52 protein-coding genes and 1 riboswitch (2 of these 53 running past the window's edge) are annotated in these 56063 nt (G+C 66.3%); of the genes, 24 read left to right on the forward strand and 28 right to left on the reverse strand.

Annotated elements, in window-relative coordinates; translation table 11 throughout:
* The 4 genes in view from KYK29_RS19215 to KYK29_RS19230 are tightly spaced (at most 56 nt apart) and all read right to left on the reverse strand, a layout consistent with a single transcriptional unit that may run on beyond the window.
* Positions 1-740: the 5' portion of a Na+/H+ antiporter subunit D gene (locus tag KYK29_RS19215; protein ID WP_254692513.1), read on the reverse strand. Its footprint begins 808 nt before the window's first position; the window shows 740 of its 1548 coding nt (coding positions 1-740); its start codon is at positions 738-740; the stop codon falls past the left edge of the window.
* A 19-nt stretch (positions 741-759) separates the two neighbouring features.
* On the reverse strand, positions 760-1080 hold the full coding sequence (locus tag KYK29_RS19220) for a Na+/H+ antiporter subunit C (protein ID WP_254692569.1): 321 nt from the start codon (positions 1078-1080) through the stop codon (positions 760-762).
* Positions 1081-1136: 56 nt separating this feature from the next.
* Positions 1137-1562, reverse strand: a complete 426-nt coding sequence (locus KYK29_RS19225; protein WP_254692514.1) for a Na+/H+ antiporter subunit B — start codon at positions 1560-1562, stop codon at positions 1137-1139.
* The gene (locus tag KYK29_RS19230; protein WP_437437277.1) at positions 1559-3916 is read right to left on the reverse strand and encodes a putative monovalent cation/H+ antiporter subunit A; all 2358 of its coding nucleotides are present in this window, start codon (positions 3914-3916) and stop codon (positions 1559-1561) included. Before KYK29_RS19230 ends, KYK29_RS19225 begins: the two co-directional genes overlap by 4 nt.
* 364 nt (positions 3917-4280) lie before the next feature.
* Here KYK29_RS19230 and msrB point away from each other — a divergent pair, with 364 nt between their 5' ends.
* The gene (msrB, locus tag KYK29_RS19235; RefSeq protein WP_254692515.1) at positions 4281-4688 is read left to right on the forward strand and encodes a peptide-methionine (R)-S-oxide reductase MsrB; all 408 of its coding nucleotides are present in this window, start codon (positions 4281-4283) and stop codon (positions 4686-4688) included.
* Between the two features lie 123 nt (positions 4689-4811).
* Here msrB and trhA read toward each other — a convergent pair whose 3' ends face one another.
* From trhA to KYK29_RS19250, 3 genes are all read right to left on the reverse strand, one after another.
* A complete protein-coding gene (trhA, locus tag KYK29_RS19240) occupies positions 4812-5477 on the reverse strand; it encodes a PAQR family membrane homeostasis protein TrhA (RefSeq protein WP_254692516.1) in 666 nt (221 codons plus the stop codon).
* Between the two features lie 95 nt (positions 5478-5572).
* Complete coding sequence (locus KYK29_RS19245) at positions 5573-5896, reverse strand: TraR/DksA family transcriptional regulator (protein ID WP_254692517.1); 324 nt, start codon at positions 5894-5896, stop codon at positions 5573-5575.
* A gap of 112 nt (positions 5897-6008) precedes the next feature.
* Entirely contained in the window at positions 6009-6371 is a 363-nt protein-coding gene (locus tag KYK29_RS19250; protein WP_254692571.1) for a DUF930 domain-containing protein, read from the reverse strand.
* A gap of 309 nt (positions 6372-6680) precedes the next feature.
* Here KYK29_RS19250 and KYK29_RS19255 point away from each other — a divergent pair, with 309 nt between their 5' ends.
* From KYK29_RS19255 to KYK29_RS19275, 5 genes are all read left to right on the forward strand, one after another.
* Positions 6681-8774 (forward strand): S9 family peptidase, encoded by a 2094-nt coding sequence (locus KYK29_RS19255; RefSeq protein ID WP_254692518.1) that lies wholly within the window; start codon positions 6681-6683, stop codon positions 8772-8774.
* A 94-nt stretch (positions 8775-8868) separates the two neighbouring features.
* Complete coding sequence (locus KYK29_RS19260; protein WP_254692519.1) at positions 8869-10044, forward strand: GNAT family N-acetyltransferase; 1176 nt, start codon at positions 8869-8871, stop codon at positions 10042-10044.
* 81 nt (positions 10045-10125) lie between these two features.
* Positions 10126-11649 carry a protein adenylyltransferase SelO gene (locus tag KYK29_RS19265; protein WP_254692520.1) on the forward strand — a complete coding sequence of 508 codons (1524 nt, stop codon included), beginning with the start codon at positions 10126-10128 and terminating at the stop codon, positions 11647-11649.
* An 89-nt stretch (positions 11650-11738) separates the two neighbouring features.
* Positions 11739-14072: a glucose/quinate/shikimate family membrane-bound PQQ-dependent dehydrogenase gene (locus tag KYK29_RS19270; RefSeq protein ID WP_254692521.1), complete on the forward strand. Its 2334-nt coding sequence runs from the start codon at positions 11739-11741 to the stop codon at positions 14070-14072.
* Between the two features lie 345 nt (positions 14073-14417).
* A complete protein-coding gene (locus KYK29_RS19275; protein ID WP_254692522.1) occupies positions 14418-14921 on the forward strand; it encodes a GNAT family N-acetyltransferase in 504 nt (167 codons plus the stop codon).
* A 122-nt stretch (positions 14922-15043) separates the two neighbouring features.
* Here KYK29_RS19275 and KYK29_RS19280 read toward each other — a convergent pair whose 3' ends face one another.
* From KYK29_RS19280 to KYK29_RS19290, 3 genes are all read right to left on the reverse strand, one after another.
* Complete coding sequence (locus KYK29_RS19280) at positions 15044-15952, reverse strand: c-type cytochrome (RefSeq protein ID WP_254692523.1); 909 nt, start codon at positions 15950-15952, stop codon at positions 15044-15046.
* Positions 15953-16105: 153 nt separating this feature from the next.
* Positions 16106-16549, reverse strand: a complete 444-nt coding sequence (locus KYK29_RS19285) for a c-type cytochrome (protein ID WP_254692524.1) — start codon at positions 16547-16549, stop codon at positions 16106-16108.
* 208 nt (positions 16550-16757) lie between these two features.
* Positions 16758-17360 (reverse strand): superoxide dismutase, encoded by a 603-nt coding sequence (locus KYK29_RS19290; protein ID WP_254692525.1) that lies wholly within the window; start codon positions 17358-17360, stop codon positions 16758-16760.
* A gap of 219 nt (positions 17361-17579) precedes the next feature.
* Between KYK29_RS19290 and KYK29_RS19295 the strand changes: the two genes are divergently transcribed.
* Positions 17580-17984 (forward strand): hypothetical protein, encoded by a 405-nt coding sequence (locus KYK29_RS19295; RefSeq protein WP_254692526.1) that lies wholly within the window; start codon positions 17580-17582, stop codon positions 17982-17984.
* 18 nt (positions 17985-18002) lie between these two features.
* Here the strand turns inward: KYK29_RS19295 and KYK29_RS19300 are convergent, their stop codons facing one another.
* On the reverse strand, positions 18003-18884 hold the full coding sequence (locus KYK29_RS19300) for a branched-chain amino acid aminotransferase (protein WP_254692527.1): 882 nt from the start codon (positions 18882-18884) through the stop codon (positions 18003-18005).
* A gap of 165 nt (positions 18885-19049) precedes the next feature.
* On the opposite strand from KYK29_RS19300, the gene KYK29_RS19305 reads away from it, so the two are divergent.
* The 3 genes from KYK29_RS19305 to tam all read left to right on the forward strand — a co-directional run bounded on the left by KYK29_RS19305 (position 19050) and on the right by tam (position 21681).
* Positions 19050-20096, forward strand: coding sequence for a zinc-dependent alcohol dehydrogenase family protein (locus KYK29_RS19305; RefSeq protein WP_254692528.1), 1047 nt, complete (start codon positions 19050-19052; stop codon positions 20094-20096).
* A gap of 131 nt (positions 20097-20227) precedes the next feature.
* Positions 20228-20878 carry a haloacid dehalogenase type II gene (locus tag KYK29_RS19310; RefSeq protein ID WP_254692529.1) on the forward strand — a complete coding sequence of 217 codons (651 nt, stop codon included), beginning with the start codon at positions 20228-20230 and terminating at the stop codon, positions 20876-20878.
* 29 nt (positions 20879-20907) lie between these two features.
* Entirely contained in the window at positions 20908-21681 is a 774-nt protein-coding gene (tam, locus tag KYK29_RS19315; protein ID WP_254692530.1) for a trans-aconitate 2-methyltransferase, read from the forward strand.
* 61 nt (positions 21682-21742) lie between these two features.
* Here tam and KYK29_RS19320 read toward each other — a convergent pair whose 3' ends face one another.
* A complete protein-coding gene (locus KYK29_RS19320; RefSeq protein WP_254692531.1) occupies positions 21743-22138 on the reverse strand; it encodes a hypothetical protein in 396 nt (131 codons plus the stop codon).
* Positions 22139-22359: 221 nt separating this feature from the next.
* Between KYK29_RS19320 and KYK29_RS19325 the strand changes: the two genes are divergently transcribed.
* Both KYK29_RS19325 and KYK29_RS19330 read left to right on the forward strand, forming a co-directional pair.
* Positions 22360-23910: a helicase HerA-like C-terminal domain-containing protein gene (locus KYK29_RS19325; RefSeq protein WP_254692572.1), complete on the forward strand. Its 1551-nt coding sequence runs from the start codon at positions 22360-22362 to the stop codon at positions 23908-23910.
* 5 nt (positions 23911-23915) lie between these two features.
* Positions 23916-25319, forward strand: a complete 1404-nt coding sequence (locus tag KYK29_RS19330; protein WP_254692532.1) for a hypothetical protein — start codon at positions 23916-23918, stop codon at positions 25317-25319.
* 160 nt (positions 25320-25479) lie between these two features.
* Here the strand turns inward: KYK29_RS19330 and KYK29_RS19335 are convergent, their stop codons facing one another.
* From KYK29_RS19335 to KYK29_RS19345, 3 genes are all read right to left on the reverse strand, one after another.
* Positions 25480-26229, reverse strand: coding sequence for an RES family NAD+ phosphorylase (locus KYK29_RS19335; RefSeq protein WP_254692533.1), 750 nt, complete (start codon positions 26227-26229; stop codon positions 25480-25482).
* A complete protein-coding gene (locus KYK29_RS19340; RefSeq protein ID WP_254692534.1) occupies positions 26189-26566 on the reverse strand; it encodes an MbcA/ParS/Xre antitoxin family protein in 378 nt (125 codons plus the stop codon). The genes KYK29_RS19335 and KYK29_RS19340 overlap by 41 nt, the downstream gene beginning before the upstream one ends.
* A 216-nt stretch (positions 26567-26782) precedes the next feature.
* Complete coding sequence (locus KYK29_RS19345) at positions 26783-27205, reverse strand: organic hydroperoxide resistance protein (protein ID WP_254692535.1); 423 nt, start codon at positions 27203-27205, stop codon at positions 26783-26785.
* A 149-nt stretch (positions 27206-27354) separates the two neighbouring features.
* Here KYK29_RS19345 and KYK29_RS19350 point away from each other — a divergent pair, with 149 nt between their 5' ends.
* On the forward strand, positions 27355-27816 hold the full coding sequence (locus tag KYK29_RS19350; protein ID WP_254692536.1) for a MarR family winged helix-turn-helix transcriptional regulator: 462 nt from the start codon (positions 27355-27357) through the stop codon (positions 27814-27816).
* Positions 27817-27861: 45 nt separating this feature from the next.
* Here the strand turns inward: KYK29_RS19350 and KYK29_RS19355 are convergent, their stop codons facing one another.
* From KYK29_RS19355 to KYK29_RS19370, 4 genes are all read right to left on the reverse strand, one after another.
* Positions 27862-28638, reverse strand: a complete 777-nt coding sequence (locus tag KYK29_RS19355) for a L,D-transpeptidase (protein ID WP_254692537.1) — start codon at positions 28636-28638, stop codon at positions 27862-27864.
* A 152-nt stretch (positions 28639-28790) separates the two neighbouring features.
* A complete protein-coding gene (locus tag KYK29_RS19360) occupies positions 28791-30428 on the reverse strand; it encodes a cisplatin damage response ATP-dependent DNA ligase (protein WP_254692538.1) in 1638 nt (545 codons plus the stop codon).
* Between the two features lie 82 nt (positions 30429-30510).
* Positions 30511-31521, reverse strand: a complete 1011-nt coding sequence (locus KYK29_RS19365) for a ligase-associated DNA damage response exonuclease (RefSeq protein WP_254692539.1) — start codon at positions 31519-31521, stop codon at positions 30511-30513.
* A 51-nt stretch (positions 31522-31572) separates the two neighbouring features.
* Positions 31573-33867 (reverse strand): putative bifunctional diguanylate cyclase/phosphodiesterase, encoded by a 2295-nt coding sequence (locus tag KYK29_RS19370; RefSeq protein ID WP_254692540.1) that lies wholly within the window; start codon positions 33865-33867, stop codon positions 31573-31575.
* 247 nt (positions 33868-34114) lie between these two features.
* On the opposite strand from KYK29_RS19370, the gene KYK29_RS19375 reads away from it, so the two are divergent.
* Entirely contained in the window at positions 34115-35482 is a 1368-nt protein-coding gene (locus KYK29_RS19375; protein ID WP_254692541.1) for a TIGR03808 family TAT-translocated repetitive protein, read from the forward strand.
* Positions 35483-35587: 105 nt separating this feature from the next.
* Here the strand turns inward: KYK29_RS19375 and KYK29_RS19380 are convergent, their stop codons facing one another.
* The 3 genes from KYK29_RS19380 to KYK29_RS19390 form a co-directional block, all read right to left on the reverse strand.
* Positions 35588-35839 carry a hypothetical protein gene (locus KYK29_RS19380; protein ID WP_254692542.1) on the reverse strand — a complete coding sequence of 84 codons (252 nt, stop codon included), beginning with the start codon at positions 35837-35839 and terminating at the stop codon, positions 35588-35590.
* Positions 35839-36360: a copper chaperone PCu(A)C gene (locus KYK29_RS19385; protein WP_254692543.1), complete on the reverse strand. Its 522-nt coding sequence runs from the start codon at positions 36358-36360 to the stop codon at positions 35839-35841. Before KYK29_RS19385 ends, KYK29_RS19380 begins: the two co-directional genes overlap by 1 nt.
* Before the next feature lie 101 nt (positions 36361-36461).
* Complete coding sequence (locus KYK29_RS19390; RefSeq protein ID WP_254692573.1) at positions 36462-36815, reverse strand: hypothetical protein; 354 nt, start codon at positions 36813-36815, stop codon at positions 36462-36464.
* A gap of 309 nt (positions 36816-37124) precedes the next feature.
* Here KYK29_RS19390 and KYK29_RS19395 point away from each other — a divergent pair, with 309 nt between their 5' ends.
* The gene (locus tag KYK29_RS19395) at positions 37125-37784 is read left to right on the forward strand and encodes a glutathione S-transferase family protein (RefSeq protein ID WP_254692544.1); all 660 of its coding nucleotides are present in this window, start codon (positions 37125-37127) and stop codon (positions 37782-37784) included.
* 221 nt (positions 37785-38005) lie between these two features.
* Here the strand turns inward: KYK29_RS19395 and KYK29_RS19400 are convergent, their stop codons facing one another.
* Complete coding sequence (locus KYK29_RS19400; protein ID WP_254692545.1) at positions 38006-39013, reverse strand: asparaginase; 1008 nt, start codon at positions 39011-39013, stop codon at positions 38006-38008.
* Positions 39014-39101: 88 nt separating this feature from the next.
* Here KYK29_RS19400 and KYK29_RS19405 point away from each other — a divergent pair, with 88 nt between their 5' ends.
* Entirely contained in the window at positions 39102-39839 is a 738-nt protein-coding gene (locus tag KYK29_RS19405; protein ID WP_254692546.1) for a DUF3750 domain-containing protein, read from the forward strand.
* 132 nt (positions 39840-39971) lie between these two features.
* Positions 39972-41399 carry an MFS transporter gene (locus tag KYK29_RS19410; protein WP_254692547.1) on the forward strand — a complete coding sequence of 476 codons (1428 nt, stop codon included), beginning with the start codon at positions 39972-39974 and terminating at the stop codon, positions 41397-41399.
* Here KYK29_RS19410 and KYK29_RS19415 read toward each other — a convergent pair whose 3' ends face one another.
* The 4 genes from KYK29_RS19415 to KYK29_RS19430 all read right to left on the reverse strand — a co-directional run bounded on the left by KYK29_RS19415 (position 41400) and on the right by KYK29_RS19430 (position 45721).
* A complete protein-coding gene (locus KYK29_RS19415; protein ID WP_254692548.1) occupies positions 41400-42401 on the reverse strand; it encodes an NAD(P)H-quinone oxidoreductase in 1002 nt (333 codons plus the stop codon).
* Positions 42402-42605: 204 nt separating this feature from the next.
* Complete coding sequence (locus tag KYK29_RS19420; protein ID WP_254692549.1) at positions 42606-44405, reverse strand: GGDEF domain-containing protein; 1800 nt, start codon at positions 44403-44405, stop codon at positions 42606-42608.
* 120 nt (positions 44406-44525) lie between these two features.
* Positions 44526-44915, reverse strand: coding sequence for a fluoride efflux transporter CrcB (gene crcB / locus KYK29_RS19425; protein WP_254692550.1), 390 nt, complete (start codon positions 44913-44915; stop codon positions 44526-44528).
* Positions 44916-45016: 101 nt separating this feature from the next.
* A riboswitch (Fluoride riboswitch) is annotated at positions 45017-45079 on the reverse strand.
* A gap of 90 nt (positions 45080-45169) precedes the next feature.
* Entirely contained in the window at positions 45170-45721 is a 552-nt protein-coding gene (locus tag KYK29_RS19430; RefSeq protein ID WP_254692551.1) for an HdeD family acid-resistance protein, read from the reverse strand.
* 161 nt (positions 45722-45882) lie between these two features.
* On the opposite strand from KYK29_RS19430, the gene betI reads away from it, so the two are divergent.
* The 7 genes from betI to cysN all read left to right on the forward strand — a co-directional run bounded on the left by betI (position 45883) and on the right by cysN (position 54851).
* Complete coding sequence (betI, locus tag KYK29_RS19435; protein WP_254692552.1) at positions 45883-46536, forward strand: transcriptional regulator BetI; 654 nt, start codon at positions 45883-45885, stop codon at positions 46534-46536.
* A gap of 43 nt (positions 46537-46579) precedes the next feature.
* Entirely contained in the window at positions 46580-48109 is a 1530-nt protein-coding gene (gene betC, locus KYK29_RS19440; RefSeq protein ID WP_254692553.1) for a choline-sulfatase, read from the forward strand.
* A gap of 1 nt (position 48110) precedes the next feature.
* On the forward strand, positions 48111-49574 hold the full coding sequence (gene betB / locus KYK29_RS19445) for a betaine-aldehyde dehydrogenase (protein WP_254692554.1): 1464 nt from the start codon (positions 48111-48113) through the stop codon (positions 49572-49574).
* Positions 49575-49624: 50 nt separating this feature from the next.
* Complete coding sequence (gene betA / locus KYK29_RS19450; protein ID WP_254692555.1) at positions 49625-51277, forward strand: choline dehydrogenase; 1653 nt, start codon at positions 49625-49627, stop codon at positions 51275-51277.
* A gap of 339 nt (positions 51278-51616) precedes the next feature.
* A complete protein-coding gene (locus KYK29_RS19455) occupies positions 51617-52366 on the forward strand; it encodes a phosphoadenylyl-sulfate reductase (protein ID WP_254692556.1) in 750 nt (249 codons plus the stop codon).
* Between the two features lie 44 nt (positions 52367-52410).
* Positions 52411-53364, forward strand: coding sequence for a sulfate adenylyltransferase subunit CysD (gene cysD, locus KYK29_RS19460; protein ID WP_254692557.1), 954 nt, complete (start codon positions 52411-52413; stop codon positions 53362-53364).
* Positions 53364-54851: a sulfate adenylyltransferase subunit CysN gene (gene cysN, locus KYK29_RS19465; protein ID WP_254692558.1), complete on the forward strand. Its 1488-nt coding sequence runs from the start codon at positions 53364-53366 to the stop codon at positions 54849-54851. The genes cysD and cysN overlap by 1 nt, the downstream gene beginning before the upstream one ends.
* Positions 54852-55174: 323 nt before the next feature.
* Here the strand turns inward: cysN and KYK29_RS19470 are convergent, their stop codons facing one another.
* Positions 55175-56063: the 3' portion of a bile acid:sodium symporter family protein gene (locus KYK29_RS19470; RefSeq protein ID WP_254692559.1), read on the reverse strand. The gene runs 74 nt beyond the window's last position; 889 of the gene's 963 nt are visible here — the last part of the coding sequence; its start codon lies beyond the right edge, outside the window — the gene reads right to left on this strand; its stop codon occupies positions 55175-55177.

Below are 56063 nucleotides of genomic sequence, written 5' to 3' on the forward strand. Positions count from 1 at the left end.
CAGAAGTTCACCGGGAAGGCCGCCGCCTTCATGCCGAAGGCGAGAACGTAGAGCGCCGCAAGCGTCATCAGCGGCAGCCATTCGCGCGCCGCCGCCGCCTTGAGCGCGATATCGGCCATGTTGAGCGTGCCGAAGATACCGTAGAGATAGCCGGTCGCGATCAAAAACAGCGTCGTGGCGACGAGATTGAGGAAGGCGTATTTGATCGCCCCGTCGATCTGTCGCCGCTCGGAGCCGAGCACCAGCAGGCCGAAGGAGGCGATCAGCAGCACCTCGAACCAGACGTAGAGGTTGAAGATGTCACCCGTGAGGAAAGCGCCCGAAACGCCGGCCATCAGCAGCAGGAGGAAGGGATAGAAGCCGTAGCGGCGACCCTCGCCGTCGATATCGGTCAGCGCATAGATACCGCCGGCAAGCGCCACCAGTCCGCCGGCAAGCGCGAAAAGCGCTCCCGTGAGATCGGCGGTGAAGGCGATGCCGAAGGGCGGAAGCCAGCGGCCCATCACCATGGTCACCGGCCCGTTTTCCAGCACATGGGCGAAAAGCAGCGCGTCGAACAGCACCAGCAGCGCCAGCGCCGGAATGGCCAGCAGCGGCTGGAGACGCCGCTTCTTGCGCAGCATCAGAAGCACCGAGCCGGCAAGCAGGCACCAGGCCGGCGGCAGCACCACGAACCAGTCGGCGGGCGGAACCGGCGAAAGCACGAGGGCGGCGGAGAGATCGGCGGGCGATGCGGCCATGGTCGGTTCGTTTCCCTGGTCAGTAGCCGGTCGGCGGGCCGGGGGTGTTTTCCGGCTCGGCGACGCGCATCTCGTTGGCGTCGTCCGTGCCGAGGTCCTGATAGGCCCGGTAGACGAGCACCAGCAGGAAGGCGAAGAAGGAGAAGGAGATGACGATCGCGGTCAGGATCAGCGCCTGCGGCAGCGGATTGGCGGTGAGCGCGACGGGAACGTCATGGCCGGCCGGGATGATCGGCGGCACCTCGCGCAGGATGCGGCCGGCGGTGAAAAGCAGCAGGTTCACCGCGTTGCCGAGCAGCACCACCCCGAGCAGCACCCGCACCAGGAACTTCGACAGCATCAGATAGACGGCGGCGGCGAAGAACAGGCCGATCAGGATGACGAACAGCAGTTCCGTCACGGTCCCTCCCCTTCCCGGCCTTCCATCGCCAGCGCAATCGAGATGATCGCCCCGACGACGACGAGATAGACGCCGATGTCGAACAGCATCACCGTCGATAGCGCCACCTCGACGCCGAGCACGACGGGATAGACCCACAGCCCCGTCATGAAGGGCACGGCGAAGGCCATCGACAGGAAGCCCGCCACGCAGGCGAGAAACAGGCCGAAGGCGGAAATCGACATGGGATGGAACCACAGCGCCTTGCGCACCGCCGAAACACCGTTGGCGATGCCGTAGATCGCCAGCGCAGAGGCGGCGATCAGCCCGCCGATGAAGCCGCCGCCCGGCTCGTTATGGCCGCGCAGCAGCACGAAGACCGAAAATAGCAGCATCAGCGCCGTGAGGAAGGGAGCGACCGTGCGCAGGATCAGCGAGTTCACGGATTTGCCTCCCTTTCCGCGCCGGCCGCGGCCCGGCCCTTGCGGATGCGAATGAGCGACAGGATCGCAAGGCCGGTGATCATCACCACCGCGATCTCGCCCAGCGTGTCGGTGCCGCGGAAATCGACGATGATGACATTCACCACATTGGACCCATGGGCGATGGTCCTGGCGTAGAGATTGAAGAAGTCGGTGAGCGCGGTGTCGAAGCGTCCCTGTACCACCTTCAGCAGATAGAGCGAAAAGCCGAGGCCGCAGGCGATCGCCACGGCCGCATCGGCGATCTTCCGGCCGAACGGCCGATGGTCGCGCGGGGTGAGCTTCAGCCGGGTCATGACGAGCGTCAGGATGACCACCGACAGCGTTTCCACCATGAACTGGGTGAAGGCCAGATCGGGCGCGCCGAACAGCAGGAAGATGACGGCGACGCAGAAGCCCTGGATGCCGAGCGCCAGAATGGCGGTCAGGCGATTGTTCGCCGCCAGCACCGCGCCGACCCCCAGCAGCGCCAGCGCCATGATGGCGAGTTCATGGAAGGGCACGCCGGCAGGCCACAGCGGCAGGTCGGGCCATTCGCCGTAAAGCGCCGGCGGCAGGAGCAGCGCCAGCGCGATGGCGAGGAAGGTGGCCGTCATATAGACGCCCATGCGGCCGGGCTGGACGAAGCGCGTCACCGCCACGGAAAAAGCGAGCAGGCCGCGCATCGCCTGATCGAAGCCCCGGTCCGGCCCCCAGCCGATATCCTCGACCAGCCGGCCGGCCGCAGCCCGCGCGCGAGCAAGGCCGAGATAGACGAGCACGCCGAAGGCGAGTGTGACGAGCGACAGGACCAGCGCCGCCCCGACATGCGGCACGGCCGAGGCGGAGACGGTTTCCGGCTTGCCGGCGATGGCGGAGGCCAGCGGCGAGGTCAGGACCGCATGCGTGAAGCCCGCGAAGATCCCGATCGCCAGTCCCTTGACGGCCAGCGCCAGCGGCCCGAACCACAGCAGAAGCGGCGCCTCATGAAGATTTTCCGCCTCGTGGCGCGACCCGGGCGCCATGACCACCGGTCCGAGAAAGGGTTTCAGCGCCACGGCGAAGGCGACGGCGATCATCAGTCCGTTGCCGACCACCGCCGCCGCCGTGAAGGCGAGCGCCCGCAGGCTGCCGCCGGAAAGGGCGGCATAGACCTCCTCCTTGGCGAGAAAGCCGAAGAACGGCGGCAGGCCGCTCATGGAAAGGGCCGCCAGCACGGCGGCCGCGAAGGTGACGGGCATGGCGCGGCGCAAGCCCGCCAGTCGCGTCACGTCGCGGCTGCCCGCCTCATGGTCGAGAATGCCGGCCACCATGAAGAGCGCGCCCTTGAACAGCGAATGGGCGACGAGATAGAGCGCGGCGGCGGCCAGGGCCTTTTCGGTGCCGAAGCCGGTCAGCAGCACGAGAAGGCCGAGCGAGGCGACCGTCGTATAGGCGAGCATCAGCTTGAGATCGGTCTGGCGGATCGCCAGAACGCCGCCGACCAGCAGGGTGAGGCCGCCTAAGGCCGGCAGGACGGTTTCCCAGGCGGGCGTACCGCCCAGCACCGGATTGAGCCGCATCAGGAGGTAGACGCCGGCCTTCACCATGGTCGCCGAATGCAGATAGGCGGAAACCGGCGTGGGCGCCTCCATGGCGTTGGGCAGCCAGAAATGGAAGGGGAATTGCGCCGACTTGGTGAAGGCCCCGCCGAGAATGAGGAAGAAGATGGCAAGATAGAACGGGCTTGCCCGCACCTCTTCGCCATAGGAAAGCAGCAGCGAAAGCTGGGTGACGTCCGTCACGTTCCACAGGATCAGCAGGCCGGCGAGCAGGAACAGCCCGCCGCCGCTCGTCACCACCAGCGCCTGAAGCGCGGCCCGTCGCGCCGCTTCGCGCTCATGGTCGAAGCCGATCAGCAGGAAGGAGGCAATCGACGTCAGCTCCCAGAACACGAAGAGCATCAGGAAGCTGTCGGAGGCGACGAGGCCGAGCATCGCCCCCATGAAGATGAGGATGAAGGAGAAGAAGCGGCCCTGATGCGGATGCCCCTTCAGATATCCCCCGGCATAAAGAACGATCAGCGTGCCGATGCCCGAGATCAGCGACAGGAAGGCGAGCGACAGGCCGTCGATCAGCCAGGAGAAGCTGACATTATAGGCAGGCACCCAGGCATAGCCGCCGGTGACGACCTCGCCACGGGCGATTTCCGCGTTGAAACCGAGAAAATGCAGGAAGATCCCGAAAGGGACCAGCGCCAGCGGCCAGGCGGCGTTATGGCCGAGACGGCGCGTCAGCGCCGGCGCGACGAGCGCTCCCAGAAACGGCAGGCAGAAAACGAGAAAGGTCGACATCATCCCGCCCTGGCCTCCCTGTTCCGCCACATGCCGTTTGCCTCGCGCCCCGGTCTCTCCGGCGATTCGCGCGCCGCCCACGATTCCTGAACGATTTCAGTGGACTTTTCTACGGTGCCGCGACCGAAACCGCCACCACAAAAGCCGCCACTTCGGCGGTTTTCCCCTTCCGGCGACCGGGAAGCCTGCCGATAGCGGGACACCGCCTCCCGACAGCCGCAAGGGAAGCACCGTTTCCGTCGTCACGCCCCGGCCGGCGATTGCCACGCCGCCCTTCGCACCCTATCTAGAGTCATTCCCGCAAAAGGGCGCAGCGGCTTTGCGTCCGGAATTGCGGAAATGCCCTGAGGGCCGACAGGAGGATGTCATGAGCGATACGACGACATTGAAGGTCGACAAGACCCAGGAAGAATGGCGGCAGATCCTGACGCCCGAGCAATTCCGCATCACGCGCGAGCACGGCACGGAGCGGGCCTTTTCCAGCCCCGACTTCGACAGTTCGAAAAAGGGCGCCTATCGTTGCGTCTGTTGCGGCCGGCCGCTCTATCGCTCGGAAGCGAAATTCGATTCCGGCACGGGCTGGCCAAGCTTCGTGCGGCCGATCGAGCCCGGCGCGGTCACCGAGCATGTCGACCGTTCCTACGGCATGACGCGCACCGAAATCCGCTGCGCCGATTGCGACGCCCATCTCGGCCATGTCTTTCCCGACGGCCCGCCGCCGACCGGCCTGCGCTACTGCATGAACGGCGTGGCGCTCACCTTCGACGCGGACTGACACGCGCACGGGAGCGTCCCCGGAGCGGTTCCGGTTTTCACGGAATGGATAGGACCGCTCTATCTTTTCGTTCTCGCCGCATTTCCGGACGCAAAACCGTTTCACACTCTTGCCGGAAATGCTCTAAAGATTCGGCCCGCCCGCCACGATGCTCGCCAGCACCGCCGAGTAATGCGTGGCGGCGGCGGCGACGACGAAGCCGTGCCAGATCGCGTTCTGGAAGCGCAGCCGCTCCCAGACATGGAAGACGACACCGACCGAATAGAGCACGCCGCCCGCAAGGATCAGCAGCATGGTGATGGCCGGAAGCCTGCTTGCAAGCGGCTCGGCCGCCAGCACGCCGCTCCAGCCCATGAGCAGATAGAGCAGGATCGCCAGCCGGTCGAAACGTCCCGGCAGCAGGAATTTCAGCGCGGCGCCGGCGATCGCGGCGACCCAGATGGCGACCAGCATGAAGGCCAGCACCGGCTCGTCGACGCCGCGTTGCAGGAAGGGCGTATAGGTGGCGGCGATCAGCACGAAGATCGACGCATGGTCGAAACGCCGCAGCCGCCATTTGACCGCCGAGACGGGCCAGACATTATAGGCGCAGGAAATGCCCAGCGCGAGCACCAGGCCGGCACCATAGACGGAAACCGCGGCCAGCACACCGCCCGACGACCAGACGGCGGCGCAAGCGACGAGCGCGACCGCGCCCGCAAGCGCTAGCACGACGCCGACGCCGTGGACGATACCGTCGGCGATCAGTTCGCTACGGTCGTAGTTCCATGCAAAGCTCTCGCCTGCCATGGGGCCGGTCTTCCTTTCGCAAGCCCCATGGTGCCGCGTCCGGCCGGCGACGGCAAGGCCGACGCGGGCGAAAAGACATGAAACCGGCCCGCCGCTCAGAGGCTGGCGATACATTCCTCGCAAAGGGCGGCGTGCGGCACGGCCTCCAGGCGGGCGGCGGAAATCGGCTTGCCGCATTTGGCGCAGATGCCGAAGGTGCCGGCGGCGACGCGGTCCAGCGCCGCCTCGATCGCCTCCAGTTCCTTCAGGCCGGTGTGGCCGAATTCCTCCAGGACCTCGTCGTTTTCCCGCTCAATGGCGCGATCGGCGCTGTCCGCGCTCTTCAGCGTGTCGAGATCCGTGTCGATCCTGTTCAGCCGCCGGTAAAGCTCGCGCTTGCGGGCGAGAAGGATATCCCTGTAATGCGCCTGGTCGATCATGGCCGCAGCCTCCTTTCCTCTCTCCTTCAATATAGGATCATCCGGAAGGAAAACGACAGCCGCCCCGCCGGGCCGGCCGGAAGGTCACGCCCTTCGCTTGGACAGGGACCGATCAGTCGTAGAGATAATGCGCCGCCCATTCCCGGTGCGGCACCCGGTCGCCGATCCGGAACTTGAAGCCCGTCACCGAGAGCCGGTCCTGCGCCGCCTCGCAGCGGTAGGACAGGCGATACCATTCGCCCTTGCTGCGGAACACCGCTCCCTTGGTCTTCAGCATCGTGCCGTCGATCTTGGGATCGCCGAACGTGTAGGCGATCACCTTGTCCGGCCGAAAGCCCTTTTTCGCCCGGCTGATGCGTTCCATCGCCTCGATATCGCAGCGCTGCTCCAGCCGCTCCTCGGGCGTCAGCTTCATCAACTGGTTGCGCACGCGCGTGTCGATGGCCTGGGCGGGTCCCGCCGCAAACGGCAGCATGACGAGCGCGCCGAGGACAAGGCGCGTGATCGTGGGGTGAACTCGCAAGGTTTCGCCTCCTCTTCTGGTCGTCGTCACGACGTCTCAATTCGGGATCGGCCGGCAATATCGCCATTTTCCGACCTGTGACAACCCACCTGCGGTTTCAAGCCGGGGACCGCCGCCCCTTCCCGGCGGTGCGCCGGCCGGCCGTATCGCCCTTGCCTTTCGGCTTGATGCCGGCGGCCGGGCTCTCTATCTCTGTCTGTCAACAGTGTCGCGGCCGTCTTTTCCGCCGCAGTCCCCCGACCGATTTTCCGGAGTGAGCCCTTGTCCGTTTTCCAGAACCTTCCCGCTGCCCCCGTCGCCCCCCGGAAACCGGTCACGGACACGCACCACGGCATCGCCCGCACCGACGACTACGCCTGGATGCGCGACGACAACTGGCAGGCGATGTTCAAGGATCCATCGATCCTCAAGGCGGACATCCGCGCCCATCTGGACGCCGAAAACGCCTATATGACCGCCGCCATGGCGGATACCGAGGCCTTGCAGAAGCAGCTCTTTTCCGAGATGCGCGGCCGCATCAAGGAGGACGACAGCTCGGTGCCGATGAAGGACGGCCCCCATGCCTATGGCACCGCCTTCGTGACCGGCGGCGAGCAGCCGCGCTATTTTCGCGAGCCCCGCGAGGGCGGCGAGCGGACGATCCTGCTCGACGGCGACAAGGAGGCCGCCGGCAAGGGCTATTTCCGCCTCGCCGGCCTCGATCACTCCAGCGACCATTCGCTCGGCATCTGGGGATATGACGACAAGGGATCGGAATATTTCACGCTGAAGGTCCGCGACCTCTCGACGGGAGAGGACCGCGCCGAGACCATCGCCAACACCGGCGGCGGCGGAGTCTGGGCGCCGGACGCCGGGAGCTTCTTCTACACCGCGCTCGACGAGAACCACCGCCCCTCGAAGGTCTTCCACCATACGCTCGGCGAGCCGCAGGAAATGGACCGGCTGGTCTATGAGGAAAAGGATCCGGGCTTCTTCGTCTCCGTCGGCGGCTCGCTGATCGACGATTTCATCTATATCGACATCCATGACCACGAGACGAGCGAATACCGCCTGATCGCCACCGCCGATCTTTCCGCCGATCCGGTCATCGTCGCACCGCGCCATGCCGGCCTCGAATATTCGATGACGGAAGGCGGCGACGTCTTCTACATCCTGACCAACGCCGACGGGGCCAAGGACTTCAAGATCATGGAAGCGCCGGTGGCGACGCCGGAGCGCGAGAGCTGGACGGAGGTCGTGCCGCATCGCCCCGGCACGCTGATCCTCAGCCATATGGCCTTTGCCCGCCATCTCGTCTGGCTGGAGCGCCACGAGGGCCTGCCGCGCATCGTCGTCCGCGACCGCGCCACCGGCGAGGAACACGCCATCGCCTTCGCCGAGGAGGCCTATTCGCTGGGACTGTCCGGCGCTGCGGAATATGACACCGACGTCATCCGCTTTTCCTATTCCTCGATGACGACGCCGTCGCAGCTCTTCGACTACGACATGGCGACGCGCGAGCGCAGGCTGCTGAAGACGCAGGAGGTTCCCTCCGGCCACGATCCGGATGACTATATCACCCGCCGCGTCTTCGCGCCGGCCTTCGACGGCGAGACGGTCCCCGTCACCCTGCTCTACCGGAAAGACGTGGCCCTCGACGGCTCCGCCCCCTGCCTGCTCTATGGCTACGGCGCTTACGGCATCACGATCCCGGCATCCTTCAACACCAATTGCCTGTCGCTCGTCGATCGCGGCTTCATCTACGCCATCGCCCATGTCCGCGGCGGCAAGGACAAGGGCTTTGCCTGGTACGAGAACGGCAAGATGGACAAGAAGGTCAATACCTTCAAGGACTTCATCGCAGCGGCGGACTATCTGAATCAGGAAAGGTTCACCTCCTACGCGAAGATCGTCGCCGAAGGCGGATCGGCCGGCGGCATGCTGATGGGGGCGATCGCCAATATGGCGCCGGAAAAATTCGGCGGCATCATCGCCGCCGTGCCCTTCGTCGACGTGCTCAACACGATGCTCGACGACACGCTGCCGCTGACCCCGCCGGAATGGCCGGAATGGGGCAATCCGATCGACAGCCGGGATTTCTACAACCTGATGGCCGGCTATTCGCCCTACGACAATGTCGCGGCGAAGCCCTATCCGGCCATCCTCGCGCTCTCCGGCCTCACCGATCCCCGGGTGACCTATTGGGAACCGACGAAATGGGTGGCGAAGCTGCGGCAGAACACCACCGGCTCCGAGCCGATCCTGCTCAAGACCAATATGGACGCCGGCCACGGCGGCGCGTCCGGCCGCTTCCAGCGGCTCGAAGAGATCGCCTTCGAATATGCCTTCGCGCTCAAGGTGACGGAAAAGATGTGACGTCCCGCCCGCAGGGGCCGGCCGGCAGGGCCGGGCGAAAGGTTTTCTTCAGTCCCCGCTGCTAGCGTCCCCGGCGGGAGGCGGACGGAAGACCATGGATATTCACCGGAACGAGCGCGAAGCCGTAATCGAGCATCGTGTGCTGCGCGACCGCGCCGCCATGGCGGCCGTGATGGACGACTGGCGGCAGCTCGATGCGCGCGCCGCCGACCCGCTCTCCTATTTCCAGAGCGCCGACTGGTGCCACGGCTGGATCGAGGCGTTCGGGAATGCCCGCCGCCGGCCGGAAATCCACCTGCTGCGGCGGAACGGCTCGCTTATCGCCGTCTGGCCGCTGATGCTGTCGGGGCGCGGGCTGAAGCGCCTCGAACCGCTCGGCTGGCCGCATAGCCAATATGCCAATATCCTGATCGACCCGGCGTTCGACGGGCAGGACGCCGCAAGACGGCTGCTGGCCGGCCTGACCGGTGCCCGCCACGACGTCGCCCTGCTGGAAAGCGTGCCGGAGGGATCCGCGCTCGCCCGCACGCTGGCCGGATCGACACCGCTTGCCGGCCGCGCCAACACGGCGGCGATGCTCGACCTTTCCGTCTTCGCCTCGCCGGACGCCTATGCCGCAAGCCTCAGCAAGACGCAGCGCCGCAACAGGAACCGCCGGCGATCCGCCCTTTCGCGGCACGGCGCGCTGTCCTTCGACGTCCTCTTTCCCGGCGATCCGGCGTTTGCAGGAGCGATCGAAACCTGCGTCCGCTTCAAGCGCATCTGGCTGCGCGAAACCGGACGGCGCGGGGCCGGCCTTGCCTTCGACCGCTTCGAGCGCTTCCTCGCCCGCCTGTCCGGCGATCGCGACAGCCTCTCGGGGGCCTGTCTTTCGGTGCTGCGGGCCGGCGACAGGCTGGTCGCCGGCGAACTCGGCTTCCTGCATCACGGCCACTACCACGCCTATCTCGGCGCCTTCGACTGGGAATTGCGCGACGCCTCACCCGGCAAGACGCAGATGGACATGACCGTCTGCTGGCTGATCGAAAAGGGCGTCGCCACCTACGACCTGCTCGCCAACCCGGCCGATTACAAGGAAAGCCGGAGCAATCGCACGCTGGCGCTCGAAACCTATGCGCTGCCTGCCAATCTCGCCGGCCGCGCCTATGCGAACCTGTGGACGGCGCGGCTGCGCCCGGGCCTGAAGCAGCTTTACGAGATCCTGCCGCACCGGCTGCGGCAACTCGCCCGGTTCGGCCAGAGCCTCGGCGTTTTTCTGGTGATCGCCTGACAAGCCTCTCATTTTCCGGCCTTTCGTTTTCCGGCCTTTCGTTTTCCGGCCGCAAACCCTATCTGAAGGGAAAGGCACGGAATGGACGGAACGATCATGAGCGGCGCGACGACAGCACAGGACAGGCCCGGCACCCTCCCCTTCGACAATAGCTACGCGCGGCTGCCGGACGCCTTTTTCACCGCCGTCGACCCGACGCCCGTCGCCGCTCCCCGTCTCATCGCCTTCAACCGGTCGCTCGCCGAAGAGCTGGGCCTTGACCCCGAACGGCTGGAACGCCATGCCGCCGACTGGTTTTCCGGCAACCGGCTGCCGCCCGGCGCGCTGCCGCTCGCCATGGCCTATGCCGGCCACCAGTTCGGCCAGTTCGTGCCGCAGCTCGGCGACGGCCGGGCGATCCTCATCGGCGAGGTGATCGACCGCGACGGCCAGCGCCGCGATATCCAGCTGAAGGGCGCGGGCCCGACCCCCTATTCGCGGCGCGGCGACGGGCGGGCGGCGCTCGGCCCGGTGCTGCGCGAATATATCCTCAGCGAGGCGATGCACGCGCTTCGCATTCCCTCGACCCGGGCTCTGGCGGCGGTGGCGACCGGCCAGCCGGTCTACCGCGAACGAACCCTGCCGGGGGCCGTCTTCACCCGGGTGGCGTCGAGCCATATCCGCGTCGGCACCTTCCAGTTCTTCGCCGCGCGCGGCGACCGGGAAAACCTGCGCGTGCTGGCCGATCACGCCATCGCCCGCCACTATCCCGAGGCGGCCGGACACGAACGGCCCTATCTTGCGCTGCTCGACGCCGTGGCTGCGCGGCAGGCGGCGCTGATCGCCCGCTGGCTCGGCGTCGGTTTCATCCATGGCGTCATGAACACCGACAATATGACGATTTCGGGCGAGACGATCGATTTCGGCCCCTGCGCCTTCATGGACCGCTACGATCCGCGCACCGTCTATTCCTCCATCGACCACGGCGGGCGCTACGCCTATGGCAACCAGCCGATGATCGGCCAGTGGAACGTGGCGCGGCTGGCCGAGGCGCTGCTGCCGCTCATCGACCCCGTTGAGGACAAGGCGGTGGACCTCGCCAACGCCTCCGTCGCCCGCTACATGGATCTGTTCCAGCTCCGCTGGAAGGAAACCATCCACGCCAAGACCGGGCTTTCGGAAGCCGGCGAAGACGAATCGGATCAACAGCTTATCCGCGACCTCCTCATGCTTCTTCTCGACGGCAGCGCGGACTTCACGCTCGCCTTCCGCCGGCTTTGCGACGCGGCGGAAGATCCTGCCGCCGACGCAGCTTTCGCGGAACTGCTGCAACAGCCGGAGGCGGCCCGGCCGTGGCTTGACGCCTGGCGCGCGCGGCTCGGCCGGGAACGGGCGACACCGGCCGAACGGGCCGCCGCCATGCGCCGCGTCAATCCTGCCTTCATTGCGCGCAACCACAAGGTCGAGGAAGCGCTTCGCGCGGCGGCCGACCATGACGACTTCTCGCTCTTCCACGCGCTCAACGATGTCCTTGCCCGTCCCTATGACGATGCACCGGGCTTTTCCGCCTATGCCGAACCGCCGAAACCGGGCGAAGAGATCACCGCGACATTTTGCGGGACCTGACCTCATCCGGGGGTTGAAGGCGGCAAGCTCCGCGCTAGGTGATGAGGTCGGATGCCGGCCGTCCGGGCCGCGCGCAAGCGGAGACCGCCATGTTGCTTCCCCTCACTGTCCTCCTCCTCGCCCTCATCGGACTGGTCCTGACGGGCGGCGGCGGATGGCTGCTGTCGCTTGGCGGCAGCCCCTATTATCTCATCGCCGGTCTCGTCTTCCTCGTCACCGCCTTCCTGCTGCATCGCCGCCGTGCGGCCGCTCTCTGGCTTTACGCGGTCTTCATCGTCGCCTCGCTTGCCTGGGCGGTGTGGGAAGTCGGCTTCGACTGGTGGCAACTGGGCCCGCGCGGCGGCGTCATCGTGCTCGTGGGCCTGTGGCTGATGCTGCCGGCCGTACGGCGGCCGCTCGGTTTCACGAGCCCCACCGGCATCCACTATCCGCCCGGCCTTGCTCCGCTTGCCGTCGCCGTGGTGCTCGCCATTGTCGTCGCCGGCTATTCGATGACGCAGGACCCCGAGGACCTTGCCGGCGCATTGCCGCTCGCAAGCGCCAATGCCGCGACGGCACTCGGCGGCGACGTGCCGGCGGGCGAATGGCATCAATACGGCCGCACGCCCTACGGCCAGCGTTATTCGCCGCTCGACCAGATCAATACGGAAAACGTCGGCAACCTCGCCGTCGCCTGGCAATACAGGACCGGCGACGTGAGGCTGCCCGACGACGTCGGCGAAACCACCTATCAGGTGACGCCGCTGAAGGTCGGCGACACGCTCTATCTCTGCACGCCGCACAACTGGGCGATCGCGCTCGACGCGGCGACGGGCGAGGAGAAGTGGAAATACGATTCCAATTCCGGCATGAACCCCGACCGCCAGCACCAGACCTGCCGCGGCGTCACCTATTATGCCGACCCGGCCGCCACGGCGGGCGCGGCCTGCGCGGCCCGCGTCTATCTGCCGACCTCCGACGCGCGGCTGATCGCGCTCGATGCGGAAAGCGGCGCGATCTGCACCGATTTCGCCGATAACGGCGTCCTGCATCTGGAAAAAGGCATGGAGCACAATCCCGCCGGCTACTACTATTCGACCTCGCCGCCGGTCATCACCGACGGCAAGATCATCATCGGCGGGGCGGTCAACGACAATTATTCCACGCAGGAGCAATCCGGCGTCATCCGCGCCTTCGACGTTCACTCCGGCGCACTGCTGTGGAACTGGGATTCCGGCAATCCGGACGTCACCACGCCGCTGCCCGAGGGCCAGACCTATACGACAAACTCGCCGAACTCCTGGTCGGTCTTCAGCTACGACGAGGCGCTCGGCCTCGTCTATATTCCGCTCGGCAACCAGGTGCCGGATCAGCTCGGCATGGGCCGCAGCGAGCATGTGGAGAAATACTCGTCTTCCATCGTCGCGCTCGACATCGCGACAGGCGCGGTGCGCTGGGTGCGCCAGACGGTGCATCACGATCTCTGGGACATGGACGTGCCGGCCCAGCCGGTGCTCGTCGACCTGACCCGCGACGGCGAGACGATCCCCGCGCTCGTCGGCCCGACCAAGCAGGGCGACATCTATGTGCTCGACCGGCGCAACGGCGAGCCGATCATCCCCGTGAAGGAGGTTCCCGCCCCGACCGGCGCGATCCCGGAGGATTTCACCGCCCCGACGCAACCGGTCTCGGACCTGACCTTCATGCCCGAGCCGCTGACCGAGAAGGATATGTGGGGCATCACCCTGTTCGATCAGCTCGCCTGCCGCATCCGCTTCCTTTCCCTCAGATACGAGGGACGCTATACGCCGCCGTCGCTGGAAGGCACGCTGGTCTATCCCGGCAATTTCGGAACCTTCAATTGGGGATCGGTCGCCGTCGATCCGGAACGGCAGGTGATGTTCGGCATGCCGACCTATCTCGCCTTCACCTCGCAACTCGTGCCGCGCGACGAGATCCCCCCGAAGGGACAGGACGAGAAGGGTTCGGAACAGGGCCTCAACCGCAACGACGGCGCACCCTACGGCGTCTACATGGGGCCGTTCCTGAGCCCGCTCGGCGTTCCCTGCCAGGCGCCGCCATGGGGCTATGTGGCCGGCGCCGACCTTTCTACCGGCAAGATCGCCTGGAAGCACCGGAACGGCACCGTCCGCGACATGACACCGCTGCCGCTGCCGTTCAAGGTGGGCGTGCCCGGCATCGGCGGACCGATCATCACCCGGGGCGGCGTCGCCTTTCTGGGGGCCGCGGTCGACGATTATCTGCGCGCCTATGACGTGACCAGCGGCCGCAAACTCTGGCAGGCGCGCCTGCCGGCCGGCGGACAGGCGACCCCCATGACCTATACGGTCGGCGACAGGCAATATGTGCTGATCGTCGCCGGCGGCCACGGCTCCATCGGCACCCGGGCCGGCGACTACGTCATCGCCTATGCGCTGCCGTAGGGCATTTCCAGCAAAAGTGTGAAACGGTTTTGCGTCCGGGAAAGCGGCTAGAATAAAGAGATGGAGCGGCTCTGCCGATTGCGTGAAAACCGGAGCCGCTCCAGGACCGGCGCATACCGGCGGCTCCGGGAGAGCCGCCGTGTTTTTCCGCGGCGTATGAAAATCCCCGTTGACAACCGCGCGGATTCGGAGAATATCGCGTCCATGATCACGCACACGCACATCGCCGCGACGTATTTTTGGCTGTTCCCATAGGGAGCGGCTGTCTGATCATGTCAACAAGCCGCCATCAGGCGGCTTTGTTGTTTTCGGGCACCTGATGGCAGAACCTCCAAGGAGCCCGCAATGCACAGCACAGTCCTCAAGCTCGAACCCGTCCCGACGGCCGAACGCCCGCCGCTCGTCACCATCCGCGCCGCCCGTCCGGGCGACCTGCAACAGATCCTCGACATGATCGCGCTGCATGCCGAATGCCATGGCGACACGGCGAAGCTTTCGGCCGCCGATCTCGACCGCGATCTGTTCGGCCCCACGCCGTGGGTGACGGCGCTGGTGGCGGAAGCCGCCGGCCGGCTGATCGGCTACGCGCTGATGGTGCCGATGTACCGGGCCGCCGAAGGCATGCGCGGCATGGAACTGCACCAGATCTTCGTGCGCGCCGACCATCGCGGCCATGGCATCGGCCATCACATCGTCGCGCGCGCCCGCGAGCATGCCCGCCTTTCGGGATGCGGTTACCTGTCGGTGAGCGCGTCCACCGGCAATTTCCAGGCGCATCGTTTCTACGAGGGCATGAATTTCCGCGCCGGGCCGGTGACCGGCATGCGCTATGTGCAGGCGCTCGGCTGAAATGCGCCGGGCACGGGCTGCCGCAGCGGCCCTGCCTGGACGTTCGCCTTGAGAACCGGGGGGAGAACCGGGGGTGGCCGGATGGCCGGGCCGCCCATGGGAAAGCGGCAAGCCTGCCGGCCTCAACGGGCGGGAATGGCCTTGAGATAGGCGGCGATGGCGTCGCGGTCTTCCTTCGACAGGGCGGCCATGTTCTTCTGCACCGCCACCATCGATCCGCCGACGCTGTCGAAATCGGGCGTGAAGCCGGTTTCGAGATAGCTGGCGATATCGCCGGCGCTCCAGCTGCCGAAGCCGCCTTCGCGCGGGGTGATGTCCGGCACCCTGCCCTCGCCTTCCGGATTGGGACCGCCGGCCAGCCACTGGTCGGTCTTCAATCCGCCCAGGATATCGCGTGGCGTGTGGCATTCCCCGCAGTGGCCGGGACCTTCCACCAGATATTGCCCGCGCTTCACGCTATCGTCGGCGCTGGCCAGTTCGACGCGCGGACCGTCGTCGAGATAGAGCCACTTCCAGCCGCCGAGGACCAGACGGACATTGAAGGGAAACGGCAGGTCGTGCCCCGGCGCGACATTGGCGCTGGCCGGCAGGGTCTTCAGGTAGCCGTAGAGATCGGCGATGTCCTGCACCGTCATATGCGCGTAGGAGGCATAGGGGAAGGACGGATAGAGATGCTCCCCGTCGCGGCCGGTGCCCTGCTTCATCGCGTCGCCGAATTCGGCCAACGTCCATTGGCCGATTCCCGCCGTCTCGTCCGGCGAGATATTCGGCGCGTGGAACGTGCCGAAGTCGCTTTTCAGGGCAAGGCCGCCGGCCAGCACGTTCTTCTGGTCGTCCGGCGCGCCGGGCGCCGCGTGACAGCTGGCGCAGCCGCCGGCATGATACATGCGCTCGCCGTTGGCCAGGTCGGGCGCATTCACCGCGGTCCAGACATCGGCCGGCAGCCGCTGCGGCTGGGTGAGCCAGAGGAAGGCTCCGCCCCCGACGACACCGGCGATCACAAGGCCGGAAACGATTCGCTTGAATGTCATGCATGATCTCCCTGCATGCCCCGGATATCGCGTCCGGCTTCGACCGAAGGCCCGCCGCAACGCCATATCCCGCAAGGCCACGACCGCACAGCGGTTTCCCGCCGGAGGCACCTGACGAAAAGACAGCCATCGAAGGATTTACGGTCTACCGCGTCACTTCTTGACGCGGTAGACCTCATGACAGCTCTTGCAGCTCGCACCGAGGGAGCCGAGCGCCGGGCCGACCGCGGCCTGATCGGCCGGCGGACTGGCGAGCACCGCTTCGATGCTTGCGGCGAATTTGTCGGATTCCGCCTTGAAACCCGCCGCATCCTCCCAGATCTTCGGGCCTGCCTCGGTTTCGGCGCCCGTCTCGGAGCCGGGCGGGAACTGGTCCGGGAAGGCCTTGGCGACCTCGTCCATCGTGGTCAGCGATGCCTTCACGACGTCCGCGTCGAAGGGCTTTTCACCCTTGGCTATCCCGGCCAACGCACCCATCGCGCCGCCGACCTTCTTCATCATTTCCTGACGGACGACCTGCGGCTCGTCTGCCGCGACGACGACGCCGGCGCCAAACGCCGCGATCATTGCGGCGGCGGCCAAAGTCCTGAATTTCATCGGTGACTCCTGACTGGAGGCGGCCGGGGGACGGCCGCCGTTGAACATTGCGCCGGCATGATTGCATGTTGCCGGCCGGGAGGAAGTAAAATCTTGTTGAAGCCTGACGGTTTGCAAGTTTCATATCGGCGTCAGACAGCAGCCGGCAAAGAAAAACCCCGACCTGTGGTGGCCGGGGCTCTTCGAAACGGACGGGCGGACGCGCCGGTTACTTGGTTGCGGCCTCGTAGCGCTCCAGCACGTAATCCCAGTTGATCAGGCTGTCGACGAAGGCTTCCAGGTATTTCGGGCGGGCGTTGCGATAGTCGATATAGTAGGAGTGTTCCCACACGTCGACGCCGAGGATCGGCGTTGCGCCATGCACCAGCGGGTTCTCGCCGTTCGGCGTCTTGGAAATGGCAAGCTTGCCGTCCTTGACCGACAGCCACGCCCAGCCGGAGCCGAACTGCGTCGTGCCGGCGGCGACGAAGTCGGCCTTGAACTTGTCATAGCCGCCCAGATCGGAATCGACCGCCTTCTGCAAGGCGCCCGGCAGGTTCTTGCCGCCGCCGCCCTTCTTCATCCACTTCCAGAAGTGGACGTGGTTGTAGTGCTGGCCGGCGTTGTTGAACAGGCCCTGGTTGGTGCCATAGGACTTCTTGACGATCTCCTCCAGCGAAAGGTCCGCAAGGCCCGCTTCCTCGGCCAGCTTGTTGCCGTTGTCGACATAGGCCTTGTGGTGCTTGTCGTGGTGATATTCGAGCGTCTCGCGCGACATGAACGGCGCGAGCGCATCGTAATCGTAGGGAAGCGGCGGAAGTTCGAAAGCCATTGTGGTATCTCCTCTTGGCGGCGGAATTTTCTCAATGAAATCCGTAACCGGAACATAGGGTTCGCGCCCCCCGGAGGCAACCGTTCCCGTTCCAAAATTTGCGTTCCGGCAACAAAATCCTCACCCGGAGCAACGCTTCGGCAGGACGGCGGAACCACGCGCCCGGCAAAACCGTTCCGCCCCGTCGTCTTCACCGTAACTGCTGATAAGGAGACCTTCATGCCTTTCGCCCGCCCGGCCATCGCCGCCCTCGTCCTGCTTTCGCCGATCGCCGCGCTCCCGGCGCAGGCTTCGTCACCTGCCGCCTGGGAGGCGTTCCGCGCCGATGTCGAGAAGAGCTGCATGGCGAGCCTGCCGGAAACGCTCGGCTCGCCGACGGTTTTCGTCGAGCCGACCGGCACGCCGTCCTACGGCGTGGCGGCGATCGAGGGGCTTTCGCCGGAATCGAAAGCGCAGGTCGTCTATCTCTGCATCTACGACAAGCAGCGCCAGCAAGTGGAAGTGACGCCGGCCATCGCCGACGAATTCCTGCATGTGGTGCGCGAGAGCGAGCGCGAGGCGGCCGCCCGGCAGCGCGCGCAGACCGGCGACAACCGGACCGTGGACGAGGCCGGGCAGGAGTAGGCGCAAGCGGTCCCGCGACTACGCGCGGCCGCCCGAGCCGGCCCAGTCCCGATAGAGATCGCGGGCGCGGACGGCCATCGGGCCATGCGGCAGGGCGCGGTCCTCGTAGCGCGTCACCGGCGACACTTTCGAATAGTTTCCGGTGGTGAAAATCTCCTCCGCCGTCTCGAAATCGGCGACGGTCAGCCGCGTCTCGGCCACCTCGACGCCGTCGGCGCGCAACAGGCCGATGACGCGGGCCCGCGTGATGCCGGCAAGGAAGGTGCCGTTGGCCGCCGGCGTGAGGACGACGCCGTCCCGCGCCAGGAAGACGTTGGACGATCCGGTTTCCGCGACATTGCCGACCATGTCGCGCACCAGCGCGTTGTCGAAGCCGCGCCGGCGCGCATCGGCGAGGATGCGGGCATTGTTGGGATAGAGGCAGCCGGCCTTGGCGTCGGTCGGCATGCATTCCGGCGTCGGGCGGCGGAACGGCGACAGCGTCAGCGAGGATCCGGCATCGGCATCGCCGAGCGGCGCCTCGAAAAGGCAAAGCGCGAAACGCGTCGAATCCGGCTCGGCCTGGACGAGACCGTGGCTGCCGTGCTCGGCCCAGTACATCGGCTTGATATAGAGCGCGGTGCGGCCGTCGAACTTCTTCACGCCCTCCCAGGCCAGCGCCTCGATCGCCTCGGCGGTCATCGTCGGCGCAAGGCCCAGCGCCTCGGCGGAACGATTGACGCGGCGGCAATGGCGGTCGAGATCGGGCGCGATACCGTCGAACCAGCGGCCGCCGTCGAAGACGGTGGAGCCAAGCCACATGGCATGGGAGGTAGGGCCGATCAGCGGCGGATTGCCGGACAGCCATTCGCCATCCACGAAGGTCCAGGTGGTCGTGCGCGGGGATGTGTCGACGGGCATGATGCGAACTCCTTCTCGGTCTTGCCCCAGCCTTCCGACAGCCGGGAGCGCCTGTCCATTCAAGATATTGAATGGATCTATCACAACCCGTGATCGTTTCGCGCGCCTTCACCCGGTTTCCCCGCCGGGCCGGGCATGCGATAGAAGAGGAAAAGGGAGACCGTCATGCGCGCCATGTATTACGAGGCCTTCGGGGCGAGGCCCGAGATCCGCACCCTGCCCGATCCGACGCCGGCCGTCGGCGGCGTGGTGATCGAGGTGGAGGCGACGGGACTGTGCCGCAGCGACTGGCACGGCTGGATGGGCCACGATCCGGACATCCGCCTGCCGCATGTGCCGGGCCACGAACTGGCCGGCCGGGTGGTGGCCACCGGCAAGGGCGTCCAGCACTTTCGCAGCGGCGACCGGGTCACGGTTCCCTTCGTTTCCGGCTGCGGCCACTGCGGCGAATGCCGTTCCGGCAATCAGCAGGTCTGCGAGGCGCAGTTCCAGCCGGGCTTCACCCATTGGGGCTCCTTCGCCGAATATGTGGCCATCGACCACGCCGACCACAATCTGGTGCATCTGCCGGAAAGCGTCGGTTTCGACACGGCGGCCAGCCTCGGCTGCCGCTTCGCCACCGCCTTCCGCGCGGTGGTCGACCAGGCGAAGGTGCGCGGCGGCGAATGGGTGGCGGTGCACGGCTGCGGCGGCGTCGGGCTGTCGGCGATCATGATCGCCGCAGCGCTCGGGGCCAACCCCGTCGCCATCGACATTGCGGCCGACAAGCTGGCGTTCGCCCGCTCCATCGGCGCGGTCGCGGCCATCGACGCCAATGGCGTCGCCGATGTCGCGGAAGCGGTGCGCGAGATCACCGGCGGCGGCGCCCATGTTTCCATCGACGCGCTCGGCTCGCCCGCCACCTGCTTCAACTCGATTGGCAACCTGCGCCGGCGCGGCCGGCATGTTCAGGTCGGGCTGATGCTCGGCGATCACGCCACGCCGCAGATCCCGATGGCCCGGGTGATCGGCCACGAGCTGGAAATCTACGGCAGCCACGGCATGCAGGCCTGGCGCTACGACGCCATGCTGTCGATGATGGCTTCCGGTACGCTCAGGCCCGAAAGGCTGATCGGCCGCCATATCGGTCTCGACGAGGCCATCCCGGCGCTGATGGCCATGGATCGCGCCACCGATATCGGGATCGGCGTGATCACCCGCTTTTCCGCCTGAAGGCCCCGGACGAAACCTCGGGGTGTCGGCTGGCCGGTTCTTTTCCCGCGCGCCGATCGGCGATTGACATTTATCGGGTGATCACCACCAATATATTGGTTTCATAGCGCATTTTGAAGGAATCAACCGTCGTGCCCCATGCCGCCTATGTTTTCGACGCCTACGGCACCTTGTTCGACGTGCATGCCGCCGTGCGCAAGCATGCCGGCGACGTGGGGACGGACTACCAGCTGTTTTCCGAAATGTGGCGCGCCAAGCAGCTCGAATACTCCTGGACGCGGGCGCTGATGGGAAGCTATGCGGATTTCTGGCAACTCACCGAACAGGCGCTCGACTACACGTTCCAGCGCATCGGCGGCGTCGACCGCGCGCTTCGCCAGCGCCTGCTCGACGCCTATTGGAAGCTCGACTGCTACCCCGAAGTGCCGGCCGTCCTCAGGAAGATCAAGGCGCGCGGCGCCCATGTGGCGATCCTCTCCAACGGCTCGCCCGACATGCTGCGCTCGGCGGTGGACAATGCGGCGCTCGGCACCGTCATCGACGACATCTTCTCCGTCGACGCGCTGAAGACCTACAAGACCGCGCCCGCCGTCTACGATCTGGTGACGACCCATTACCGCTTCTATCCCGATGTCGTCTCCTTCCAGTCGTCGAACCGCTGGGACATCGCCGGCGCGACGAAATTCGGCTTCCGCACGGTCTGGATCAACCGGTCGGGCCTGCCGGACGAATATTTCGATCTGAAGCCGTCGCTCATCCTGCCCTCGCTCGAAAGCCTCTGAAACCCGAAACCGAAACTGGAAAGATCCTCATGGCCTGGTCGGCGACGCAATATCTGAAATTCGAGGACGAACGCACGCGGCCGGCAAGCGATCTGCTGGCGCAGGTGCCGCAGGACCTTCGCGCCGGCACGGTCTACGACCTCGGCTGCGGGCCGGGCAATTCGACGGAACTGCTGGCGCGGCGCTTTCCCGGCCGGGGGGTTCGCGGCGTCGACAGCGCCGCGGACATGCTGAAGGCGGCGCGGGCGCGGCTGCCGGGGATCGATTTCGTCGATTGCGACCTTGCCCGCTGGTCGCCGCCCGATCCGGCGGCGCTGCTCTATGCCAATGCCGTCTTCCAGTGGCTGCCGGACCATATCGCGCATCTGCAACGGCTGATGCAGGGACTGCGGCCGGGCGGCATGCTCGCCGTGCAGATGCCGGACAATCTCGCCGAGCCGTCGCATCTCTTGATGGAGGAAAGTGCGGCGGCCGGCCCCTGGCGCACGGCCTTTTCGCAAGGCACCCCGCGCCGCGCGCCGCTTGCCGCCCCCGCCGTCTATTACGATGCGCTGTCGCCCGCGGCGTCCCGCATCGACATCTGGCATACGTTCTACAACCATCCGCTGTCCGACGCCGGCGCGATCGTCGAATGGGTGAAGGGCACCGGGCTGCGGCCCTATCTCGACCGGCTGCCGGCCGAACAGCATGACGATTTCCTCGCCGACTACGAGGCCCGCATCGACGCGGCCTATCCGCCGCTTGCCGACGGCCGGCGGCTGCTGCGCTTTCCGCGCCTGTTCCTGATCGCCGTCAGGGCCTGACGAACCGGCCGCCGGCCGCCTTCCGGGAGGCACGGCGGCCGGCGATTTCCTTGAGGCCGGCTCAGACGAACTGGCTGAGGCCGGGAACGGAGTTCACGACTTCGTCGACCACCTCGTCGCCGGCATACTGACGGGCGATCGTCAGCGTCTGTTTGGCGAGACCGCCGATCTCGCCCATGCCGAGCCCCTCGCCCATGAGCTGCTGGCCGAGCCCCATGACGCCGCCGCCGCCACCAAGCGCGCCCATCAGGCTGCCCATCAGTCCACCGCCGCCCTCGCCTTCGCCGTTATACTTCGCGACGAGGTCGGTCGCACCGGGGATCGCCTCGATCATGCGCGCCACGGGGCCGTCAGCCGCTTCGCGCTGAAGGAAGCCGAGCATCATGCCCATGGCCTTTTCGGCAAGCGCCGGATCGATGCCGACGGCGTCGGCGACGCGGGTGACGAGTTCGTTCATGGATATCTCCTCGTTTTCTTTCGGACGCCGCGCGGGCGTCGGATGGGACTTTCCGGCAACGGCGGACATGAGGCCCGCCCGTAAAGCGTGTTGTTCCCGTACCGGACTATCCTTATAACCTGCGAAAGACGATTCAATGAAAACCTGCGGGATCGCGGCAATCCGTCCGCGTCCCGCAACGCTCGGAAACGGCTTCAGGGAGTTCCAACGTGGCGGAATCGATACTTCAGGACGGCAAACTCTATATCGGAACCAGCCGCAAGCCGGACGACAGCCGCAACAAGGGCGAATATCTCGAACTCAGGTTCGGCAATCGCCATGGCCTCGTGACCGGCGCGACCGGCACCGGCAAGACGGTGACGCTCCAGGTGCTTGCCGAGGGCTTTTCCAACGCCGGGGTGCCGGTGTTCTGCGCCGACGTCAAGGGCGACCTCTCCGGCATCGGCGCCATCGGGGAGGCGAAGGACTTCCTTCTCGCGCGCGCCGAGCAGATCGGCCTCGATCCCTACGACTTCCAGGAATTTCCGGTCATCTTCTGGGACCTCTTCGGCGAGAAGGGCCATCGTGTCCGCACCACCATCTCCGAGATGGGGCCGCTCCTCCTGTCGCGCCTGATGAACGCCACCGACGCGCAGGAAGGGGTCATCAACATCGCCTTCAAGATCGCCGACGAGGGCGGCCTGCCGCTATTGGACCTGAAGGACTTACAGGCGCTGCTCAGCTACATGGGCGAGAACGCGACAGCGCTCTCCAACCAGTTCGGCTTCATCTCCAAGGCCTCCGTCGGCGCCATCCAGCGGTCGCTTCTGGTGCTGGAACAGCAGGGCGCGCGGCAGTTCTTCGGCGAGCCGGCGCTGAAGATCAGCGATCTCATGCGGACGACCAACGACGGGCGCGGCGCGATCTCCGTGCTTGCGGCCGACAAGCTGATGATGAACCCGCGCCTCTATGCCACCTTCCTCCTGTGGATGCTGTCGGAGCTGTTCGAAATCCTGCCGGAAGTCGGCGACCCCGAAAAGCCGAAGCTGGTGTTCTTCTTCGACGAGGCGCACCTGCTCTTCAACGACGCGCCGAAGGTGCTGGTCGAGCGCGTGGAGCAGGTGGTGCGCCTCATCCGCTCCAAGGGCGTCGGCGTCTATTTCGTCACACAGAATCCGCTGGACGTGCCGGAAACCGTGCTCGCCCAGCTCGGCAACCGCGTGCAGCATGCGTTGCGCGCCTATACCCCGCGCGAGCAGAAGGCGGTGAAGACGGCGGCCGAGACGTTCCGCCCCAATCCGGATTTCGACTGCGCGACGGTCATCACCCAGCTCGGCACCGGCGAAGCCCTTGTCTCGACGCTGGAAGGCAAGGGCATTCCCTCCGTCGTGGAGCGCACGCTGGTGCGCCCGCCCGCATCGCGCATCGGCCCGCTGACGGAGGGCGAGCGCCGCAAGATCATCGATGTCAGCCCAGTCGCCGGCCTCTATGACGAGGACTTCGACCGGGAATCGGCCTATGAGATCCTCGCCGCCCGCGCCGCGGCGGCGGCGGATGCGGCCGAACGGCAGCAGGCGGAGGCCGAACAGGCGAAGTCTTCCGAAGGCAGCCGCTGGACCCTGCCGGGCTTCGGCGACGACGCCGCCGCCACCCCCGCCCCGAAAACCAGGTCACGCTCCGGCTATCAGCGGGAATCGGTGGCGGAAGCGGCGATGAAATCGGTCGCGCGCTCCGTCGCCTCCTCGCTCGGCCGCGCCCTCGTGCGCGGCATCCTGGGCAGCCTGCGGAGGTGAGGTGAATGCAATGGGGCTTTCTGCTTGAGCGGCTCAAGAACTTCTACCAGGTCCGCATCCTCGCCGCGAGATATAGTCCCCGCTACCTGCTGGGCGCCCTCGGCGCGATCGTCCTGCTGATCGGCGCCGTTTTCGGTGCCGTGACGCTCCGGTTTCCACCGACCACCTTCCTGGATATCCTGACCTGGATCTTCACGGTCCTGAGCCTCGTTTCAGCCGTCTACAGCTTCGTGATCGCGCATCGCGAAGTCAGCGACGTGGAGAAGATCGATTCCTCCCGGCACTTCTTCTTCGAGGGCGGCGGGAACGTGGCGGCCGGCGACGCCCTCTATCCGTTCTTTGCAGGAATCGAGCCTTCGGACGCCGAGCAGGCGCTCGGTTTCGTCAAGTTCGCCCATAAGACCGGCGTCGCCCACGTCAGCGACGCCTATGACAATCACCTCATGCTGCGCAAGGACATGCCGTTCCAGAAGGCAAGCGCGCCGGTTCCCTACGTCAGCCCGCTGCCGCATATCCGCAAGCTGCAACTTGCCTATCTTTTCTACCGCTCGCGGCTCGGCAAGAAGCGGATGACCAACGACCGCAAGGTCGCCATGCTCGGTTCGATCGCCGACAGCCGGCAGCGGCTGCTGATCGGGGACGCCCGTTATTTCGACAGTCTCATGACCCAGGAGGCGTTCAGCGCCCGGGTCTCATGCAGCCCGGTCGAGCAGATCGCGGAGAAGCGCCAGATCCTCGACGGCCTGCGCTTCTATCCGCTCGCCGAAGACGGAACCCGCCTGGCGCCCCTGCCCGTGGCCGGGATAACGTCGCATTTCGGCGCGGCGGCGATCACGATCGGCAGCGACGGCCTTCCGCTTTTCGCCTTGCAGGGGAAGGAGAACCTGATCAGCGGCGGCAAGGTCGTGTGGCGCGCGACCGGCTCCATGGATTATGCCGACCTCAACACCGCGCTCGGCTCCGGCCGGGACTTTCGCGACGCGGTGAAGCGCAACATCGTGCGCGAAGCCTATGAAGAAATGGGACTGAAGAAACTCGCCCTGCCGCGAGAAACGGTTCTGGCCGAACTTTTCAGGCGGACGATCGTCACCGGCTTCTTCCGGACCGTCGAGCGCGCCGGAAAGCCGGACTTCATCGGCCTTCTGAAACTGCCGAAGGACTGGAAATTCGACAGTATCGACCAGAAGGAACTGCGGCCGATCAAAAGCTTCCCCTTCGCGTTGACGCCGATCCGGACGGTCGAGGATTTCGTGGATCTGGAGGCCAAGCTGCGCGAGCACGACGTCACGCTCGCCGCAAGCTCCCTGACGGCGCTGCGCCGGATGCTGGTCATCGCCGGTTACCGCGACAGCGACGACGAAGGCGAGCGGGCGATCCATGCCACCGTCAATCGCCTGCTCGGGGGTTAGCGCATTTCCAGCAAAAGTGTGAAACGGTTTTACGTCCGGAAATGCGGCTGAAACAAAGAGAGTGAGCCGTTCTACCGATTCCGTAAAACCAGAACCGCTCTCGCGCAGTTCCCGCAAAACAGGCCCCCCCCTTCCCCGGACAGGCCTTGCCGGCCGGCCGTCAGAGGATCCGTGGATCGCCTCGGAAATCCTCGCGGGAAAAGCCGATCCGTCGCGGCGGGTGGTCGCAAAGCGCCTGAACGCCAAGCGGCGACAGGCGGATGCGCCAGGTCTGGCGCTCGATCGGCCGGGGTGCGGCAAAGGCCGCAGCCGTAAGAAGCGCGACATTGTCGCCACCGGCGCGATCGCGCACCGAACGATAGAGGATGGCGGCGACGCCGGCTTCGCGCGCCGCCTCGGCGAGCGCCTGGCAGGCGGCATAATCGGTCGGATGCGTCCATGCCGCCCGGTCGCGGTCGAGCGGCGGAAGAGTGAGGTCGATGGCCGCCTTCGTGGCGGCGGCAGCGGAAAAGGCCGTGTAGTCGGCAGCATTGGCCGGCAGCGGCGTCGACGGCGATTCGGCATAGAAGAGCAGCCGGTAGAAGGCCATTTCCGCAAGCGCCGTCTCAACAGCCAGCGCCGCATAATAGACGCCGGGGGTGCGTCCCGCCCGGCGGAAACGGGAGCCGTGCGGATAGGACGCGCCATAACGGAAGGGCGTGGCGAGCAGATAGTCGAGGCCGGCGCATTCGGGCGGCAGCACGGGCTTGCTGTCCTCCAGGACCTGTTCGAGCAGGGCCTGTTCCTCCAGCGTGTCGACCAGCTTCAGGGTCGCGACACGGTGCTGCGCCTCGACGACGCGCCAGACCGCCCCTTCGAAGGCGCGCGCCTCAGACGAGAGCGCGGCGGGCGTCCAGATAGGCGATGACATCGATGAGACCGGAGATCGACAGGATGCGGTCGACGGGGCGGCCGCCGAGAACGTTGTTTTCCGCCGTCATCCAGCGCCGCGCGACGGGCTCGTCGCCGCCCGTGATGGCATCGAGCGAGCGGAACAGGCGCACGAGCAGGACGGCCAGTTCGAAAGGCTTGGTCCCGCGCTCCAGAAGCACGTCCCGCCGCTTCAGCCGCGAAACCGTCGCCTCGGACACGCCGATGACCCCGGCGAGGATACGCGCCGTCAGGCCGAGCCGCTCCGCCGCGTTCACCGCCGCCTTGGTGATGACGAGGCCTTCGCTGCCGGCCTCCGTGACAGGGTTGTGCAGCATGGCGAACTCCTTTCCAGAGCGGTTCCGGTTTTCTTCGAAAAGCGAAAACGCTCTAGCTTTTTGCTTTCCGAAATTCCGGACGCAAAACCGCTGTGCACTTTTGCTGGAATTTCTCTAAAGAAAGAATATAGAGGAATTCTTCCAAATGACAAGGATATTCACGGAAGCCCGTCCGCCGAGCCCTGCCCGGCGGAACGGAAATCCTGGCCGCCCGTGTCAGACGACCGTGGTCTTGACATCCAGATTGCCACGGGTGGCGTGGCTGTAGGGGCATACCACATGGGCCTTCTTCACGAGATCCTCGACGACGGCCTTGTCGACGCCCGGCACGGAAACCTCCAGCGCCGCCTCGATGCCGAAGCCGCCGCCGTCCTCGCGCGGACCGACGCCCACCGTCGCGGTGACCTTCGCCGACTCGGGGATCGACACCTTCTCCTTACCGGCCACCATCTTCAGCGCGCCGAGGAAGCAGGCCGAATAGCCGGTGGCGAATAGCTGCTCCGGATTGGTCCCCTTCGCGCCGTCGCCGCCGAGTTCCTTGGGAACCGTGAGCGTGACGTCGAGCGCGCCGTCCTCGCTGGCGCCGTGTCCTGCGCGACCGCCCGTGGCCGATGCCTTGGTCCTGTAGAGAATGGGCATGTTCGTCTCCTTCCTGGCTGTGATGAATGACACTATCATTAGTAGCGCAAAATTAAATTGTGTCCAATATAATTTTGCAAATTGCGCATCCCCGCGTTCCCTGCGAGAATGCCAGCATGATCGACAACAGTGACGGCAAAGAGACAAAGATGGAAACACCGGCGATCCCGACGCTCGACGCGCAGCTTTGTTTCGCCATCTATTCGGCCGCCCATGCCTTCACCCGCAGCTACAAGCCGCTGCTCGATCCCTACGGCCTCACCTATCCGCAATATCTGGTCATGCTCGCGCTGTGGGAAGAAGACGGGCGGACAGTGAAGGCGCTCGGCGGATCGCTCGGGCTCGATTCCGGCACGCTCTCGCCGCTTCTCAAGCGGCTGGAGGCCAGCGGCTACATCGCGCGCGCCCGCGACCGTGACGACGAGCGGCAGCTGCTGGTGACGCTGACGCCGAGAGGCCGCGATCTCGGCGGGGAAGCGGCGGGCATCCGCGCGGAAATCGGCAGGGCGACCGGCTGCGCGCCCGGCGTTCTGGAGGAACTGACGGCGGCGCTGCGACGGCTGACGGACAATCTGAAGGCGGGAGAGGATACGCAGGCCGACGCCGCCTGACGGCGGCCGCGCCCTTTCCTGCGATGCCGGAGCTTGCGGACGGCTTCAGATCACCAGGATCGGCGCCTTGCCCTGCACGCGATTGTAGAGATCGATGACGTCCTGATTGAGCAGGCGCACGCAGCCCGACGAGACCGCCTTGCCGATCGACTTCCATTCCGGCGTCCCGTGCAGGCGGTAGAGCGTATCCTGACCGTTCTGGAAGATGTAGAGCGCCCGCGCGCCGAGCGGATTGTCGAGCCCCGGCCCCATGCCGCCGTTGGCGGCGGAATATTTGACCAGGCTCGGCTGGCGGGCGACCATCGAATCCGGCGGCGTCCAGCGCGGCCAGGCCTGTTTCCACTGGATGACGCCGCGCCCCGACCAGGAAAAGCCCTGCCGGCCGATGCCCACGCCGTAGCGCATGGCGCGGCCGGACGGCAGGATGAGATAGAGAAAGCGATTGCCGGTATCGACGATGATGGTGCCGGGCCGCTCGGCAAAGGGGCTCTCCACCTCCTGCCGATAGTAGCGCGCATCGATCTGCTGGTACGGCACGGCGGGAATGCGGTAACCGCCGTCGTCCCGCTCGCCATAAAGTGCGGCATATTGCGAGGAGTCGGGCAAAAGCCCGCTCGGCGGCCGCGCCACGACCTGACCGTTGACATCGGTATAGAGCTGCTCCGGCCGGCCCTCGACCGCGGTGTTGCGGAAATAGGGCGCCGTTTCGGCGCGAAAGCGGTCGGTGTTCATCGAGGACGTGCAGCCGGCGAGCCCCGCCGACATGGCAAGGCCGGAAAACTGAAGAAAACGACGGCGGGAAAGCAAGGAAGGAGCGGTCATCGACGATATGGAATCCGGTTTATTCATCCCCGCTGCGGCGGGTCGCTGGATGGGAAACGAATGATAGCGCAAATAGGTCCGCAACCCTGCCATAATTATGGCGGGCGCGGCTGGCCCGTGGCTTGCGCCGGCCACTTGCCACGGCATTTTCCTCATCCGGCCCGCCCGCCTTCCCGTGCCGCGATCATCGCCAACAGCGTTTCCAGCCGGTCGGCCTCGGCGGGCCGCTTGTCCGGACGCAGCCGCGCGATGCGGGGAAAGCGCATGGCGACGCCGGACTTGTGGCGATTCGAACGGGCGATGCCCTCGAAGGCGATCTCCAGCACGAAGCCGTATTCCGGCTCGGCGCGCACCGCCCGCACCGGCCCGAAGCGATCCACCGTGTTGTTGCGCACGAAACGGTCGAGCACTTCCAGCTCGGCGTCGGTGAAGCCGAAATAAGCCTTGCCGACCGGCACCAGAACGTCGCCTTCGGGACCTTCGGTCCAGACACCGAACGTGAAGTCCGAATAGTAGCTGGAGCGCCGGCCGTGGCCGCGCTGGGCATACATCATCACCGCGTCGATATTGTAAGGTTCGCGCTTCCATTTGAACCACGGCCCCTTCATGCGGCCCGCCTGATAGGCGCTGTCGAGCCGCTTGATCATCACGCCCTCGATCACCGGATCGGGCGGCGCGCGGCGCAACACGTCGAGCTCGGCCCAGGAGCCGAAGGACACGAGCGGCGAAAGATCGAAATGCCGAGGCGACATCCGCTCGACCAATTCGCCCAGCCTCGCCCGGCGGGTGGCGAAATTTTCCGGCCGCACGTCCGTCTCGCCGGCGAAGAGCAGATCGTAGGCGCGCACGAAGGCGGGGTAATCGGCCAGCATCCGCGCCGTCACCGTCTTGCGGTTCAGGCGCTGCTGGAGATCGGAGAACGTCCGCGTCGGACTGTCGCTGCGCGCCGTCCCGCCGACCAGAAGCTCGCCGTCGACGACGCCCTCGAAATCCATCGCCTCCAGCACATCGGGAAAGGCGGCGGAAATGTCGTCGCCGGAGCGCGAATAAAGCCGGCGCGTCGCGCCCGCCGCCGAAAGCTGCACCCGGATGCCGTCCCATTTCCATTCCGCCGCGAAGTCGGCCGGGTCGAGCGTATCGAGATCCCCCTCGCCCACCGGATTGGCGAGCATGACCGAATGGAAAATGGCGGGCGTGGCCGGCACCGGCCGTTCCGCCCGCCCCTCCAGCCAGGAAAACAGCGCCTCATAGGGCGGCGCAAGCCCGTGCCAGAGCGTTTCGATCTCACCGATATCGCGGCCTGAAAAATCGGCCAGCGCCTGCTTGGCGAGGCGCGCGGAAACGCCGATCCTGAGCCCGCCCGTCGCCAGCTTGATGAAGGCGAAGCGGGCGGAAGGATCGAGACGGTCCAGAAGATCGCGCACGGCGTCGCGCGCCTCCAGGCGGCCGAGACTGTTCATGCGCGCAACGACGGCGCCGAGGCGCGGCTGCGTCTCGTCGGCCGGCGGCGGCTTGCGCTCCTGATCCCAGACGAGCGCGATGGTCTCGGCCAGATCGCCGACATAATCGTAGGAGTAGCGAAACAGCACCTCGTCCATCCGCTCCAGCACCAGATCGCGCAGCAGCGCCGGCTTGACGCTGCGCAGATCGAGCGTACCGGCAAGGGCCGCCAGTCCGTAACCGCGATCGGGATCGGGCGTCTGGCGGAAATAGTCGGCAATCAGCTTCAGCTTGCCGTTACGCGACGGGGTCAGGACGAGACGATCGAGAAGATCGGCGAAGGCTTTCACCGCGGCCTCCTTCCGGGGCATCCGCTCATTTCGGCGCGGGCGCAGGCCGGATAGCGGCGTAAGGATCGGGTTGCGCGCATTGTCAGTCCCCCTCGTCCTCATAGCCCACCAGATGCAGCGGACGGGCGGGGACGCCGGCAAGCTCGCACCAGCGCACCAGCGCCTCCTCGCGGCCATGGGTGACCCAGACCTCGCCGGGCGCAAGCTCGCGGATCGTCTCCGTCAGCTCCGGCCAGTCGCAATGATCGGAAATGACGAGCGGCAGTTCCACGCCGGCCTGCCGCGCCCGCTGGCGCACCATCATCCAGCCGGAGGCGAAGGCGATCAGCGGATCGCTGAAACGGCGGGCCCATCGATCGGCGAAGGCCGAGGGCGGCCCGACCACCACCGCACCGCGAAAATCCGCTGGGCGCGACGTTTCCACCGTCGCCGGCCGCAGGTCGCCGAGGTCGATGCCCTGCTCCTGATAATAGGCGCAGAGCCGTGCGAGCGACCCGTGGATATAGAGCGGCGCATCGTAACCGCAATCGCGCAGCAGCCGGATGACGCGCTGCGACTTGCCGAGCGAATAGGCGCCCACCAGATGCGTGCGCTCGGGGAACTGCCGCAGCGAGTTGATCAGCCGCCCGGCCTCCCCCTTCGGATCGGGATGATGGAAGACCGGCAGGCCGAAGGTCGCCTCGGTGATGAAGACGTCGCAGGCGACGGGCTCGTAGGGCGTGCAGGTCGGGTCGCGGCCGCGCTTGTAGTCGCCCGAGGCGACGATGCGCAGCCCGTCCTTCTCCACGGCGATCTGGGCCGAGCCGAGCACATGGCCCGCCGGATGGAAGGAGACGGCGACGCCGCCGATATCGAGACGTTCGCCGAAGCGGACGGCCTGCGGCCTGCGGCAATGGTCCGGCCCGTAGCGGATCGCCATGATGTCCAGCGTCTCCCGCGTCGCCAGCACCGCATCGTGCCCGGCGCGGGCGTGATCGGCGTGGCCGTGGGTGATCAGCGCGCGGGCGACCGGGCGGATCGGATCGATATAGAAGTCCCCGGCGGGGCAATAGAGCCCAGCGGGCGCGGGACGGAGGAGCTGGTCGGGCTTCATGCCGCAGAAGATAGGCCTTTTGCCGCCGCCCGCCAGAGGGGCTACGTCGCCTCAGGCGGAACGCAACAGTTCCTCGAAGGCCGACGCTTCGACCGGAGGGCTCAGATAATAGCCCTGGATTTCGTCGCATCCCGCCTCGCGCAGGAATTCCAGCTGCTCGCGGGTCTCCACGCCTTCGGCGATGACGCGCAATTGCAGCGTATTGGCCAGCGATATGACGGCGCGGGCGATCGCCCCGTCGTCGGCGTCGCCCGGCAGGTCCATGATGAAGGACCGGTCGATCTTCAGGCGATCGACCGGGAACCGCTTGAGCGAACTCAGGTTCGAATAGCCGGTGCCGAAATCGTCGATCGCCACGTTAACCCCGAGCTTTTCCAGCCGGCGCATGGTTTCCACCCCGCCGGAAACGTCTACCATGAGCAGGCTTTCGGTCAGTTCCAGTTCAAGATAGCAGCCGGCAAGCCCGCTCTCGTCGAGCGCGGAGGCGACCCGTTCCACCCAGTCCTTGTCCTGAAACTGCCGCGCCGAGACATTGACGCTGACGACGATGGGCGGGAGGCCGGCGTCCTGCCAGGCGCGGTTCTGGCGACAGGCCGCCTTCAGCACCCAGTCGCCGATCTCGCCGATCAGCCCGGTTTCCTCGGCCAGCGGAATGAAGGTGGCCGGCGGCAGCAAGCCCTTTTCCGCATGGTTCCAGCGCACCAGCGCCTCGGCGGCGAAGATCCGGCCGGTGGCGAGGTCCATCTGCGGCTGGTAGTGCAGGACGAAACACTCCCGGGCGATCGCCTGCCTCAGTTCTTCCTGCCGCTCCAGCTTCTGGTGGACGCTCGTCGCCATCTCGGTCGTGAAGACCTGCACGGCGTTGCGGCCGATTTCCTTGGCGCGATACATGGCGGCGTCGGCGCGCGCCAGCAGTTCCGTGGCGTTGCGGCCATGGGCGGGATAGGTCGCCACACCCATGCTGCACGTCACCTGGAATGACCGGCGCTCCACCTCCACCGGCACGGCGATCGCCTCGCGCACCGCCTTGAGGCGCCCTTCCACCGCTGCGTCGTCCGGGCCGGCACCGGACAGCAGCACCACGAACTCGTCGCCGCCAAGCCGGACGACGCTGTCGTCCGGTCCGACGCAGGCAAGCATCCGCGCGGCGACGATACGCAGCAACTTGTCGCCGGCATCATGGCCGAGGCTGTCGTTGACCAGCTTGAAGTTGTCGAGGTCGATGAAGGCGAGCGTCGCCACGCCGCCGGTCTCGTCGGCCGCATCGATGGCGCTTGCCAGCCGCTCGTCGAGCATGACGCGGTTCGGCAGACCGGTCAGCATGTCGTGATGCGCCATGAACTGGATGCTGTCTTCGGCCTGCTTGCGCTCGATGGCGATGCCCGCGATATGGGTCGCCATGCCGACGAGCTTCATGCATTCCGCATCGGGCTCACCCGGCGCCTGGGCGTAGAGCGCGAAGGTGCCGAGCACCTTGCCCTGATAAGAGCGGATCGGCGAGGACCAGCACGCACGGAAATCGTAAGGCGCCACAAGATCGCGCAAGCCGTCCCACAACGGGTCGATCGTGATATCGGCGACAATGACCGTCTCGCCGCGCCACATGGCGGTGCCGCAGGAACCCTGACGCGGGCCGATCTCGGCTCCCTCGATCAGCTTGCAATAGCCGGGATCGAGATTGGGAGCGGCACCGTTCAGGATATGCCGGCCATCCGGCGACAGAAGCAGGATGGAGCCGGTGACGCCCGGCACATGCGCCTCGATCATCAGGATGAGGGAGGAGAAGATCTGGCCGAGATCCGCGCCGAGCGCGATCATTTTCAGAAGATGCGCCTGGCCGACATGCAGGCTTTCGGCGCGCTTGCGCTCTGTGATGTCGCGCGAGATGCCGACAAGCCCGATGACCTCGCCGGCATCGCCGAAAACCGGCAGCTTCGTGGTCAGGAGCCATTTGAGATTGCCGCGCGCATCGCGCACCAGTTCTTCCATGTCGATGGCCGGCTGGCCGGAGCGGACGATCTCCTGTTCGGTCTCGTAAAAGACGCGCGCGACATGATGGGGATGGAGGTCGAAGTCGGTCAGCCCCTCGATCGTCTCGATGCCGTTTCGCTGGTTATCCCTGACGATCGCCCGGTTGGCGATCACGAAGCGGCTGTCGCGATCCTTGAAGAAAAGGTAATCCGGCACCTCGTCGACGATGGCTTCGAGCCAGAGCGAGCGCTCGTCCCGCTCGACGCCGGCCGGAAACAGGCGCGCCGCCTCCAGGATCAGGCGCTGGCCGGCCGACAGCAACCGGGCCGTGGGGTCCGTATCTTCATCGCAATGGACAATCGGTTTCGCCGCCATATGATTCCGCACGCCCCATAGGCAAGGGAACAGCGCGAGCCCGCCTCCCCTCCTGCCGGTCGCCGCGACATTACAGCGGAGTCGTTATCCAACCTTAAAGACGATTGCCACAATCCCGCATATCCGGCGCTTCCGCCGGGAGGGACGTGATCGGGCCGGCGGACGCACCCTCAGCGGAAAACCCGTGCCGTTTCGGCACGGAACCGGCTGGCATGCTTCCTGCTCATTCCCGGACAAAGGGCGTTTCATGGTTACCAGACGGTTCATTCTGACGGCATTCGGCATCGGCGTCACGGCGGCGCTGCCGGCGCGCGCCCAGATGCGACGGCTGCCGGTCGTCGATGTCGATCTGCGCGGCGGCATCGACACGGCCGCGCCGGGCCCGCGCGCGGCATCCGACGATCGCGCAAGCCGGGCCTTCGAGCGCCTGCTGCGGGAGGCGGCGGCCCGCAACGAACCCGTGCATCTGCCGGCCGGCGACTACGTGCTTTCCAATATCGCCCTGCCGGACGGGGCGCGCATCATCGGCGTCGCCGGCGCCACGCGTCTCCTCTATGGCGGCGGCGGCCATCTTTTTACGGGCGACGGGCTGGCCCGCGTCGCCCTCGCCAACCTCGTCATCGACGGGGCCAACCGCTGGCTTCGCGAGGATGTCGAGGGTCTGGCGCACCTGCGGGGCGTCGCTTCGGCCGTCATCGAGAATTGCGAGATCCGCGGCTCGGCGAAATCCGGCCTGGCGCTCGAACGCTCGGGCGGGCGGGTGGAGAGAAACCACATTTCCGGCGCCGCCGATCACGGCGTCTATGCCATGGAAAGCCGGGAGCTTTCCATTGCCGCCAATACCGTCTCGGACTGCGGCAACGGCGGCATCCTCGTCCATCGCTGGCAGAAGGGGCCGGACGACACGCTCGTTTCCGGCAACCGCGTTTCCCGCATCGCCGCCACGCGCGGCGGCACCGGGCAATACGGCAACGGCATCAACATCTTTCGCGCGGACGGCGTGATGGTGACCGGCAATCATGTTTCCGATTGCGCCCTTTCGGCGATCCGCGCCAATGCCGGCTCCAACGTCCAGATCGCCGGAAACACCTGTCTGGCCAGCGGCGAGACGGCCATTTTCTCCGAGTTCGGCTTCGAGGGCGCGATCGTCAGCGGCAACCTGATCGACGGGGCGGCGAACGGTATCCAGATCGTCAATTTCGATCACGGCGGGCGGCTGGCCACGGTGACGGGCAATGTCGTGCGCAACCTGCGCCGCGAAGGTCCCTATCCACCGGAAGGGGCGGGCTTCGGCTTCGGCATCGCCGCGGAGGCCGATACCGTGGTCTCCGGCAACACCATAGAGAATGCGCCGCTCTGGGGGCTGATGCTCGGCTGGGGTCCCTATATGCGCGGCCTCGTGGCCACCGGCAATCTCGTGCGCGCCACGCCGGTCGGCTGCGCCGTCACCGTCGTCGAGGGTGCGGGAGCGGCGCTGATTTCGGCCAATCTCTTCCAGGAAACGCCGCAGGGCGCGGTCGTCGGCTTCCGCTGGATGGAACGGGCGACGGACGATCTCGTCTCCGGCGGAACGCCGCCTGCGCATCTAACGGTAGCGGGAAACCGGTCGGGCTGACGGCCGCCCGGCCAGGCGCCTCTCCTTCCTGCCCGAACGGCAGGCGTCGCGGCGGATGATGAGGGCGCCGTCGCGATGGCGCCCTCATCCGCTTTCCATCCGGCATCAGCCCCGGGTGGCGACGATCAGCAGCCAGGAAATGCCCAATACGAGGAAAAGCGCCGGCAGGATGATCGCCGGATAGCCGAAGATCCAGATCGCCAGGAGCCAGACCAGCGTGCAATTCACCCCGAACAGGATTTTCGCGGTGTCGCCGCCCTCGACCGCCTCGCGCAGCATCCAGCCGAGCAGAGGAATGGCGAAGAGGAACCGGAGGGCGAGCGGCCGCGCCGCGCTGCTGTCGTCATGCCGTATCATTACTGTCCATCGCCTCCGTGATCGTTTTCACCATCGCCGTGCGCGCCGTGATGGTCGTCACCGTGGCTGGCGGCGGGATTTGCCGCACCGATGGCGAATTCGACCTCGACGGGACCGGCCTTCTCGAAATTGAGCGTCGCCTTGATCCTCTCGCCTTCCTTCAGCGGGTGCTTGATCGCCATGAACATCAAATGGAAACCGCCGGACTTCAGTTCCACCGTCGCGCCGGCGGGAATCTCAAGCCCGTCCTTCAGCGCCCGCATGGTCATGACGCCGTCCGTGACGGCCATTTCATGGATCTGCACGTCGTCGGAAACATCGGGAGCCGTGACGGACACCAGCCGGTCGGCCTCCGTGCCCTTGTTCGTCACGGTCATGAAGCCGCCGCCGACCGGCTGGCCGGGCAGCGTGGCGCGGGAGGCGGGATGATGGATGAAGAGGTCGCCTGCCGTATAGTCATGGGCGAAGGCCGCGGCTGTCGACAGGGCGAAAGCGGCAAGCATCGTGAGAATGCGTTTCATGAGGGAATTCCTTACGGTTCCGGATGCGCCGGCGCGACGGCCTGACGCGCAATCCAATGGTGCGTGTCTTTTGCTGAAATGAAAATGCGGCAGGGCCGCGATCAGGCGACGGCCGCAGGAGGCGCACGCGGCGGCGCGCCGGGCCGTTCGCGCTTGACGGCGGCGACGCGCAGCACGGGCGCATCGGCGACGGCGTGGTTCAGGGCGCGCGACGCGCCATGCAGGTCGACCGGCAGCGGCAGCGCCATGGCATTGGCGATGCGGCAGGCCTCGCAGACCTTGCCGGGCTCATGCCTGGCCTTGCCGTCGACCGCATCGTCGTCGATGCACAGATCGGCGAAGGTTCCGTCGGGCAGCACGAGAGCCGCAAGCTCGAAAGGCGACGGCATGGCGTGCGAGGCCGGCCGATGGGCGAAACCGACGAACAGCAGCGCGACGGCGCAGAGAATGCGCACGGCCAAGGCCCGATATGTCGCCCGTCGGTTCATCATCCATCCTTGCGCCCGGCGCACGCTTTCCCGGCCGATATAGCGGTCCCGGTTTTCACAGGTTCGGCAGAACCGCTCTATCTCTTTGTTTTAGCCGCACTTCCGGACGCAAAACCGTTTCACACTTTTGCTGCAAATGCTCTAGACCGCAAGCGGCAGGGGCGTCAATGCGACGAAGCGTACCGGTTTATCCGGTAAATTTCGATAGCCCTCTTCCCGCTTCCCCCTACCAAGGCCTCCGCGACGCGCCTATGGTGCGGGGATCAGGAGGCTTGCATGCTCACGATCTACGGCGTCTATCGCTCGCGCGCCTCGCGCACCTATTGGCTGGCCGGTGAACTCGATCTGGCTTTCACCTCCGTCCCGGTCATCCAGGCGCGGCGGCTTGCCGATCCGGAAGCGCCCGACGCGCCGCTCAACACCCGCTCGCCGGCGTTCCTCGCGGTCAATCCGACCGGCCTCATCCCCTGTATCGACGACGGCGGCTTCGTGATGACCGAATCGCTGGCCATCAACCTCTATCTCGCCCGCAAGCACGGCGGGCCGCTGGCCCCCGCGACGCTGACGGAAGAGGCCGAGATGTTGCAATGGACCCTGTGGGCGGCGACCGAAATCGAGCCGCACGCGGTGAAGATCGTCCTGACGCAGGACGCCCGCGCCGCCGAAAGCGAAGCCGGGCGGCTGGCCATCCGCGCCGCCGTCAAGGCCCTGAAGAAGGGCTTCCGCCATCTCGACGCGCATCTCGCCACAAGCGGCCATATGGTGGGCGGCCGCTTCACCGTCGCCGATCTCAACCTTGCGGAGGTGTTCCGCTACGCCATGAGCCAGACGGCGCTTTTCGCCGACGCACCGCATGTGGCCGCCTGGCTGGCGCGATGCCAGTCGCGCGCCGCCTTCAAGGCGATGATGGAGAGGCGTCTTTCCGAGCCGGAATGACCATCGCCGGCGGGTCAGCCGGCCGGCGGGAAACGCTCCGGGTTCTTGTTTTTACGCATTATCCGACGCCGAAGCGATCCCGCTTCGGCTGGCAATGCTCTATCTTTTTTAACCGCATTTCCGGACGCAAAACCGTTTCACACTTTTGCTGGAAATGCTCCATCTCTTCTAGCCGCATTTCCGGGCGCAAAACCGTTTCACACTTTTGCTGGAAATGCTTACTAGCCCGCAAAGGCTTCCGTCACGCGGATATCGCCGACATGGAGGCCGTTCCAGTTGGTCAGCGCGCGATCGGCCTGCGAAAGCAGGGCCGCCCGCAGCTCCGGCTCGTCGGAAAAGAAGCGGGCGAGCGTGGCGGCGACCATGCTTTCGGCGGCCCGCGTCGTGCCGTCCTCGCATTTGAGCGCGATGGCCACGCCCTTTTCGGGAATGGCCGCGCAGAAGACGCCCTCGGCCCCGGTCTTGGCGAAGATGCGGCCGGGCGCTGTCTGCATCAGGCGGGTGCAGGCCCGTTTCGTGCCGGCGACGTAAAAGGGTTCGGCCATGCAGGCATCGATCAGCCGGCGCGACGCCTTCGCCCGCTGCGGCGCAAGCCCGGCGCCCGTCGCCATTCTCGCAAAGCCGGTCGCGAGGCTTTTCAGCGGAACCGCATAGGTCGGGATCGAGCAGCCGTCGACGCCGCAGGCATCGGCGGCGAGCGCCGCCCCCGTCAGCGCCTCCATGACGCCGCGGATTTCCGCCTGCACCGGATGTTCATAGCGCCCGTACCCCTTGAGATCCTTGCCGCTGTGGCAGGCGGCGCAGATGAAGCCGGCATGTTTGCCGGAGCAATTGTTGTGCAGCGCCGTCGGCTTTTCGAGGCTGCGGGCCTGCCCGATCAGCACCGGCTGCTCGAAGGACCAGTGCGCGCCGCATTCGAGCGCCGTCTCGTCCCGGCCGGCCGCCTTCAGCATCGAGGCGGCAAGAGCCGCGTGCTCCGGCTCGCCGCTGTGCGAGGAACAGGCCAGCGCCAGTTCGCGCGCGCCGAAGCCATAGGCGTCCGCCGCTCCGCTTTCGACGAGCGGCAGGGCCTGCATCGCCTTGCAGGCGGAACGCGGGAACACCACGGCATCGATGTCGCCGGCGGAAAACAGCACCTCGCCATCGCCATCCACCGCCACCACCATGCCGCGATGGCGGCTTTCCACCCGCGCGCCGCGCGTCACCTCGACAAGAACGGGATTGCCCATGATCGTGCCCTCAAAAATCCGGTTTCGAATGTGGTATTAGCCCGGATGCGCTTCGCCTGTGAAGCGGGTTTCGTTGCGGGAGCATGGCATGAGAGTCCTGAGGAACATCGTTCTTCTCTTCCTCGTCGTCTATCTGATGCCGGCGCTGGCCTCGGCGGGGCTCTGGTACATGCGGGACCGGCCGCAAAGCTGGCGCGAGGCGGACTGGGGTTCGGCCGGCATCCTCGCGCCGCCGCAGGAGGTCCCCGAGGCGACCGTCCATATCTTCTCCGCGGCGACCGGCGGCATGAAGGGCGCCGTGGCCAGCCATGCCTGGATCGTCACCAAGGCGGAAAACGCCAGCCGCTACGACCGCTACGACAAGGTCGGCTGGGGGACGCCGGTGCGCAGGAACAATTATCCGCCGGACGCCTACTGGTATTCCAACGCGCCGCGCATCGTCGCCCATGTCCGGGGCGCCGAAGCGGAGCGGCTGATTCCGAAAATCGAGGCGGCCATCGCCGCCTACCCCTATTCGACGCCGGGCGCCTATCGCCTCTGGCCCGGCCCCAACTCGAACACCTTCGTCGCCCATGTGCTGCGCAGCGTGCCGGACCTCGGCACCGTGCTGCCGCCGGACGCGGTGGGACGCGACTACCTGCCGGAAGGCCGTTTCTTCGCCATCGACCCCGACGGACGCGACGTGCACGCCACGCTCTACGGCCTCCTCGGCGTTTCGGCCGGGATACGCAGCGGGCTCGAACTCCATATCCTCGGCCTCGTCGCCGGCATCGACGTCCTGCGCCCGGCGATCAAGATTCCGGCCATCGGACGGATCGGCCTGTAAGGCACGGATTACGGCGCGCGGCGGCGACGACGGGCCGGCCGGCCCGACCCCACCCGGCCAGAAGTCCCGGCTTGCGCCGGGTGGGCGGGTATGCGATTGCGCCGCTTGTTCCTCTTGCAGACAGGTTCTTCGATGGCCGATCCCCTTTCCGCTGCGGCAGATGCCGCGCCCCGGCTTTCGCAGCTCTTTTCGCGGACCCATCTGTTCGCCACCCTCATGCTTGGCGGCGGCATCTCGCTGCATGCGGTGGAGACCTATATCACCGCGACGCTGATGCCCTCCATCGTGCGCGACATCGGCGGCCTCGAATTCTTCGCCTGGGCGACCACGCTCTATGTGGCGGCCTCGGTGCTCGGATCGGTCTTCGTGGCGGTGCGGCCGCGCGGCGTCACGCTCAACCGCTGTTTCGTGCTGGGGGCGGTTCTGTTCGGCCTCGGCAGTCTCGTCTGCGCGCTTGCCCCCACCATGCCGGCGGTGCTGGCCGGGCGCAGCGTCCAGGGGCTCGGCGCGGGCCTGCTGGTGGCGCTCGGCTACGCCTTCATCCGCTACGTCTATCCGGAGCGGCTGTGGAGCCGCGCCTCGACGCTCTATGCCGCGGTCTGGGGTGTCGCCACCTTCCTCGGCCCGACCATCGGCGGCGTGTTTGCCGCCGGCAGCGCCTGGCGCGAGGCCTTCGCGCTGCTGGTGCCGCTGTCCGCCCTGATGGCCTTCGCCGCGCCACGGCTCCTGCCGAGAAAGGATGCCGAGCGGATCGTCACGGGCGCGCCCTTCCCGCAGATCCTGCTGCTGCTTGCCGCCGTCATGGCGCTCTCCTTTGCCGGCTCGGTCGAGGGGATCGCGCTTCGCGCCGGCCTGTCAATCGCCGCCGCGGCCTCGGTCGTCGTCATGCTGGCCATCGAGAAACACGCCCGGTCGAGGCTGTTTCCGGCCGGCACGGTTTCCCTCGCCTCGCCGCTCGCCCGCGTCTATCTCATCATGGCGACCCTGCTCCTGACCATCGCCTCCGACCTCTATATCCCTTATTTCCTACAGGAACTGCACGGCGTCCCGCCGCTTGCCTCCGGCTATCTCGTGGCGCTGGTGGCGCTTGGATGGACCGCCGCCGCCTTCCTCACGGCCAATGCGACCGGACGGACGGCGAACCGCGCCATCCTTGCCGGAACGGCGCTCGTCGGCATCGCCACCGCGCTGCTCGCCATCACGCTCGCCCGGCCGAATCCGGCAGGTGAACTGCCGCTGCTGCTGCCGGCCACGGTCCTGATCTTCGCCATGGGCGCGGGCGTCGGCCTCGGCTGGGCGCATCTGGTGACCCATGTGCTGCAACTCGCCCCGGAGGGCGACAAGGACAAGGCGTCCGCCGCCATCACCACCATGCAGGCGCTCGGCACCGCCTTCGGCGCGGCGCTGGCCGGCGTCGTCGCCAACAGCAGCGGTCTCGTCGAGCCGGGCGGACTTGCCGGGACGGCCAGCGCGGCGCGGGCGCTCTATCTCGTGCTGGCGTTGCCGAGCCTTGCGGCCATTTTCCTCACGTTGCGGCTGCCGAAGCCGCGGCAGGGCTGATCAGCCGAGCCTGAGCACGATCTTGCCGATATGGTCACCGGCCTCCATCATCCGGTGGGCGTCCGCCACCGCCGCGAAAGGCAGCACCGCATGGATGACCGGCGCGACCGTGCCGGCGTCGAGCAGCGGCCAGGCCTTTTCCAGAAGCCCGTCGCGGATCCCGGCCTTCTCCTCCGCCGTGCGCGGCCGCATGGCCGAGCCCGTCACATGAAGCCGCTTCTGGAGGATCGGCGCGAGGCTTGCCCCTTCCACCCGCGCACCACCGAGGAAAGCGATGATCGACAGGCGGCCGTCGAGGGCGAGCGCCTTCAGGTTGCGCGCGAAATAGGCCGCGCCGACCATGTCGAGAATGACGTCGACGCCGGCCTTTCCGGTCTCCGTGGCGATGATCTCGACGAAATCCTCGCTGCGGTAGTTGATCGCCCTGCACGCGCCGAGACCGACGCAGGCCCGGCACTTTTCCGGCGTGCCCGCCGTGGCGAACACCGTCGCGCCGAGGGCTCTAGCAAGCTGGATGGCCGTCGTGCCGATGCCGCTCGAACCGCCATGGACCAGCACGCTCTCGCCGGGTTTCAGCCCCGCCATCATGAAGAGATTGGCCCAGACGGTGAAGAAGGTTTCCGGAAGTGCGGCCGCCCTGACGGCGTCATAGCCCTTCGGGAAGGGCAACGCCTGGCCGGCCGGCACCGCGCAATATTCCGCATAGCCGCCGCCGTTGGCCAGCGCACAGACGCGGTCGCCGATCGCATGGCCGGTGACGCCGGCTCCCAGCGCCACGATCTCGCCCGCCACCTCCAGCCCGAGGATCGGGCTGGCATCGGAGGGCGGCGGGTAATCGCCCTTGCGTTGCAGGATATCCGGCCGGTTGATCCCCGCCGCCTCGACGCGCAGGAGGATCTCGCCGGGGCGCAGCACCGGCAGCGGCGCATGCGCCAGGGTCATATGTTCGGGGCCGCCGGGCGCCGGCAGCGCGACATGGGTCATGGTCTGGGGCAGCGTCATGGCGCGGGTCCTCCGGGATCTGTCCGCATCGACAGGCAACCCCGGTTTAGCGCGGATCGCCGCGGCACGCACCCCTCTTCGACCACAGGCGGGCGGAAAGACGAGCGCATTTGCGGTGAAATCCGGCTCACCAAAAATACGCTCCTGTATTGTTCCTGCCGCATTATCCGACGCCGAAGCGATCTTCCTTCGGCTGGAAATGCTCTAGGCGGCGGCCGGGCTGAACAGCGCGAGCGCGATCCCTTCGGGGCTTTCCTTCGCCTCTCTCTTCAGCGCGGTAATCCGGGCGCTGATCCGGCCGATATCGCCGATCACCTCGCCTTCGGGAAGCGCCAGCACGGCGACCGAGCAGCGCATGAGGGGAAAGCGCGTTTCGCGCCCCATGCGGTCGTGGCCGTGGATCTCGCCGGCCTGCCTGTCTTCCGGCGAGTAAAGCGCGTGCACCTCGCGGCGGAAATCCTCCAGCAGGCAGCAAAGCTTGTCCTGCGCCGCCGCCACCGGCAGGCCCGAAATCCCGGCGAAGAAGTCGTCGCCGCCGATATGGCCGACGAAAGCCTCCTCTCCCACGAAATCGCGGCGCAGCAGCGAGGCGAAGAGCGTCAGCGCCGCATCGCCCTGCTGGAAGCCGTAGCGGTCGTTGAAGGGCTTGAAATTATCGAGGTCGAAATAGCACAGGCAACGAAGCGCGTCGCCGTCGAGCGCCCGGTCCTGGAGGTAGTCGCTGATCGAGCGGTTGCCGGGCAGGCCGGTCAGCGGGTTCTGGTCCTCGGCGGTGCGCAGCCGCTTCTCGTTGATGATCGTGAGCAGCGAGGAGGCGGACAGGATGCCGGCATAGCGCAGGTTCTCCGTCAGGATCACGCATTCGCTACCGCCCGTGCCGGTGAAGACCTCCAGAAGCTGCTCGGCCGGCGTGTCGAGATCGGCGATGGGCGCATTGGTGACGAAATGCGACAGTCCCTTGCGGTAGAGCCGGTTCTTGATCAGGTCCCGGCCGAAGGGGTGATAGCTCAGTTCCTTCACCTGATACTCGTGCAGGATACCGCGCGGCTCATCGCTGGCGTTGAGGACCGGAAAGAACGTCCGCTTCGGATTGTGGCGGAAAAGCTCGAAGGCCGCTTCAAGACTGTCGTCCTCGCGCAGCACCGCCACCTGCTCGATCTCGCGGCGGATCAGGATGCTGTCGAGCGTGCTGGAGCTGTGGCGCGCGCCGCCGGCGCGGGCGACCTGCGCATAGACCGGCCGCAACGCCGAATAATCGGCGACCGGACGGGAGACGAACCACCCCTGGATGAGATCGCAGCCGGCCTCGCGGGCCGCCACGAGTTCGGCCTCGGTCTCCACCCCTTCCGCCACCACACGGATGCCGAGAACGTGGGCGGCGTTGACCGTGTTGCGCACGAGATGGCGCTTGCGGGCGTCCGTCGCGATACCGGAAATGAAATGACGGTCGATCTTGAGATAGTCGACCGGATGATCGCAAAGCAGCTTCAGGCCGCTGTGGCCCACCCCGAAATCGTCGATGGCGAGCTTGAACCCGGCCATCCGAAGCGCCTGCAGGAGACGGGAGAACCCGGTAAGACCGGCATTTTCGAAACGCTCCGATATCTCGAAACAGAGGGAGGATGCCGGAATGCCGGCGCGCAGGAGATGGCCGGAAAGCCTCTCGACCAGTCCGAGCCCCTCTCCCACCAGCCGCGAATCGAGATTGAGGAAAAGCGTGCGCGAGCGGAAATCCGGCAGCGCCGCGAAGGCGGCGAGCGCGCGGCTGTTGACCATCTGCTCCAGCGCGCCCAATTGCCCGGCCTCATGGGCGCTGTCGAGCAGATCGACGGGCGAGCGGAAACCGAGCTTCTCGAAGCCCTGCATCAGCGATTCGTAGCCGAAAACCGCGCCGGTGGCCGCCTCGACGATGGGCTGGAACCCCGCCGCGATGACCGGCTTGGCGAGCGTGACGATTTCCCCGTCTCCCGGACGGCGCAGGACGGACAGGTCTGCGGCGCTCATGCTGGTCTTCTCCAATAGTCAGCCTGGCAGCGAATGTCGTCACCAGAACTGAACATTCGGTTTCCCCAATATGACAGTTCGATGAAACCTGAAGCCGCCGCCGCTTTCAGGAGGCAGTCTTCACGGGACGCCGGTCGACAGCAGGCGCGCCGACAACAGCAGGCCGAGCGACACGCCGGCCAGCGACAGGAGCACACTGGCCAGCACATAGAAGGCGGCCAGCCCGGCGTTGCCGCGCTCCCACAGGAGCGCCGCGTCGAGCGAGAAGGCGGAGAAGGTGGTGAAGCCGCCGAGCACGCCGGTGGCCAGGAACAGGCGGGCTTCCTGCGGGAGATGGCCGCGAAAGGCGAAGATACCGGCAAGCAGCCCCATGGCGAAGCAGCCGAGGGCGTTGACGGCGAGCGTGCCGACGGGAAAGGCGGTGCCGACGAGGCGCGCGGCCAGCACATTCACGCCATGGCGTCCCGCTCCGCCGAGACCGGCGCCGAGGAAAACGATAAGATAGTTCATGCTCCGTGTCTCCAGGTTCGAAGGATCGGCACCCGGACAAGGAAAAACCGCCATCGCGTGGCCTGAAGACAAGCCCTGCCGCAGGCGGCCATCGCTGGCCGGTTCCGGCAGGAGCTATCAGCCATCGAAGGCGGTTGTCGGGAAGCTCCATTCCCATCCCACGCGGGCGTTATAAACCGCTTTCCGCCTTCGCTCAAAGCGGAAAACGGTCACCGGGAGCCTCCCGGCGCGAACGCCGGCTCCCCGGAAAGGTTTCAGCGGGCGCGGAGCGCGAAGCCGAAGGCGATCAACGCCCAGCCCTGCATCGCCAGATCGAAGGCGAGGAACAGCCCCAGCAGCCACAGGCTGTTGACCGGCCAGCCGAGAACGAAGACGAGGCCGGCAAGCGCCGTGACGATGCCCCCGGCCATCAGCCAGCCCCAGCCCTTTTCCGGCCGGGTGCGCCAGGCCGTCCAGATGCGGAAGGCGCCGGCGACCAGCAGCGCCGCGGCCATCAGCAGCGTCAGGGCCGCCGAGGTGAGAACGGGATTGACGAAGGCCAGCACGCCGGCGGCGAGATAGAGCAACGCGCTCAGCACCCAGGAGATCGTCTCGCGCCAGGCCTTGACCTGGAAGGCGTGGACGAGATGCACCACGCCGCCGATGATCATCATCATGCCGACATAATAGACCGAGGCGACGGTCGCGAGAAACAGATTGGCCGCCGCGACGCCGCCGAAGACGAGCAGGACGACGCCAAGGGCGACGAACCATCCCCATTTGGAGCGGACTTCGGAGACAGGGGAGATTCCGGGGCTAAGAACCATGACACATCTCTCTCGATTGGAAACGACGCGCAGACGCTAGCACGAAAGCGATCGGACGCCATCCCCGTCCCATGGTCTGCCCACCGGAATGCCGGCTGCAAGATTTTTATTGATTGATTGATCAATTAAAAATAATCTACCGGCGATTACGGGAGAGTGCGATGCCGAAAGTCGGGATGGAGCCGGTGCGCCGCAAGGCGCTTGTGGACGCCACGCTGCGCGCGGCGGGCGATCACGGCTCGTTTTCCGTCACCATGTCCGAAATCGCCCGCCATGCCGGTGTTTCTCCGGCGCTGGCGCACCATTATTTCGGCTCCAAGGAACAGCTCGTCATCGAGACCATCCGCAGCCTGCTGCGCAAGCTGCGGACGGATGCGGTGGCCGCGCTGAAAGAGGCCGCGACGCCGCGCGAGCGGCTGTCGGCCATCATCCGCGTCAATTTCCAGGCGCATCAGTTCGCGCCGGAGACGGTCGCCGCCTGGCTTGCCTTCTATACCGAGGCGCAACGCTCCGAGGCCGTGCGCAGGCTGCTTGTCGTCTATGCCAGACGGCTCAATTCCAACCTGCTTTCGAACCTCAGGGCGCTCTGCCCGGCGGACGCCGCCATCCGCATCGCCGATGGCGCGGCGGCGATGATCGACGGGCTCTACCTGCGGCAGGGACTGCGGTCCGCGCCGGTCAGCATCGAATCGTCGATCCGGCTGACGGAAAGCCTTGTCGACGCACAGCTCGCCGCCGTCGCCGCGACAGGCCCGGTCGCAGGATCGCCCGCCCCCGTCGCCCTGCGACAACCGCCCCTTCCGGGGGACCGGTAGAAACTTTCCCAGCCTTTCCTTCACCCGTTTCAAGGATCGTCCCGTGACCGCCAGCAAGCCGAATATCCTGATCATCATGGTCGACCAGCTCAACGGGACGTTTTTTCCCGACGGGCCGGCGGACTTTCTCGTCGCGCCGCATATGAAGGCGCTCGCCGCCCGCTCGGCGCGCTTTGCGAACAATTACACCTCCTCGCCGCTTTGCGCGCCGGCCCGCGCCTCCTTCATGGCGGGGCAGCTTCCCAGTCGCACCCGGGTCTACGACAATGCTGCGGAATATGCCTCCTCCATCCCGACCTTCGCGCATCACCTGCGCCGCGCCGGCTATTACACCGCGCTTTCGGGAAAGATGCATTTCGTCGGGCCGGATCAGCTGCACGGCTTCGAGGAGCGGCTGACGACCGATATCTACCCCGCCGATTTCGGCTGGACGCCGGACTATCGCAAGCCCGGCGAGCGCATCGACTGGTGGTATCACAACATGGGCTCGGTGACGGGTGCCGGCGTCGCGGAAATCACCAACCAGATGGAATATGACGACGAGGTCGCCTTCCTCGCCAACCAGAAGCTCTACCAGCTCTCGCGCGGCAACGACGATGCGGATCGCCGCCCCTGGTGCCTCACGGTTTCCTTCACCCATCCGCACGATCCCTATGTGGCGCGGCAGAAATTCTGGGATCTCTACGAGGACTGCGCACATCTGACGCCGGACGTCGGCCCCCTGGAAAAGCAGGATCCGCATTCGCAGCGCATCCTGCATTCCTGCGACCGTGACAGCTTCACGATCACCGAGGAGAACGTGCGCCGCTCGCGCCGGGCCTATTTCGCCAATATCTCCTATCTCGACGAGAAGGTCGGCGAACTCGTCGACACGCTCCGGCGCACGCGCATGCTCGACGACACGCTGATCCTCTTCTGCTCGGACCACGGCGACATGCTCGGCGAGCGCGGCCTGTGGTTCAAGATGAACTTCTTCGAGGGTTCGGCGCGTGTGCCGTTGATGGTCGCCGGGCCGGGCGTGACGCCGGGTCTGCACCTTGCGCCGACCTCGAACCTCGACGTGACGCCGACACTCTGCGATCTGGCGGGCATCTCCATGGACGAGGTGATGCCGTGGACCGACGGCGAAAGCCTCGTGCCGGTGATCGGCGGAGCGGAACGCATATCGCCGGTGCTGATGGAATATGCGGCGGAGGCCTCCTATGCGCCGATCGTCGGCATCCGCGAGGGCAAGTGGAAATACATCCATTGCGAACTCGATCCCGAGCAGCTCTACGACCTGGAAGCCGACCCGCAGGAGCTTGACAATCTCGCGACCTCGGACAATTCCGTCATTCAGGCGACGCTGGACGCCTTCCGGCGGATGCGCGAGGAGCGCTGGGACATGGAGGCCTTCGACGCCGCCGTGCGCGAGAGCCAGGCGCGGCGCTGGGTGGTCTATGAGGCGTTGCGCAACGGCGCCTATTACCCCTGGGACCACCAGCCGCTGCAAGACGCCTCCGAACGCTACATGCGCAACCACATGAATCTCGACAATCTGGAAGATTCCAAACGCTATCCGCGGGGACAATGACATGAAAGCCCAACCCAAAGCCTCCCACTTCATCGACGGCGACTATGTCGAGGATGTCGCCGGCACGCCCTTCGAGAGCGTCTATCCCGCCACCGGCGAGGTGATCGCCCGCCTTCACGCCGCAACGCCGGCCATCGTGGAGAAGGCCGTCGCCTCGGCGAAACGGGCACAGAAGGAATGGGCCGCGATGAGCCCGACGGCGCGCGGCCGCATCCTGAAGCGCGCCGCCGAGATCATGCGCGAGCGGAACCGCGAGCTTTCCGAACTCGAAACGCTCGATACCGGCAAGCCGATCCAGGAAACCATCGTCGCCGATCCAACCTCGGGCGCCGACGCCTTCGAATTCTTCGGCGGCATCGCGGCCGCCGGCCTCAACGGCGACTATATCCCGCTCGGGCAGGACTTCGCCTTTACCAAGCGCGTTCCGCTCGGCGTCTGCGTCGGCATCGGCGCGTGGAACTATCCGCAGCAGATCGCCTGCTGGAAGGGCGCTCCGGCCCTCGTCTGCGGCAATGCCATGGTCTTCAAGCCCTCGGAAAACACGCCGCTCGGCGCGCTGAAGATCGCCGAAATCCTCATCGAGGCCGGCCTGCCGAAGGGTCTCTACAACGTCATCCAGGGGGATCGCGCGACCGGGCCGCTGCTCGTCAACCACAGGGACGTCGCCAAGGTGTCGCTGACGGGCTCCGTGCCGACGGGCAGGAAGGTGGCGGCGGCCGCCGCCGCCGACCTCAAGCATGTGACGATGGAACTGGGCGGCAAGTCGCCGCTCATCGTCTTCGACGACGCCGACCTCGAAAGCGCCATCGGCGGGGCGATGCTCGGCAACTTCTACTCCACCGGGCAGGTGTGCTCGAACGGCACCCGCGTCTTCGTTCAGAAGACCATCAAGGACCGTTTCCTGTCGCGCCTCAAGGAGCGGACCGAGAAGATCGTCATCGGCGATCCGATGGACGAGGCGACGCAGCTCGGGCCGATGGTCTCGCTGGCGCAGCGCGACAAGGTCCTCGACTATATCGAGAAGGGCAAGGCGGAAGGCGCGACGCTCGTGACCGGCGGCGGCATTCCCAACAGCGTCTCCGGCGAAGGCTATTACGTCCAGCCGACCGTCTTTGCCGACGTCACCGACGGGATGACCATCGCCCGCGAGGAAATCTTCGGCCCCGTCATGTGCGTGCTCGACTTCGAGCATGAGGACGAGGTGATCGCCCGAGGCAACGCCACCGAGTTCGGCCTGTCGGGCGGCGTCTTCACCGCCGACATCACCCGCGCCCACCGCGTCGTCGACCAGCTCGAAGCCGGTACGCTGTGGATCAACGCCTATAACCTCGCTCCTGTGGAAATCCCCTTCGGCGGCTCCAAGCAATCCGGCTTCGGCCGCGAGAATTCGCTGGCCGCGCTGGAGCATTATTCCGAGCTGAAAACGGTCTATGTGTCGATGGGCAAGGTCGACGCGCCGTATTGAGGCCGAGGGCGGACGAGGGGTTCGAAGGCAGGAAATCAAGGGGCAGCACCATGCAGAACGCAGATTATATCATCATCGGCTCCGGCTCGGCCGGCTCGGCGCTCGCCTACCGGCTTTCGGAAGACGGCAAGCACACGGTCATGGTGCTGGAATATGGCGGCTCGGATATCGGGCCGTTCATCCAGATGCCGGCGGCACTGGCCTGGCCGATGAGCATGAAGCGCTACAACTGGGGCTATCTCTCGGAACCGGAGCCCCATCTCAACAATCGCCGCATCACCGCGCCGCGCGGCAAGGTGATCGGCGGATCGTCGTCGATCAACGGGCTCGTCTATGTGCGCGGCCATGCGGAGGACTTCAACCGCTGGGAGGCGCTCGGCGCGCAGGGCTGGGCCTATGCGGACGTCCTGCCCTATTACAAGCGCATGGAGACCTCGCATGGCGGGGAAGCCGGCTGGCGCGGCGTCGACGGGCCGCTGCACGTCCAGCGCGGCCCCATGACGAACCCGCTCTTCCACGCCTTCATCCAGGCCGGGCAGCAGGCGGGCTTCGAACTCACCGACGACTACAACGGCTCCAAGCAGGAAGGCTTCGGCCTGATGGAGCAGACCATCCACAAAGGCCGGCGCTGGTCGGCGGCCAACGCCTATCTGCGCCCTGCCCTGAAGCGGCCGAACGTCTCGCTGGTGCGCTGCTTCGCGCGCAGGATCGTCATCGAGAACGGCCGGGCGACCGGCGTCGAGATCGAGCGGGGCGGCAGGATCGAGGTGGTGAAGGCGAACCGCGAGGTCATCGTCTCGGCCTCCTCCTTCAACTCGCCGAAGCTCCTGATGCTCTCCGGCATCGGCCCGGGGCAGCACCTGAAGGACATGGGCATCGAGGTGAAGGTCGACCGGCCGGGCGTCGGCGCCAATTTGCAGGATCATCTGGAGTTCTACTTCCAGCAGGTCTCCACAAAGCCCGTCTCGCTCTATTCCTGGCTGCCGTGGTTCTGGCAGGGGGTGGCCGGCGCGCAATGGCTTCTGTCTAAGGGCGGGCTCGGCGCCTCGAACCAGTTCGAGGCCTGCGCCTTCCTGCGCTCGGCGGCCGGGCTGAAGCAGCCGGACATCCAGTACCACTTCCTGCCCGTCGCCATCTCCTACGACGGCAAGGCGGCGGCGAAGAGCCACGGCTTCCAGGTCCATGTCGGCTACAATCTGTCGAAATCGCGCGGCGACGTCACCCTGCGCTCGGCCGATCCGATGGCCGATCCGGTCATCCGCTTCAATTATATGAGCCATGAGGAAGACTGGGTGAAATTCCGCCACTGCGTGCGCCTCACCCGCGAGATCTTCTCGCAGACGACGTTCGACGAGTTCCGCGGGCCGGAGATTCAGCCCGGCGAGACGGTGCAATCGGACGAGGAGATCGACGCCTTCCTGCGCGATCACCTCGAAAGCGCCTATCATCCCTGCGGCACCTGCCGCATGGGGGCGGAGAACGATCCGATGGCGGTGGTCGATCCGCAGACCCGGGTGATCGGCGTCGACGCCCTGCGTGTCGCCGACTCGTCGATCTTCCCGCATGTCACCTATGGCAACCTCAACGCGCCGTCGATCATGACCGGGGAAAAGGCGGCCGATCACATCCTCGGCCGGCAGCCGCTCGCTCGCTCCAATCAGGAGCCCTGGACAAACCCCCGCGCCGCCGTCAGCGACCGCTAGATCGTCAGGCGATTAAAGGGGATCGCCTGACGGTCCAGCTTTCTTTTCTGGCGCGCAGGGCTGGCGAAAAAGCCGGATTCCACTTTTTCGCCCGACGCTTTCGCCATCCGCCTGCCCCTCCGTCCCGCCGGCGGAGGGGACGTCCGGACAAGACTCTCTATTCCCCACCGTTTCAGTAGAATACTTTCCGCGCCCTCCCCTCACGGCAGGATTTCTTCGGCCGGCGCGAGATGGAGAGATATTTGCTCCCCCCGCCCGCGCTTTGGAAATCCGTTTTGCTGTCTCCCGCCGCGCGGGGCTGCGATAATCCGGGAAATTCTTGCAAAGGCATGGAACGGAATGACTGCGCACACCGGCACCGGGACGGCTGAGGCCCTGAACGATCAGCTTGCAAAACTCGACCTTTCGGACCGGCTTGCCTTCGTGACCAGTCTCGGCGGCCGCAGCGTCTTCACCACGAGCCTCGGCATCGAGGACCAGGTCATCACCGCCGCGATCGCCGCCGGCCGTCTTCCCATCGTCGTGGCGACCCTCGAAACCGGCCGCCTCTTCCCCGAGACGCTGGCGCTGATCGACGAGACGGAAGCGCATTTCGGCCTCGCAATCGAGCGCTACCACCCCTTGCAGGACGATATCGACGCCTATGCCGCACAATACGGCCTCAACGGCTTTTACGACAGCGTCGAGGCCCGCCACGCCTGTTGCGCGGCCCGCAAGCTGAAGCCGCTTCAGCGCGCGCTCGAAGGGGCCTCCTTCTGGATCACCGGGCTTCGCCGCGGCCAGTCCGGCAATCGCGCCGATACGCCTTTTGCGGAATTCGACGCCGAACGCGGCCTTATCAAGATCAATCCGCTCGCCGACTGGGATATCGAGCGTATCCGCGCCTTTGCCGCTGAAAACGCCGTTCCGGTGAATCCGCTGCATGCGCGCGGCTATCCCTCCATCGGCTGCGAACCCTGTACCCGCGCCATCAAGCCGGGCGAACCCGAGCGCGCCGGCCGCTGGTGGTGGGAAAACGACGAAAAGCGCGAATGCGGCCTGCACGTCCCGGACGCGGCCCTGCCCTCCCTCGAATCCAGCTCCCTTTGATCCTCACCGCCCCGACCGGGCCAGAATCCGGAGACCACCCTTTCATGTCCGACATCCGCACCGAGGCGGAAGCGAAGCCCAACGCGACGCCCAAGCCTCCGCTCGATCCGCATCTGAAGGCGCTCGAAAACGAAGCCATCCACATCTTTCGCGAGGTCGCGGCCGAATTCGAGCGGCCGGTCATGCTCTATTCGATCGGCAAGGACAGTTCCGTCCTGCTGCATCTGGCGCGCAAGGCCTTCTATCCGGGCCGCGTGCCGTTCCCGCTGCTGCACGTCAACACGGGCTGGAAGTTCGCCGAGATGATCGCCTTTCGCGACGCGGTCGTTAAGCGTTACGATCTCGACCTGATCGAGCATATCAATCCGCGCGGCGCGGCCGAGAACATCACGCCCTTCACGCAAGGGTCCGCCCGCTACACCGACATCATGAAAACCGAGGCGCTACGCCAGGCGCTCGACGCCGGCAAATACGACGCGGCCTTCGGCGGCGCGCGGCGCGACGAGGAAGCCTCGCGCGCCAAGGAGCGCATCTATTCCTTCCGCACGCCGGATCATCGCTGGGACCCGCGCAACCAGCGCCCGGAACTGTGGAACATCTATAACGGCATGATCCGGGCCGGCGAGAGCGTGCGCGCCTTCCCGCTCTCCAACTGGACCGAAGTCGACATCTGGCGCTACATCCAGGCGGAAGACATCCCGATCGTCCCGCTCTATTTCGCGAAGAAACGCCCCTTCGTCGAGCGCGACGGCATGATGATCCTCGCCGAGGATCCGCGCCTCGAACGGCTGCCGGACGAAGTGCGGCAGGAAGGCGTCATCCGCTTCCGCACGCTCGGCTGCTTCCCGCTGACCGGGGCCATCCGCTCAAGCGCCGCCACGCTCGACGAGATCATCGCCGAACTGGAAACCGCCACCGTCTCCGAACGGCAGGGCCGCGCCATCGACCGCGACCAGTCCGGCTCCATGGAAAAGAAGAAACGCGAAGGGTATTTCTGATGACCGCTGCCGCCACCGCTCTCGCCACGTCGCTGCCGCAGGAGGAAGCGGGCCTCGAACCGGCCCGGGCGACACGCGATTCGCGTCCGCTTCGCCTCATCACCTGCGGCTCGGTCGACGACGGCAAGTCGACGCTGATCGGCCGCCTGCTCTGGGACACCAAGGCCGTCAAGGAAGACCAGCGGGCGACACTCGAACGGGATTCCTCCGGCCGGCAGAACGATCTCGGCCTGCCCGATTTCGCGCTGCTGCTCGACGGTCTCCAGGCCGAGCGCGAACAGGGCATCACCATCGACGTCGCCTATCGCTACTTCTCCACCGACCGCCGCGCCTTCATCGTCGCCGACACGCCCGGCCATGAACAATATACCCGCAACATGGCGACCGGAGCCTCCACGGCGGATCTCGCCGTTCTGCTGGTCGACGCGCGCGCCGGCATCCTCGAACAGACCCGCCGCCACGCGACGATCGCCACGCTGATGGGCATCCGCCAGTTCGTGCTCGCCGTCAACAAGATCGACCTGACCGGCTACGACCGCGCCCGCTTCGAGGTGATCGCCCATGAGTTCCGGGAATTCGCGCTCACGCTCGGGGTCCGGCAGATCACCGCGATCCCGGTTTCCGCGCTGAAGGGGGAGAACGTCGTCCATGACGGCCGCGCCGCCATGACCTGGTACGAGGGCCCGACGCTCGTCGAGGCGCTGGAGCGGGCGACCACCCGCTCCGCCCAAGCCGTCGGCTTCCGCCTGCCCGTCCAGCGGGTCTCGCGGCCGGGCGAAAGCTTTCGCGGCTATCAGGGAACGGTGGCCGGCGGGGCCGTGAAGCCCGGCGACAGCGTCGTCGTGCTTCCCTCCGGCATGGAGGCCAACGTCTCGAAGATCGTCACCTTCGACCTGGTGCGCAACGCGGCGGTGGCGGGCGACGCCGTCACCCTCGTCCTCGACCGGCAGGTGGATGTGGCGCGCGGCGACATGATCGTCGCCATCGACAGCCAGCCGATGACGGGGCGCGCCTTCGAGGCCCAGCTGGTCGCGCTTCTGCCGGACGGCATCGAGCCGGGGAAACGCTACTGGCTCAAGAGCGGTCCCCGCCGCCAGCGCGTGGTCGTCGAGCCGGTGAGCCAGCTCGACCTTTCCACCTCCGCCTGGCATCCCGCCGAGCGCCTCGCGATGAACGCCGTCGGCAAGGTCCGGCTCGTCTTCGACGAACAGGCGATCTTCGACGGCTACGAACAGAACCGCATGACGGGCGCTTTCATCCTCATCGACCCCGACACCAACGACACGGTCGCCGGCGGCATGGTGACGGGCCGCCGCGCCGAGATCGGCGGCATCCGCAAGGACGACGAACGCGTCGTGCTGTCGCTGCCGGCCGACCTCGCGGACCGGCTGATGGCAAGCGAGATCTTCGCCAGCCGCCGCCACGACGCCGACGTGCGCCGCACCGACGCCGCGCGCATCGCACGCCTGCTGGCCGCACTCGACTAGGAGTGAAGCCGGCGCGCGGACACGGCCGATAACGCAGGAACGGGGCCTTTCGGCCCCGTTTCCGTTTCATTTTCCAACCTGAGAACATTTCCGGTTCCCACCGGAAACGCTTCTGGATTCTTGTTTTACCGCGTTTTCAGCCGGTGCGATCCCGCTCCGGCTGGAAATGCTTTTAGAAGAAGAAGTACCAGATAAGCAGCACGACGATGAGCGGCACGCCCATCAGCCAGAGGATGAATGCCCGAGCCATAGGTTCTCCCTTTCCGTTGCTTGCATCGTTTTCATAATGCACGGAAAGGCGGAAAGTTCCGGCCGTGCGGGCTTCAGCCGGCCGGCGTTTGCCGGACTGGCGCTGCGTCCTCCTCGTGCTTCTGCGCGAAATAGTTGGCCAGCAGCGCGCCGGAGATATTGTGCCAGACGCTGAAGATGGCGCTCGGCACGGCGGCGACCGGCGAGAAATGCGCCGCCGCCAGCGCCGCGCCCAGGCCGCTGTTCTGCATGCCGACCTCGATGGCGATGGCCTTGCGCTTGGAAAGCGACAGGCCGGAGGCTTTGGCGGCCAGATAGCCGAGCAGATAGCCGATGCCGTTGTGCAGCACGACGACGAGGAAGATCAGCAGGCCGGAGGTGGCGATCGCCTGCTTGCTTGCGCCGACCACCGCCGCGACGATCAGCACGATGCCGATGACGCTGACCAGCGGCAAGGCCGGCACCGCCGCTTTGACGACGCCCGGCAGCAGCTTCTGGAGAGCGAAGCCGAGGGCTAGCGGAACGAGGATCACCTTGACGATGCTGAGGAACATCGCCATCGCATCGACCGGCAGGAACTGGCTGGCGAAGAGCCAGACGAGGAACGGCGTGACGATGGGCGCTGCAAGCGTGGTGACGCTGGTGCAGGCGACGGATAGCGCCACGTCACCCTTCGACAGATAGGTCATGACGTTGCTCGACGTGCCGCCGGGGCAGCAGCCGACGAGGATGACGCCGGCGGCGACTTCCGGCGACATCGGGATGACGATCGTCAGCCCCACGGCGATGAGCGGCATGATGAGGAATTGCGAGGCGACGCCGATGCCGACATCGGCCGGCCGGCGGGCGACCTCCCTGAAGTCGTCGAGCGACAGGGTCAGCCCCATCCCGAACATGATGATGCCGAGCAGCGTAACGATATAGGGCGTCAGTTGCTTGAACGTATCGGGAAGAAAGAAGCCG

Source organism: Shinella daejeonensis (genome assembly GCF_024281235.1).
Classification (GTDB): Bacteria; Pseudomonadota; Alphaproteobacteria; order Rhizobiales; family Rhizobiaceae; genus Shinella; species Shinella daejeonensis.

What these genes read in the sequence shown, in the direction of transcription:
- KYK29_RS19220 (WP_254692569.1), bottom strand. Translation starts at nt 1,080, where the DNA reads ATGCTGTCGAAGTTCCTGGTGCGGGTGCTGCTCGGGGTGGTGCTGCTC.
- KYK29_RS19230 (WP_437437277.1), bottom strand. Translation starts at nt 3,916, where the DNA reads ATGATGTCGACCTTTCTCGTTTTCTGCCTGCCGTTTCTGGGAGCGCTC.
- msrB (WP_254692515.1), top strand. Translation starts at nt 4,281, where the DNA reads ATGAGCGATACGACGACATTGAAGGTCGACAAGACCCAGGAAGAATGG.
- trhA (WP_254692516.1), bottom strand. Translation starts at nt 5,477, where the DNA reads ATGGCAGGCGAGAGCTTTGCATGGAACTACGACCGTAGCGAACTGATC.
- KYK29_RS19245 (WP_254692517.1), bottom strand. Translation starts at nt 5,896, where the DNA reads ATGATCGACCAGGCGCATTACAGGGATATCCTTCTCGCCCGCAAGCGC.
- KYK29_RS19250 (WP_254692571.1), bottom strand. Translation starts at nt 6,371, where the DNA reads ATGCTGCCGTTTGCGGCGGGACCCGCCCAGGCCATCGACACGCGCGTG.
- KYK29_RS19260 (WP_254692519.1), top strand. Translation starts at nt 8,869, where the DNA reads ATGGATATTCACCGGAACGAGCGCGAAGCCGTAATCGAGCATCGTGTG.
- KYK29_RS19265 (WP_254692520.1), top strand. Translation starts at nt 10,126, where the DNA reads ATGGACGGAACGATCATGAGCGGCGCGACGACAGCACAGGACAGGCCC.
- KYK29_RS19270 (WP_254692521.1), top strand. Translation starts at nt 11,739, where the DNA reads ATGTTGCTTCCCCTCACTGTCCTCCTCCTCGCCCTCATCGGACTGGTC.
- KYK29_RS19275 (WP_254692522.1), top strand. Translation starts at nt 14,418, where the DNA reads ATGCACAGCACAGTCCTCAAGCTCGAACCCGTCCCGACGGCCGAACGC.
- KYK29_RS19280 (WP_254692523.1), bottom strand. Translation starts at nt 15,952, where the DNA reads ATGACATTCAAGCGAATCGTTTCCGGCCTTGTGATCGCCGGTGTCGTC.
- KYK29_RS19285 (WP_254692524.1), bottom strand. Translation starts at nt 16,549, where the DNA reads ATGAAATTCAGGACTTTGGCCGCCGCCGCAATGATCGCGGCGTTTGGC.
- KYK29_RS19290 (WP_254692525.1), bottom strand. Translation starts at nt 17,360, where the DNA reads ATGGCTTTCGAACTTCCGCCGCTTCCCTACGATTACGATGCGCTCGCG.
- KYK29_RS19295 (WP_254692526.1), top strand. Translation starts at nt 17,580, where the DNA reads ATGCCTTTCGCCCGCCCGGCCATCGCCGCCCTCGTCCTGCTTTCGCCG.
- KYK29_RS19300 (WP_254692527.1), bottom strand. Translation starts at nt 18,884, where the DNA reads ATGCCCGTCGACACATCCCCGCGCACGACCACCTGGACCTTCGTGGAT.
- KYK29_RS19305 (WP_254692528.1), top strand. Translation starts at nt 19,050, where the DNA reads ATGCGCGCCATGTATTACGAGGCCTTCGGGGCGAGGCCCGAGATCCGC.
- tam (WP_254692530.1), top strand. Translation starts at nt 20,908, where the DNA reads ATGGCCTGGTCGGCGACGCAATATCTGAAATTCGAGGACGAACGCACG.
- KYK29_RS19320 (WP_254692531.1), bottom strand. Translation starts at nt 22,138, where the DNA reads ATGAACGAACTCGTCACCCGCGTCGCCGACGCCGTCGGCATCGATCCG.
- KYK29_RS19330 (WP_254692532.1), top strand. Translation starts at nt 23,916, where the DNA reads ATGCAATGGGGCTTTCTGCTTGAGCGGCTCAAGAACTTCTACCAGGTC.
- KYK29_RS19335 (WP_254692533.1), bottom strand. Translation starts at nt 26,229, where the DNA reads ATGTCATCGCCTATCTGGACGCCCGCCGCGCTCTCGTCTGAGGCGCGC.
- KYK29_RS19340 (WP_254692534.1), bottom strand. Translation starts at nt 26,566, where the DNA reads ATGCTGCACAACCCTGTCACGGAGGCCGGCAGCGAAGGCCTCGTCATC.
- KYK29_RS19345 (WP_254692535.1), bottom strand. Translation starts at nt 27,205, where the DNA reads ATGCCCATTCTCTACAGGACCAAGGCATCGGCCACGGGCGGTCGCGCA.
- KYK29_RS19350 (WP_254692536.1), top strand. Translation starts at nt 27,355, where the DNA reads ATGGAAACACCGGCGATCCCGACGCTCGACGCGCAGCTTTGTTTCGCC.
- KYK29_RS19355 (WP_254692537.1), bottom strand. Translation starts at nt 28,638, where the DNA reads ATGACCGCTCCTTCCTTGCTTTCCCGCCGTCGTTTTCTTCAGTTTTCC.
- KYK29_RS19365 (WP_254692539.1), bottom strand. Translation starts at nt 31,521, where the DNA reads ATGAAGCCCGACCAGCTCCTCCGTCCCGCGCCCGCTGGGCTCTATTGC.
- KYK29_RS19370 (WP_254692540.1), bottom strand. Translation starts at nt 33,867, where the DNA reads ATGGCGGCGAAACCGATTGTCCATTGCGATGAAGATACGGACCCCACG.
- KYK29_RS19375 (WP_254692541.1), top strand. Translation starts at nt 34,115, where the DNA reads ATGGTTACCAGACGGTTCATTCTGACGGCATTCGGCATCGGCGTCACG.
- KYK29_RS19380 (WP_254692542.1), bottom strand. Translation starts at nt 35,839, where the DNA reads ATGATACGGCATGACGACAGCAGCGCGGCGCGGCCGCTCGCCCTCCGG.
- KYK29_RS19385 (WP_254692543.1), bottom strand. Translation starts at nt 36,360, where the DNA reads ATGAAACGCATTCTCACGATGCTTGCCGCTTTCGCCCTGTCGACAGCC.
- KYK29_RS19395 (WP_254692544.1), top strand. Translation starts at nt 37,125, where the DNA reads ATGCTCACGATCTACGGCGTCTATCGCTCGCGCGCCTCGCGCACCTAT.
- KYK29_RS19400 (WP_254692545.1), bottom strand. Translation starts at nt 39,013, where the DNA reads ATGGGCAATCCCGTTCTTGTCGAGGTGACGCGCGGCGCGCGGGTGGAA.
- KYK29_RS19405 (WP_254692546.1), top strand. Translation starts at nt 39,102, where the DNA reads ATGAGAGTCCTGAGGAACATCGTTCTTCTCTTCCTCGTCGTCTATCTG.
- KYK29_RS19410 (WP_254692547.1), top strand. Translation starts at nt 39,972, where the DNA reads ATGGCCGATCCCCTTTCCGCTGCGGCAGATGCCGCGCCCCGGCTTTCG.
- KYK29_RS19415 (WP_254692548.1), bottom strand. Translation starts at nt 42,401, where the DNA reads ATGACGCTGCCCCAGACCATGACCCATGTCGCGCTGCCGGCGCCCGGC.
- KYK29_RS19420 (WP_254692549.1), bottom strand. Translation starts at nt 44,405, where the DNA reads ATGAGCGCCGCAGACCTGTCCGTCCTGCGCCGTCCGGGAGACGGGGAA.
- crcB (WP_254692550.1), bottom strand. Translation starts at nt 44,915, where the DNA reads ATGAACTATCTTATCGTTTTCCTCGGCGCCGGTCTCGGCGGAGCGGGA.
- KYK29_RS19430 (WP_254692551.1), bottom strand. Translation starts at nt 45,721, where the DNA reads ATGGTTCTTAGCCCCGGAATCTCCCCTGTCTCCGAAGTCCGCTCCAAA.
- betI (WP_254692552.1), top strand. Translation starts at nt 45,883, where the DNA reads ATGCCGAAAGTCGGGATGGAGCCGGTGCGCCGCAAGGCGCTTGTGGAC.
- betB (WP_254692554.1), top strand. Translation starts at nt 48,111, where the DNA reads ATGAAAGCCCAACCCAAAGCCTCCCACTTCATCGACGGCGACTATGTC.
- betA (WP_254692555.1), top strand. Translation starts at nt 49,625, where the DNA reads ATGCAGAACGCAGATTATATCATCATCGGCTCCGGCTCGGCCGGCTCG.
- KYK29_RS19455 (WP_254692556.1), top strand. Translation starts at nt 51,617, where the DNA reads ATGACTGCGCACACCGGCACCGGGACGGCTGAGGCCCTGAACGATCAG.
- cysD (WP_254692557.1), top strand. Translation starts at nt 52,411, where the DNA reads ATGTCCGACATCCGCACCGAGGCGGAAGCGAAGCCCAACGCGACGCCC.
- cysN (WP_254692558.1), top strand. Translation starts at nt 53,364, where the DNA reads ATGACCGCTGCCGCCACCGCTCTCGCCACGTCGCTGCCGCAGGAGGAA.